At 69.8% G+C, this 48,681-nt stretch carries 43 protein-coding genes and 1 pseudogene (1 of these 44 only partly in view); 24 read left to right on the top strand and 20 right to left on the bottom strand.

Annotated features, from left to right (window positions below; genetic code table 11):
* The 3 genes in view from VV867_RS16135 to speB are tightly spaced (at most 25 nt apart) and all read right to left on the bottom strand, a layout consistent with a single transcriptional unit that may run on beyond the window.
* A protein-coding gene (locus VV867_RS16135) for a purine-cytosine permease family protein (RefSeq protein WP_109936120.1) crosses the window boundary here: on the bottom strand, positions 1 to 1,214 show its 5' portion. The gene continues 301 nt to the left of window position 1, outside the view; 1,214 of the gene's 1,515 nt are visible here — the first part of the coding sequence; it begins with the start codon at positions 1,212 to 1,214; the stop codon falls past the left edge of the window.
* A gap of 25 nt (positions 1,215 to 1,239) precedes the next feature.
* Entirely contained in the window at positions 1,240 to 1,644 is a 405-nt protein-coding gene (locus VV867_RS16140; protein ID WP_109936119.1) for a YybH family protein, read from the bottom strand.
* A 10-nt stretch (positions 1,645 to 1,654) separates the two neighbouring features.
* On the bottom strand, positions 1,655 to 2,614 hold the full coding sequence (gene speB / locus VV867_RS16145) for an agmatinase (protein WP_109936118.1): 960 nt from the start codon (positions 2,612 to 2,614) through the stop codon (positions 1,655 to 1,657).
* Positions 2,615 to 2,900: 286 nt separating this feature from the next.
* Between speB and VV867_RS16150 the strand changes: the two genes are divergently transcribed.
* The 3 genes from VV867_RS16150 to VV867_RS16160 all read left to right on the top strand — a co-directional run bounded on the left by VV867_RS16150 (position 2,901) and on the right by VV867_RS16160 (position 4,978).
* A complete protein-coding gene (locus tag VV867_RS16150) occupies positions 2,901 to 3,797 on the top strand; it encodes a LysR family transcriptional regulator (RefSeq protein ID WP_089393600.1) in 897 nt (298 codons plus the stop codon).
* Positions 3,794 to 4,405, top strand: coding sequence for a tRNA-uridine aminocarboxypropyltransferase (locus VV867_RS16155; protein WP_328566974.1), 612 nt, complete (start codon positions 3,794 to 3,796; stop codon positions 4,403 to 4,405). Before VV867_RS16150 ends, VV867_RS16155 begins: the two co-directional genes overlap by 4 nt.
* A gap of 141 nt (positions 4,406 to 4,546) precedes the next feature.
* A complete protein-coding gene (locus tag VV867_RS16160; RefSeq protein ID WP_328566975.1) occupies positions 4,547 to 4,978 on the top strand; it encodes an acetyltransferase in 432 nt (143 codons plus the stop codon).
* A 130-nt stretch (positions 4,979 to 5,108) separates the two neighbouring features.
* On the opposite strand, the gene VV867_RS16165 is transcribed toward VV867_RS16160, so the two are convergent.
* Positions 5,109 to 5,477 (bottom strand): antibiotic biosynthesis monooxygenase family protein, encoded by a 369-nt coding sequence (locus tag VV867_RS16165; RefSeq protein ID WP_109936115.1) that lies wholly within the window; start codon positions 5,475 to 5,477, stop codon positions 5,109 to 5,111.
* 72 nt (positions 5,478 to 5,549) lie between these two features.
* On the opposite strand from VV867_RS16165, the gene soxR reads away from it, so the two are divergent.
* Positions 5,550 to 6,038, top strand: coding sequence for a redox-sensitive transcriptional activator SoxR (gene soxR, locus VV867_RS16170; RefSeq protein WP_109936114.1), 489 nt, complete (start codon positions 5,550 to 5,552; stop codon positions 6,036 to 6,038).
* On the opposite strand, the gene VV867_RS16175 is transcribed toward soxR, so the two are convergent.
* Entirely contained in the window at positions 6,011 to 6,970 is a 960-nt protein-coding gene (locus VV867_RS16175) for a threonine dehydratase (protein WP_328566976.1), read from the bottom strand. The two genes, soxR and VV867_RS16175, sit on opposite strands and share 28 nt — an antisense overlap.
* 221 nt (positions 6,971 to 7,191) lie before the next feature.
* Between VV867_RS16175 and VV867_RS16180 the strand changes: the two genes are divergently transcribed.
* The 4 genes from VV867_RS16180 (at position 7,192) to VV867_RS16195 (ending at position 12,431) form a co-directional block, all read left to right on the top strand.
* Positions 7,192 to 8,154 carry a DMT family transporter gene (locus tag VV867_RS16180; protein ID WP_328567000.1) on the top strand — a complete coding sequence of 321 codons (963 nt, stop codon included), beginning with the start codon at positions 7,192 to 7,194 and terminating at the stop codon, positions 8,152 to 8,154.
* A 145-nt stretch (positions 8,155 to 8,299) separates the two neighbouring features.
* The gene (locus VV867_RS16185) at positions 8,300 to 8,824 is read left to right on the top strand and encodes an RNA polymerase sigma factor (RefSeq protein ID WP_328566977.1); all 525 of its coding nucleotides are present in this window, start codon (positions 8,300 to 8,302) and stop codon (positions 8,822 to 8,824) included.
* A complete protein-coding gene (locus VV867_RS16190; RefSeq protein WP_328566978.1) occupies positions 8,821 to 9,762 on the top strand; it encodes a FecR family protein in 942 nt (313 codons plus the stop codon). Before VV867_RS16185 ends, VV867_RS16190 begins: the two co-directional genes overlap by 4 nt.
* Before the next feature lie 110 nt (positions 9,763 to 9,872).
* Complete coding sequence (locus VV867_RS16195; RefSeq protein WP_328566979.1) at positions 9,873 to 12,431, top strand: TonB-dependent receptor; 2,559 nt, start codon at positions 9,873 to 9,875, stop codon at positions 12,429 to 12,431.
* Positions 12,432 to 12,802: 371 nt separating this feature from the next.
* Here the strand turns inward: VV867_RS16195 and aqpZ are convergent, their stop codons facing one another.
* From aqpZ to VV867_RS16215, 4 genes are all read right to left on the bottom strand, one after another.
* On the bottom strand, positions 12,803 to 13,489 hold the full coding sequence (gene aqpZ / locus VV867_RS16200; RefSeq protein WP_328566980.1) for an aquaporin Z: 687 nt from the start codon (positions 13,487 to 13,489) through the stop codon (positions 12,803 to 12,805).
* A 151-nt stretch (positions 13,490 to 13,640) separates the two neighbouring features.
* Positions 13,641 to 14,264 carry an NAD(P)H-dependent oxidoreductase gene (locus tag VV867_RS16205; RefSeq protein ID WP_089393588.1) on the bottom strand — a complete coding sequence of 208 codons (624 nt, stop codon included), beginning with the start codon at positions 14,262 to 14,264 and terminating at the stop codon, positions 13,641 to 13,643.
* Positions 14,257 to 15,651: a class II fumarate hydratase gene (locus VV867_RS16210; RefSeq protein ID WP_109934657.1), complete on the bottom strand. Its 1,395-nt coding sequence runs from the start codon at positions 15,649 to 15,651 to the stop codon at positions 14,257 to 14,259. The genes VV867_RS16205 and VV867_RS16210 overlap by 8 nt, the downstream gene beginning before the upstream one ends.
* A gap of 97 nt (positions 15,652 to 15,748) precedes the next feature.
* On the bottom strand, positions 15,749 to 16,762 hold the full coding sequence (locus VV867_RS16215; protein ID WP_089393586.1) for a DUF2804 domain-containing protein: 1,014 nt from the start codon (positions 16,760 to 16,762) through the stop codon (positions 15,749 to 15,751).
* 152 nt (positions 16,763 to 16,914) lie between these two features.
* Here VV867_RS16215 and VV867_RS16220 point away from each other — a divergent pair, with 152 nt between their 5' ends.
* From VV867_RS16220 to VV867_RS16245, 6 genes are all read left to right on the top strand, one after another.
* The gene (locus tag VV867_RS16220; protein ID WP_109934656.1) at positions 16,915 to 17,460 is read left to right on the top strand and encodes a DUF2059 domain-containing protein; all 546 of its coding nucleotides are present in this window, start codon (positions 16,915 to 16,917) and stop codon (positions 17,458 to 17,460) included.
* A 13-nt stretch (positions 17,461 to 17,473) separates the two neighbouring features.
* Positions 17,474 to 17,782, top strand: a complete 309-nt coding sequence (locus VV867_RS16225; RefSeq protein WP_328566981.1) for a BolA family protein — start codon at positions 17,474 to 17,476, stop codon at positions 17,780 to 17,782.
* A gap of 110 nt (positions 17,783 to 17,892) precedes the next feature.
* A complete protein-coding gene (trhO, locus tag VV867_RS16230; RefSeq protein WP_328566982.1) occupies positions 17,893 to 18,834 on the top strand; it encodes an oxygen-dependent tRNA uridine(34) hydroxylase TrhO in 942 nt (313 codons plus the stop codon).
* 39 nt (positions 18,835 to 18,873) lie between these two features.
* Entirely contained in the window at positions 18,874 to 19,476 is a 603-nt protein-coding gene (locus VV867_RS16235) for a DsbA family protein (protein ID WP_328567001.1), read from the top strand.
* A gap of 407 nt (positions 19,477 to 19,883) precedes the next feature.
* Positions 19,884 to 22,340 carry an EAL domain-containing protein gene (locus VV867_RS16240; RefSeq protein ID WP_328566983.1) on the top strand — a complete coding sequence of 819 codons (2,457 nt, stop codon included), beginning with the start codon at positions 19,884 to 19,886 and terminating at the stop codon, positions 22,338 to 22,340.
* Positions 22,341 to 22,402: 62 nt separating this feature from the next.
* Complete coding sequence (locus VV867_RS16245) at positions 22,403 to 23,188, top strand: TenA family transcriptional regulator (protein WP_328566984.1); 786 nt, start codon at positions 22,403 to 22,405, stop codon at positions 23,186 to 23,188.
* Between the two features lie 8 nt (positions 23,189 to 23,196).
* Here the strand turns inward: VV867_RS16245 and VV867_RS16250 are convergent, their stop codons facing one another.
* The 3 genes from VV867_RS16250 to VV867_RS16260 all read right to left on the bottom strand — a co-directional run bounded on the left by VV867_RS16250 (position 23,197) and on the right by VV867_RS16260 (position 25,573).
* The gene (locus VV867_RS16250) at positions 23,197 to 24,153 is read right to left on the bottom strand and encodes a quinone oxidoreductase family protein (RefSeq protein WP_328566985.1); all 957 of its coding nucleotides are present in this window, start codon (positions 24,151 to 24,153) and stop codon (positions 23,197 to 23,199) included.
* 22 nt (positions 24,154 to 24,175) lie between these two features.
* A complete protein-coding gene (locus VV867_RS16255) occupies positions 24,176 to 24,349 on the bottom strand; it encodes a DUF1427 family protein (protein ID WP_074977117.1) in 174 nt (57 codons plus the stop codon).
* A gap of 435 nt (positions 24,350 to 24,784) precedes the next feature.
* On the bottom strand, positions 24,785 to 25,573 hold the full coding sequence (locus VV867_RS16260; RefSeq protein WP_328566986.1) for an AraC family transcriptional regulator: 789 nt from the start codon (positions 25,571 to 25,573) through the stop codon (positions 24,785 to 24,787).
* A gap of 340 nt (positions 25,574 to 25,913) precedes the next feature.
* On the opposite strand from VV867_RS16260, the gene VV867_RS16265 reads away from it, so the two are divergent.
* Positions 25,914 to 27,323 (top strand): amino acid permease, encoded by a 1,410-nt coding sequence (locus tag VV867_RS16265; protein WP_328566987.1) that lies wholly within the window; start codon positions 25,914 to 25,916, stop codon positions 27,321 to 27,323.
* Between the two features lie 102 nt (positions 27,324 to 27,425).
* Positions 27,426 to 27,806, top strand: a complete 381-nt coding sequence (locus VV867_RS16270; protein ID WP_109934925.1) for an MliC family protein — start codon at positions 27,426 to 27,428, stop codon at positions 27,804 to 27,806.
* Positions 27,807 to 28,058: 252 nt separating this feature from the next.
* Here VV867_RS16270 and VV867_RS16275 read toward each other — a convergent pair whose 3' ends face one another.
* Entirely contained in the window at positions 28,059 to 28,982 is a 924-nt protein-coding gene (locus tag VV867_RS16275; RefSeq protein WP_275629222.1) for a nucleoside-binding protein, read from the bottom strand.
* A 236-nt stretch (positions 28,983 to 29,218) separates the two neighbouring features.
* On the opposite strand from VV867_RS16275, the gene arfB reads away from it, so the two are divergent.
* The gene (gene arfB / locus VV867_RS16280; RefSeq protein WP_089393575.1) at positions 29,219 to 29,632 is read left to right on the top strand and encodes an alternative ribosome rescue aminoacyl-tRNA hydrolase ArfB; all 414 of its coding nucleotides are present in this window, start codon (positions 29,219 to 29,221) and stop codon (positions 29,630 to 29,632) included.
* Between the two features lie 78 nt (positions 29,633 to 29,710).
* On the opposite strand, the gene VV867_RS16285 is transcribed toward arfB, so the two are convergent.
* A complete protein-coding gene (locus tag VV867_RS16285) occupies positions 29,711 to 30,928 on the bottom strand; it encodes an MFS transporter (RefSeq protein WP_328566988.1) in 1,218 nt (405 codons plus the stop codon).
* An 88-nt stretch (positions 30,929 to 31,016) separates the two neighbouring features.
* Here VV867_RS16285 and VV867_RS16290 point away from each other — a divergent pair, with 88 nt between their 5' ends.
* Positions 31,017 to 31,571, top strand: coding sequence for a TetR/AcrR family transcriptional regulator (locus VV867_RS16290; RefSeq protein WP_328566989.1), 555 nt, complete (start codon positions 31,017 to 31,019; stop codon positions 31,569 to 31,571).
* Here the strand turns inward: VV867_RS16290 and VV867_RS16295 are convergent.
* On the bottom strand, positions 31,568 to 32,791 hold the full coding sequence (locus VV867_RS16295) for a flavin monoamine oxidase family protein (RefSeq protein ID WP_328566990.1): 1,224 nt from the start codon (positions 32,789 to 32,791) through the stop codon (positions 31,568 to 31,570). The two genes, VV867_RS16290 and VV867_RS16295, sit on opposite strands and share 4 nt — an antisense overlap.
* A 71-nt stretch (positions 32,792 to 32,862) precedes the next feature.
* Positions 32,863 to 33,933 carry an AbrB family transcriptional regulator gene (locus VV867_RS16300; protein ID WP_109935470.1) on the bottom strand — a complete coding sequence of 357 codons (1,071 nt, stop codon included), beginning with the start codon at positions 33,931 to 33,933 and terminating at the stop codon, positions 32,863 to 32,865.
* Positions 33,934 to 34,042: 109 nt separating this feature from the next.
* On the opposite strand from VV867_RS16300, the gene VV867_RS16305 reads away from it, so the two are divergent.
* Positions 34,043 to 34,942, top strand: coding sequence for a LysR family transcriptional regulator (locus tag VV867_RS16305; RefSeq protein WP_328566991.1), 900 nt, complete (start codon positions 34,043 to 34,045; stop codon positions 34,940 to 34,942).
* 357 nt (positions 34,943 to 35,299) lie between these two features.
* On the opposite strand, the gene VV867_RS16310 is transcribed toward VV867_RS16305, so the two are convergent.
* A complete protein-coding gene (locus VV867_RS16310) occupies positions 35,300 to 36,193 on the bottom strand; it encodes a TauD/TfdA dioxygenase family protein (protein ID WP_328566992.1) in 894 nt (297 codons plus the stop codon).
* 114 nt (positions 36,194 to 36,307) lie between these two features.
* Here VV867_RS16310 and VV867_RS16315 point away from each other — a divergent pair, with 114 nt between their 5' ends.
* On the top strand, positions 36,308 to 37,339 hold the full coding sequence (locus VV867_RS16315; RefSeq protein WP_328566993.1) for an AraC family transcriptional regulator: 1,032 nt from the start codon (positions 36,308 to 36,310) through the stop codon (positions 37,337 to 37,339).
* A gap of 55 nt (positions 37,340 to 37,394) precedes the next feature.
* Here VV867_RS16315 and VV867_RS16320 read toward each other — a convergent pair whose 3' ends face one another.
* From VV867_RS16320 to phhA, 3 genes are all read right to left on the bottom strand, one after another.
* On the bottom strand, positions 37,395 to 38,591 hold the full coding sequence (locus tag VV867_RS16320; protein WP_328566994.1) for an amino acid aminotransferase: 1,197 nt from the start codon (positions 38,589 to 38,591) through the stop codon (positions 37,395 to 37,397).
* Complete coding sequence (locus VV867_RS16325) at positions 38,588 to 38,944, bottom strand: 4a-hydroxytetrahydrobiopterin dehydratase (RefSeq protein ID WP_089393569.1); 357 nt, start codon at positions 38,942 to 38,944, stop codon at positions 38,588 to 38,590. Before VV867_RS16325 ends, VV867_RS16320 begins: the two co-directional genes overlap by 4 nt.
* Before the next feature lie 137 nt (positions 38,945 to 39,081).
* Positions 39,082 to 39,870, bottom strand: a complete 789-nt coding sequence (gene phhA, locus VV867_RS16330) for a phenylalanine 4-monooxygenase (RefSeq protein WP_328566995.1) — start codon at positions 39,868 to 39,870, stop codon at positions 39,082 to 39,084.
* A gap of 261 nt (positions 39,871 to 40,131) precedes the next feature.
* On the opposite strand from phhA, the gene VV867_RS16335 reads away from it, so the two are divergent.
* From VV867_RS16335 to VV867_RS16350, 4 genes and pseudogenes are all read left to right on the top strand, one after another.
* Complete coding sequence (locus tag VV867_RS16335; protein ID WP_328566996.1) at positions 40,132 to 41,694, top strand: sigma-54-dependent transcriptional regulator; 1,563 nt, start codon at positions 40,132 to 40,134, stop codon at positions 41,692 to 41,694.
* A 419-nt stretch (positions 41,695 to 42,113) separates the two neighbouring features.
* Positions 42,114 to 46,445 carry a DEAD/DEAH box helicase gene (locus tag VV867_RS16340; protein ID WP_328566997.1) on the top strand — a complete coding sequence of 1,444 codons (4,332 nt, stop codon included), beginning with the start codon at positions 42,114 to 42,116 and terminating at the stop codon, positions 46,443 to 46,445.
* A gap of 198 nt (positions 46,446 to 46,643) precedes the next feature.
* Complete coding sequence (locus VV867_RS16345; RefSeq protein WP_328566998.1) at positions 46,644 to 48,110, top strand: DUF6531 domain-containing protein; 1,467 nt, start codon at positions 46,644 to 46,646, stop codon at positions 48,108 to 48,110.
* A 14-nt stretch (positions 48,111 to 48,124) separates the two neighbouring features.
* Positions 48,125 to 48,681: pseudogene (locus VV867_RS16350) on the top strand (RHS repeat protein); the annotation flags it as partial.

Below are 48,681 nucleotides of genomic sequence, written 5' to 3' on the forward strand. Positions count from 1 at the left end.
TGGCCGCGGGTGAACACCTGCAGGTCGTCGGCGTGGTAGAAGCCGCGGCGGGTGATCAGGCCGAGGATCATGATCACCATCCAGGGGCTGGTGCAGGTGATGATCAGCACGGCGAAGGTGGACACGCTCTGCACCAGGTTGGCGGCGAAGCGGCCGATGAAGATGAAGGCGATGGACAGCAGGCCGATGAACAGGGTGGCCTGCACGCGGTTGAGCAGCCGCGGGAACACGCTGGACATGTCCAGGCCGGTGCCGTACAGCGAGGTGGTGCCGGTGGACATGCCGCCGATGGTGGCGATCAGGCACACCGGCAGGAAGAACCAGCTCGGCGAGATGGCCAGCAGGCCGCCGACGTAGTTGTTCGCGGCGATGTAGTCCGGTGCCTTGACGGCCACGATGGTGGCGGTGACCAGGCCGAAGAAGAACGGGATCAGCGTGGCCAGCTGCGACAGCAGCACCGCCAGCATGATGCGCTGCTTGGAGGCCTGGCGCGGGATGTAGCGGGCCCAGTCGCCGAGGAAGGCGCCGAAGGACACCGGGTTGCTCATGGCCAGCAGGGTGGCGCCGATGAAGGCGGCCCAGAAGCCCTCGCTACCCAGCTGCACGCTGCCGGCGTAGCCGGCGTCGAAGGGGCCGGCGAAGGCGAACACGCCCAGCAGGAACAGCAGGCTGGCGGCCCACACGGCGATCTTGTTGACCAGCAGCATGAAGCGGAAGCCATAGATGCACACGGTCAGCACCAGCACCGCGAACAGGCCGTAGGCCAGGCCCAGGGTCAGGTCGGTTTCCGGCAGGCCGAACAGGCGCTTGGCGCCGCCGACCAGGGCATCACCCGAGCTCCATACGGACAGCGAGAAGAAGGCGATGGCGGTGAGCAGCGAGAGGAACGAACCGACGATCCGCCCGTGCACGCCGAAGTGCGCACCCGAGGAGACCGCGTTGTTGGTGCCGTTGATCGGGCCGAACAGGCCCATGGGCGCCAGGATCAGCGCGCCGACCAGCACGCCCAGGACGATGGCCCAGGCGCCGGCCTGGAACGACAGCCCGAAGAGCACCGGGAAGCTGCCGAGCACGGCGGTGGCGAAGGTGTTGGCGCCACCGAAGATCATGCGGAACAGGTCGGTGGGCGTGGCGTTGCGCTCGGCGTCGGGAATCTGTTCGACGCCGAAGGTCTCGATGGTCGTGATTGCGTGTGCGTTGTTCTTGTTATCCATGACTTCCTCCCGGGAAAGTCCTGCCTCATGGCGTCGGCGACAGGTGCTCGTGGACGGCCAGCCAGCGGCCTTGTTGTTGTTCACGGCGGAAGACGATGGTCTCCCGCTCGTGGTTCAGGCTCTCCGTTCCCTGGATGCGCAGCCGCGTGGCGACGTCGTGGCTGAAGATCGCCACGTCCTCGCCCTGCAGGCTGACAAAGGTGTTGCTGGACTGGCAGTCGAGGACCTCGAAGCCGTCGTCACGCAACCAGCCCTCCCACACCTCGCGGTAGGCCGCGCGGGTGCGCAGCGGCTGCGGCCAGTTGTGGAAGATGAAGCTGGCGTCTTCGCTGAAGGCCGCGAAGTAGGCCTCGGTGTCGGTGCGCGCGAAGGCTGCCACGAGCGCGCGGGCAGCCTCCAGCACCTGTGCTACGCAGGCGTCTTTGTGCATTTGTGGTCACTCAGCGGCGCTGTACGCCCGGGAGGATGCAGAGCATTTCGTACAGCAGGTTGGCGCCGAGCAACGAGGTGTTGCCGGTGGTGTCGTAGGGCGGGGAGACCTCGACCAGGTCGCAGCCGATGATGTCCAGGCCCTGGCAGCCACGCACGATCTCCATCGCCTGGATGGTGGTCAGGCCGCCGATTTCCGGGGTGCCGGTACCGGGCGCCCAGGCCGGGTCGATGCCGTCGATGTCGAAGGACAGGTACACCGGGCCGCCGCCGACCTTCTCGCGCACCTCGGCCATCAGCGGGGCCAGCGACTGGTGCCAGCACTCTTCGGCCTGCACCACGCGGAAGCCCTGCTTGCGGCTCCAGTTGAAGTCCTCGGCGGTGTAGCCCTGGGCGCGCAGGCCGATCTGCACCACGCGGTCGCAGTCCAGCAGGCCCTCTTCCACGGCGCGGCGGAAGGTGGTGCCGTGGGCGATCTTCTCGCCGAACATGTGGTCGTTGACGTCGGCGTGGGCGTCGATGTGGACCAGGCCGACCTTGCCATGCTTCTTGTGGATGGCGCGCAGGATCGGCAGGGTGATGGTGTGGTCGCCGCCAAGGGTCAGCGGGACGATGCCGTGGTCGAGGATCTTGTCGTAGGCCTCCTCGATGATGCGCACGGCCTCCAGCAGGTTGAAGGTGTTGATCGCCACGTCACCGATGTCGGCGATGTTCAGCGAGTCGAAGGGCGCAGCGCCGGTGGCCATGTTGTACGGACGGATCATCACCGATTCGGCGCGGATCTCGCGGGGCCCGAAACGGGTGCCGGAGCGCAGGGAGGTGCCGATGTCCAGGGGCACGCCGACGAAGGCGGCGTCGAGCTCGTTGAGCGCTTCCGGAGCCTGGATATGCGGCAGGCGCATCATGGTGGCGATGCCACCGAAGCGCGGCATTTCGTTTCCGCCCAGGGGCTGGTGGAGTTTCTTGTCCATGGGTAGGCCTCACGGGATTCGCTGTTTTCGTGGAAACAGGCTTGTTGATACTGGGGCCGGATTCTGGTCATGCCCGGTAGTGGGAAAAATCGCTGGCTACAAATAATCAGTTCAGAGTTTTCTAAACTTATTTCCGCGGCTAGACTGCGTTGCCCTGTCGCAGCCCCCTCGGCGCCGGGCCCGCCGCATGTGACCTGCAGGTCGGGCGACGACGAACGGTCTGGCCCGGTGCCAGTCCACGGACGGCTGAACTGGAGCCTCTTCACCCCGAATTCCGGAGCCCTTCATGAGCGCCAGCGCCCTGCCCGACGTCAAGCTTCTGCGGATTTTCGCCTGCGTGGTGCGCAACCAGGGCTTCGCCTCGGCGCAGCAGGAGCTGAACCTGTCCACCTCGGCGATCAGCACCTACATGAGCCAGTTGGAGAACCAGCTGGGCATCGTGCTCTGCCACCGTGGCCGCGGCGGCTTCGGCCTGACCAGCAAGGGCGAGCTGTTCCACCAGGAAACCCTGCGCATCCTCGGCGAACTGGAAGGCTTCGAGCGCTATGCGGCCACCCTCAAGGGCGAGTTGCGCGGCACCCTCAACCTCGGCGTGCTGGACTCCACCGTGAGCGACCCGGCGCTGCCGCTGGCCGACGTCATCGGCTCCTTCAGCGGCCTGCACCCGGCGGTGCACCTGCACCTGCAGGTGCAGAGCCCCTACGAACTGCAACTGGCGGTGCTGGACAACCGCCTGGACCTCGCCATCGGCTCCTTCTTCAGCCGCATGAACGGCCTGGTCTACCAGCCGCTGTACCGCGAGCAGCACTGGCTGTACTGCAGCGACCGCCACCCGCTGTTCGACGGCCGGCGCATCCCCGCCGAGCTGATCACCCAGCAGCGCATGGTCGGCCGAGGCTACTGGAGCCAGGCGGAACTGGCGCGCCACGGCTTCAAGCACAGCGCGGCGACCGTGGAAAGTATGGAAGCGCAGCTGATCCTGATCCTCTCCGGCGGCTACATCGGCTACCTGCCCGAACACTACGCGCACCCCTGGGTGGAGCAGGGCAGGCTGCGCGCGCTGCTGCCGGCCACCTTCGGCTACCAGGCGCCGTTCTCGCTGATCCTGCGCCGCGGCCGCTCCCGCGAGCCGCTGATCCAGAACTTCCGCGACCTGCTGCGCACGCAGCCGGGCAAACCATGAGCCGCGCCCGCTGCGAACGCTGCCTGCGGCCGCAGGGCCATTGCCTGTGCGCGCTGATCCCGCATCTGGACAACCGCACCCGCATACTCCTGCTGCAGCACCCCAGCGAAGTCGGCCACGCCCTGAACACCGCGCGCCTGGCGGCCCTCGGCCTGGCCAACGCCGAACTGCGGGTGGGCGAGGATTTCAGCGGCCTCGACCTCTCCGCCGAGGACGCCTGGCTGCTGTTCCCCGGCGAAAGCGCCATCCCCCTCGCCGAACTGGCCACCCGCCCGGCCACCCGGCCGCGCCTGCTGGTGGTGCCCGACGGCACCTGGCGCAAGGCGCGCAAGCTGCTGCACCTCAACCCGCACCTGGCGGCCCTGCCGCGGCTGGTCCTGCCCGAGGGCCTGAGCTCGCGCTACCGCCTGCGCAAGGCGCCGGCCGAAGGCGCGCTGTCGACCATCGAGGCGGTGGCGCATGTGTTGAACGCCCTGGATGCGCCGCAATCCTTCGACGCGCTGCTGCGCCCGTTCGAGGCGCTGATCGACGGGCAGATCGCGGCGATGGGAGAGGAGACTTTCAGGCGCAATCACCAGCGCGAGTTGAAACCCCGGCATGAATCGTAGGGCGCATAACCGTTCGCGGTTATCCGCCGACACACCGCGGCTACAGCCAACGCCAAGGTCGGCCCCGGAGCCGCCGGGAACCGAGGCCAAACGGCGGATAACGCCTCAGGCGTTATGCGCCCTACAAGACAGGACGCAATCATGCTCATTCGCCAGCGCTTCGCCGCGGACAACCCGACCCTGCTGGACATCTGGCTGCGCGCAGTGCGCGCCACCCACGACTTCATCGGTGAGGCCGACATCGCCGAACTGCTGCCCCAGGTGCGCGACCTCTACCTGCCGGCGGTGGAGGTGTGGGTCGCCGTGGACAGCGACGACCAGCCCCTGGGCTTCATCGGCCTCGATGAAAACCATGTGGAAATGCTCTTCATCGACCCCGAGCGCCGCGGGCAGGGCATAGGTACCGCGCTGCTCGACTTCCTGCGCGAGACGCGCGGCGTGCTGACTGTCGACGTCAACGAGCAGAACCCGCAGGCGGTGGGGTTCTACCGGCACTACGGCTTCCACGACACCGGCCGCTCCGAGACCGACGGGCAGGGCCGGCCGTTCCCGCTGCTGCACATGAGCCTGTAGGGAAGAACCGGCCTGGCGGCCGGATCGCGGACGGAGTCCGCTCCTACGCCCGTGCCTTTTGGAACCGTAGGAGCAACTGTCTTGCAGTCCGCGCCGGGGTGCTCTTTGTAGGAGCGGGCAGGGCCCGCCCTCAGGCCAACTGCTCCGCCACCAGGAAGCTGTCGAAGTGGATGCTCCTGGCGCCCAGCCGCAGCAGGCTGTCGCTGAACAGTTCGCTGCGGGTGGCGCCGCAGTCCCAGGCGGCTTCCCAGTCCTCGCGGCTGCGCCAGTGCACGCAGCCGAGCAGATGGCGGCCGTCGTCGCTGGCGCGCAGTTCCGCGCCCAGGTAGCCCGGGGCCTGGTGGAACAGCTCGCGCAGCTGTTCCAGGTAGCGGCCCAGGCGCTCGGCGATGTCGGCCTGCTGCGCCGTCGCCACCTCGATGTCGATCAACAGGGCGAAATGCGCCGGGCTCTCGGCGTGTTGGGCGTCGGTGCTGCAGTAGGCGCTGGGAATGATCATGGATGGCTCCTGGGCTTGAAGGCAGACGCAGGCGAGGGTAAAACCTCAACTTAACTTGAGGTCAAGCCCGCCATGCCGAGAAAACCTTCGAACCCGCACGTACCCCATGAGCTGAGCGTCGGCGAGCTGGCCAGGCGCGCCGGCGTGGCCGTGTCCGCGCTGCATTTCTACGAGGCCAGGGGGCTGATCCATAGCACCCGCAACGCCGGCAACCAGCGCCGCTACCCGCGCGACGTGCTGCGCCGGGTGGCGGTGATCAAGGTGGCGCAGCGCGTCGGAATTCCGCTGAACGAGATCGCCGAGGCCCTGGCCAGCCTGCCCAGCGCTCGCGCGCCCATGGCCGCCGACTGGGCGCGGCTGTCGGCGCGCTGGCGCGACGACCTGGACGAACGCATCGCCAAGCTGGTGCTGCTGCGCGACCAGCTCAACGGCTGCATTGGTTGCGGTTGCCTGTCGCTGGAGAGCTGCCCGCTGCGCAACCCCGGCGACAGGCTGGCGCAGGAAGGGCCGGGGGCGCACTGGCAGGGGCCGGCTCAGCCGCCGGACAGTTCCCGGGCGTAGACCTCGCGGTCGACGTTGCCGCCGCTGAGCACCAGGCCCACCTTCAGCCCGCGCAGCGTCTCGCGCTCCTGCAGGGCCGCGGCCAGCGCAGCGGCGCCAGCGCCCTCGGCGACGTTGTGGGTGGCGGTGAACAGCAGGCGCATGGCAGCGCCGACTTCCGCATCGCTGACCTGGACGAAATGGTCGGCGCCGCCGCGGATCATCGCCACCGCATTCGGCTCCGGCGTGGTGCAGGCCATGCCGTCGGCCAACTGCGTGCTGGTGGCGTGGAACACCGGCTCGCCGGCGGCGAAGGACAGCGCGTAGGCCGGCGCATGGCTGGAGACCACGCCGACGATGCGCGTCTTCAGGCCCAGGGCGTCGCGCGCGGCGATCATCCCGCAGATGCCCGAGCCCATGCCCACCGGCACGTAGCACACGTCCAGGCCGGGCAGGGCGCGCAGCAGTTCCAGGCTGTAGCTGGCCACCCCGGCCACCAGCCAGGGGTGGAACGAGGGGATCAGGTGCAGGCCGTCGCGCTCGGCCAGTTCGCCGGCGTATTCGCGGGAGGCCTGGAAGTCCTCGCCGTGCTCGATCAGGTTGGCGCCCAGGGCGCGCATGGCGGCGTTCTTCTCGCGGCTGTTGCCGTGGGGCACGACTATGGTCGCCGGCATGCCCAGGCGCGCCGCGGCGAAGGCGATGGACTGGCCGTGGTTGCCGCGGGTGGCGCTGATCACCCCGGCCGGGCAGGGGGCCTGGGCCGCCAGGTGGTGGAAGTAGACCAGCCCGCCGCGCAGTTTGAAGGCGCCCACCGGCGAATGGTTCTCGTGCTTCACCCAGGCTTCGCAGCCCAGGGCTTCCACCAGCAGGGGCCAGCGGATCTGCGGGGTGGGCGGCAGGCTGCGGTGGACGATGGCGGCGGCGGCTTCGAGGGCGGGCAGGCTGAGCGGCATGGGGGTTCTCCTATGGGAAGAAGCCAGTCTAGGGCGGCGTGCCGAAGATGCGACAGGTACAGCTGGGGAGAGGATTTTTCGCCGGCCCGTAGCGGGGCTTCCGACCATGAGCGTCCGAGTGTGCCGCCGGACCGGTACAGTTGTGCCGCCGAACTGTTCCTGTCGAGCGCCCCCGGCGCTGGCATAGCATGGCTGACCGCACACGCGAAGGGCTGTCCTCCATGCACGTTTCCTCCGGCCGCTGGCAATTCGGCCTGTTCCTCTCCCTGGTCACCGCCGTGCTCTGGGGCATCCTGCCGATCAAGCTGAAGGAAGTCCTGAAGGTGATGGACCCGGTGACCGTCACCTGGTTCCGCCTGGTGGCCGCCGGCGGCGTGCTGTTCGTCTGGCTGGCCGTGCGCGGGCAGCTGCCGCGCTTCCGCCCGCTGGGCCGGCGCGGCGGCGGCCTGGTGCTGCTGGCGGTGCTGGGGCTGACCGGCAACTACGTGTTCTACCTGGTCGGCCTGCGCCTGCTCACCCCGGGGACTACCCAGCTGGTGATCCAGATCGCGCCCATCCTGCTGCTGCTCGGCAGCCTGTTCGTCTTCAAGGAAAGCTTCAGCCTCGGCCAGGGGCTGGGCCTGCTGGTGCTGCTGGGCGGCTTCGCGTTGTTCTTCAACCAGCGCCTCGGGGAGCTGTTCGGCTCGCTGGGCGACTACACCCTGGGCGTACTGGTGGTGGTGTTCGCGGCTTTCGTCTGGACCTTCTACGGCCTGGCGCAGAAGCAGCTGCTGACGCAGTGGAACTCGCTGCAGGTGATGATGGTGATCTACCTCGGCTGCGCGCTGCTGCTCAGCCCCTGGGCGCAGCCGCAGCAGGTGCTGCTGCTGAACGGCGTGCAGGCCTGGCTGCTGCTGGCCTGCTGCCTGAACACCCTGGTGGCCTACGGCGCCTTCGCCGAGGCCCTGGCCCACTGGGAAGCCTCGCGGGTCAGCGCGACCCTGGCGCTGACGCCCCTGGTGACCATCGCCGCGGTGGCCCTGGCGGCCAGCCTGTGGCCCGGGCACCTGCAGCCGGAAAGCCTCAACGGCCCGGCCTACCTGGGGGCGCTGCTGGTGGTCTCGGGCTCGGCGCTGACCGCGCTGGCGCCGTCGCTGCTGCGCAGCTACCGGGCGCGGCGGGCGAGGGCGGCGCTGTCGTCCTGAGCCGTCCCTTTAATTTTGCGAGTGATATGCATTATCATTTGCGAAATTGCAGCAGTGGTCCGGCGCGGATGAAGCCGGTGCGGGGACGTTATCGTGAATGCGGGAAGGGTGGCCGACAGGGCCGCGAGGCAGCGGGGGCGGGGCCGTGGATGAAGGCTTCCGCCACTCGGTGGCGCAGGCCTACCAGGCCTTCCATGGCGAGCTGCTGCGCTTTCTGCACCGCAACCTGGGCAGTTCGGCCGATGCCGCGGACCTGGCCCAGGACACTTTCGCCCAGTGGCTGAAGTCCGCCTCGCGCCAGCAGGTGCGGCAACCGCGCGCCTTCCTCTTCCAGATCGCCCGTAACCTGCTGCGCGACCACTGGCGCCGCCAGGACGGCCGGCGCCCGTCCGCCGCCGACGGCCAGGCGCAGGAAACCGCCGAGCCGGCCAGCGAGGGCCGCGAACCCATGCTGCAACTGGAGCGCCAGCGCTACCTGCGCCACCTGGCCATGGCCCTGGACAGCCTGCCGCCGCGCCGCCGCGAGGCCTTCGTGCTGCACAAGTTCGACGGCCTGTCCCAGGCCGAGGTGGCGCAGCGCATGGGGATATCCCTGAGCATGGTGGAGAAGCACGTGGCCGCCGCCCTGCTGCATTGCAAGCGGCAGATGCAAGGAGAGGACGAGGCATGAGCCCGCAGCAGGAGCGACAGAGGATCATCGACGAACTGGCCGCCAAGTGGTTCAGCCGCCTGCGCGCCGGCGCCGACGAGCGCGAGCGCCAGGCCTGGCGCCAGTGGCTGGCCGAGGACGCGGCGCACGAGCGCGCCTACCGCGCCATCGAAAGCCTGTGGGACGACTTCGACCTGCTGCCGCGCCCGGCCCTGGCGCCGGCTCGCCGTATGCCGCACTGGCGCGGCCTGGCGACTGCCGCGGCGGTGCTGGCTGCCGTGCTGCTCGGCGCCATGCCCTGGGGGCGGCCGCTGGTGGACCCGCAACTGAGCCAGGCCAGCGCCCCCGGCGAGCAGCGCGAGCTGCGCCTGGCCGACGGCTCGCGGCTGTTCCTGGCCGGCGACTCCGCGGTGCGGGTGGACTTCGGCGGCGCCTACCGCGAGGTACGGCTGCTGCGCGGCGAAGCCTATTTCGAGGTAGCCCATGACAGCGCCCGGCCGTTCCGCGTGCGCGCCGGCGACAGCCGCGTGCGCGTGGTGGGCACGCGCTTCGACCTGCGCCTGGCGGAGGACGGCCTGCAGGTGGCGGTCAACGACGGCAAGGTGGCCCTGCAGCCGCGGTTGGACCAGGCGCGGGAACAGCCCCTGGTGCGCGGCGACCTGGCTCAGGTGGCCGCCGACGGCGCGCTGCGGCTCGACCGCATCGACCCCGCCCGGGTGGCCGACTGGCGCGACGGCCTGCTGCGTTTCCGCGAGCGGCCGCTGGGCGAGCTGGTGGAGGAACTCTCGCGCTACCGCGGCGCGCCTATCCGCCTGGGCGACCCGCGCCTGGCCCAGCGGCGGTTGTCCGGCAGCGTGCGCATCGCCCGCCTGGACGACTTCCTCGCCGCCTTGCCGGCGCTGGCGGACGTGCGCGTGCGCCGGCAGGCCGATGGCAGTGCCCTGGTCCTGCCGCGCTGACGGCAAAGAAGAAATATTTTCATTCGCAGGTGTGGGTTCTTCGCATTTTCGCGTCTTCCCCGTCGTTCGCCGCGATCGTGCGGCCCTATCGTCCCCGGGGAGGACTCGCCATGTTGTCTCGCTTCACCCTTCCGCTTTCCCGCCCGCTGGCCTGCGCGGCGCTGCTCGGCGGCCTGCTGCTGGCCGAATACAGCCGCGGTGCCGACCTGCAACTGGCGCTGCCGGCGCAGCCGCTGAGCGCGGCGCTGGGCCAGTTGGCCGAGCAGGCGCAGGTCCAGGTGCTGTTCGACGAGGCCCAGCTGCAGGGCCTGCAGGCGCCGGCGGTGCAGGGCCGCTACGGCGTGCGCGAAGCCCTGGAGCGCCTGCTGCAGGGTACCTCGCTGGAGCTGGTGGAGGCCGGCCAGGGCTTCGTGGTGCGCCGCCGCGGCAAGGTCGACGCCTTCCAGGACAACGCCCTGCAACTGGACGCGCAGACCATCGTCGGTACCGGCCAGTCGGTGGATGCCAGCAGCGTCGGGCGCTCGACCCTGACGCGCAAGGACATCGAGCGCATCCAGGCCGACAACATCCCCAGCCTGCTCGACACCCTGCCCGGGGTGAGCATGGGCGGCTCGCCCAAGCCCGGCGGGCAGACCGTCAACATCTGGGGCCTGGGCGACGCCGAGGACGTGCCCTTCACCCTCGACGGCGCGCCCAAGAGCGGCTTCGAGCGCTACCAGCAGGGCACCGTGTTCATCGAGCCGGAGCTGATCAAGCGCATCGAGGTGGAGAAGGGCCCGCACTCGGTGTTCAACGGCAACGGCGGCTTCGGCGGCACCGTGCACATGGAGACCAAGGACGCCGGCGACCTGCTGCGCGACGGCAAGGACGTCGGCGCCATGCTCAAGTACGGCTACCACTCCAACGACCAGCAGAAGATCTACAGCGGCGCGGTCTACGGCCGCAGCGAGGACCGCAAGGTCGACGCCCTGGCCTACTACACCGCGCGCGACGGCCGCGACATCAAGCTGGCCGGGCACATCCCCGACCCGGAGGGGCGCTACCCGATCAACCCGCAGCGCTTGCCCAACAGCGCCCAGGACCTGGACGCCGGGCTGTTCAAGCTGAACCTGCACCCGAACCCGGACAACGACCTGGGCTTCGCCTACAGCCGTTCGCAAAGCACCCGCTGGACGCCGTTCTCCTCGGCCAGCTACCCGACCCCGCCGACCCAGTCGAGCATCGACAAGTACGGCTACGAGGCGGCGCTCAAGCGCTTGCTGGCGCACCGCGACACCACCGACACCACCTGGTCCGGCAAGTACCAGTACCACCCCATCGACAACCCGCTGGTGGACCTGCTGCTGCAGTATTCCGAGTCCCACGTCGAGCAGACCGACGAGCGCAACCCGGACGCCTTCTTCCAGGTCGCCACCGGCGGGCAGAAGATGGACACCGACTACCGCGACAAGGTGCTGGAGCTGCGCAACACCAGCCTGTTCGACACCGGGCCGCTGCAACACGCCTTCACCGTCGGCGCGCAACTGCACAAGCACACCCGCGATACGCAGATGTACATCCCCGGCTCCACCTACGACACCGCGCGCTACAACTACGGCCGCTTCCAGCCGGCCTTCATGCCCAGCGGCAAGCAGCTCGCCCGCAGCGCCTACGTGCAGGACGCGCTGACCTGGGGCAGTGTGACCGTCACCCCGTCGCTGCGCTTCGACCAGGTGCGCAATGCCGGCAAGGCCAACGACGCGCCCCTCTACAACAATGCCGCCCAGGGCCACGACTACAGCTCGCAGACCTACAGCGGTTGGTCGCCGCGCCTGTCGCTGTTCTGGACCGCCACCGAGCGCGTGGCCTTCTTCGCCGACTACTCGCGCACCTGGCGCGCGCCGGTGATCGACGAGCAGTACGAGGTGCAGAACAGCAGCACCATCAGCGCCACCAGCCGCGACCTGGACGCCGAGCGCATCCACGCCCTGCGCCTGGGCAACATCGTCAACCTGCCGGACCTGTTCGTCGCCGGCGACAACCTGCAGGTGCGCACCACGCTGTTCCAGAACAAGATCAAGGACGAGATCTTCCGCACCCGCAGCGTGGCCTGCGAGCAGCAGTCCATCGACGACGGCAGCATCGGCGGCAGTTGCGCCGGCATGCTGCCGCTGAGCAACTACCGCAACCTGCCGGGGGCGACCTACAAGGGCTTCGAGATCGAGAGCTTCTACGACAGCGAGCGGCTGTTCGCCGGGCTGTCGTACAGCTGGGTGGAAGGCAGGCACGACGGCGCCTACAGCAACCCCTGGGGCCCCAACGTCTGGGCCCGCGACGTGCCGCCGGCCAAATGGGTGGCGACCCTCGGCGTGAAGTTCCCCGACTGGGACGCGCAGATGGGCTGGCAGGGCGAGTTCGTCCGCCAGACCGACCGCCTGCCCAGCGACAAGTATTCCGGCGGCATGGGCACGGTGGCGGGCGACAGCTACTGGGACCAGACGGTCAACGACAGCTACGACACCCAGCGCGTCTTCGCCAGCTGGAAGCCACGGCGCCTGGGCCTGGAGAATACCGAGCTGAACCTCACGGTGGATAACCTGTTCAACCGCGATTACCACCCGGCGCTGTCGGGGGACAACGTCTACAGCCAGGGGCGTAATGCGAAGTTCAGTGTGACTCAGTACTTCTGAGGTTGTGGTGGCGATGGGGATCGCTTTGCTCGGCCCGTCCTATGGGGCGTTGTGTTTGCCGGGGGAGGTGAGTTCCGAAGAGCACCCTCTCCCTAACCCTCTCCCTGAAGGGAGAGGGGACCGTTTGGCGTGCGCGGGTGTTTCGGCGTTAGCCGGCAACTGCGGGATTCCCAACTGACTCCATTTCCCTTCTCGGCACGGACTAGCCCCCTCTCCCTTCAGGGAGAGGGCTGGGGAGAGGGGAAAGCCCGAGCGCCGATGTCATTCCCTGTAGGAGCGCGCCCTGCGCGCGAATCGCGGGCAGGGCGCGCTCCTACATTCGCTGGGAATGCCGTATTTCTCCTATAGGAGCGGACTCCGTCCAGGGGCGCTCAACGCCCGCGGATCAGCCGCCAGGCCAGCGCGCCCAGCACCCCGCCGGCCAGCGGCGCGACCCAGAACGCCCACAGTTGCTGCAGCGCCCAGGGATCGGTGAAGGGGGCCACGCCCAGGCTGCGCGCCGGGTTCACCGAGGTGTTGCTGACCGGGATGCTGACCAGGTGGATCAGCGCCAGGGCCAGGCCGATGGCCAGCGGCGCGAAGCCGGCCGGGGCGTCGCGGTCGGTGGCGCCCATGATGATGAACAGGAAGACCGCGCTCATCAGCACCTCGCACAGCAGCACCGCCTGCAGGCTGTAGCCGCCCGGCGAGTGCTCGGCGTAGCCGTTGGCGGCGAAGCCCTTGAGCGGGTCGAAGCCGGCGGCGCCGCTGGCGATGGAGTAGAGCGCCGCGCCCGCCAGCAGGCCGCCGGCCACCTGGGCCAGCACGTAGGGCAGCAGTTGATGGGCGGGAAAGCGGCCGCCGACGCACAGCCCCAGGCTCACCGCCGGGTTGAAGTGGCCGCCGGAGATCGGCCCCACGGCGTAGGCCATGGTCACCACGGTCAGGCCGAAGGCCAGCGACACCCCCAGCAGGCCGATGCCGACGCTGCCGAATTGCGCGGCCAGCACGGCGCTGCCGCAGCCGCCGAAGACCAGCCAGAAGGTTCCGAGCAGTTCGGCACCGAGTTTGCGAAACATGTTTCCTCCCTAGACAGGCAATGCGCCGCTGGAATGGCGGCGAGGGCCGGGATGCTAGGCGAGGAGGGTGGGAGGGGGCTTTAGGGAACGTCTGGAAAAGCCCCGGCACCCGGGGCGGGCCGACGGAACGGCCGCCGGCCTGCCCGGGGGTTCACACTTGCGCGCCCAACTGCTCAGCGCGCTTGAGCCACGCCTGGCGCTGCTCTTCGCTGGCGCCGCGCATGGGGCTGAACTCCTCCAGGTGGCGGGTGGCGATGCCGCACGGGCCGAGGATGCAGCGCACCATCTGGCGGTGCGCCGGGGCGCCCTGGCGCAGGCGGTAGCGCCAGTGCGTCTGGTCGTGGGTCACCAGCAGGTCGGCGCTGCGCCCGCCCAGCAGCGGTTCCCACTCGCGGTCCTGCGGGGTGCGGTAGCGGAAGGCGAAGCCGGGCAGGAACACCCGGTCGAAGAAGCCCTGCAGCAGCGCCGGCAGGCCGCCCCACCAGATCGGGTAGACGAACGCCAGGTGCTGGGCCCAGTGCACCTGGCGCTGGGCCTCGAGCAGGTCCGGCTCCAGGTCCTGGCTGCGCTCGTAGCCGCCGCGCAGCACCGGGTCGAAGCGCAGCTCGCCGAGCTTGAGGGTGCGCACCACGTGGTCGCGGCTGCGCGCGCCGTGCTGGTAGGCGTCGGCCAGGGCGTGGCAGAAGCCGTCGGCCTTGGGCGTGCCGAGGATCACCAGGATGCGCTTGCCGTCGCCCTCCAGGGGCGTGGCGCCGGATTTGCCGGATTCAACCATGCTGCCCGGCCTCCAGCATGTCCTGCGGGCGGACCCATTCGTCGAACTGCTGGTCGGTCAGGTAGCCCAGCGCCAGCGCCGCCTCGCGCAGCGAGGTGCCCTCCTTGTAGGCCTTCTTGGCGATCTCCGCGGCCTTGTCGTAGCCGATGTGGGTGTTCAGCGCGGTGACCAGCATCAGGCCGCGCTCCAGGTGCTCGGCCATGCGTTCGGCGTCCGGCTGCAGGCCGGCGATGCAGTGGCTGTTGAAGTTGCGGCAGCCGTCGGCCAGCAGGCGGATGGACTCCAGCAGGTTGTGGATGATCACCGGCTTGAACACGTTCAGCTGCAGGTGGCCCTGGCTGGCGGCGAAGCTGAGGGCGGCGTCGTTGCCCATGACCTGGCAGGCCAGCATCGACAGCGCCTCGCACTGCGTCGGGTTGACCTTGCCGGGCATGATCGAGCTGCCCGGCTCGTTGGCCGGCAGGCGCACCTCGGCGATGCCCGCGCGGGGGCCGGAACCCAGCAGGCGCAGGTCGTTGGCGATCTTCATCAGCGCCACGGCGAGGGTCTTCAGGGCGCCGGCGAGGGTCACCAGCGGCTCGTGGCCGGCGAGGGCGGCGAACTTGTTCGGCGCCGAGACGAAGGGCAGGCCGGTGAGGCTGGCCAGCTCCACGGCGATGTCCTCGGCGAAGCCCGCCGGGGCGTTCAGCCCGGTGCCCACCGCGGTGCCGCCCTGGGCCAGTTCGTAGACCGCCGGCAGCGCGGCGCGGATGGCGCGCTCGGCGTAGTCGAGCTGGGCGACGAAGGCCGACAGTTCCTGGCCGAAGGTGATGGGCGTGGCGTCCATCAGGTGGGTGCGCCCGGTCTTCACCAGGTCGGCATGGCGCGCCGACTGCGCGGCGATGCCGCCGACCAGCTCGGCGATGGCCGGCAGCAGGTCCTCGTGCACGGCGCGGGCGGCGGCCAGGTGCATGGCGGTGGGGAAGCTGTCGTTGGAGCTCTGCGCGCGGTTGACGTGGTCGTTGGGGTGCACCGGGGCCTTGCCGCCACGGGCGTTGCCGGCCAGTTCGTTGGCGCGGCCGGCGATCACCTCGTTGACGTTCATGTTGCTCTGGGTGCCGCTGCCGGTCTGCCAGACCACCAGGGGGAACTGGTCGTCGTGCTGGCCGGCGAGAATCTCGTCGGCGGCCTGTTCGATCAGTTGGCCGATCTCCGCCGGCAGCTCGCCCAGGCGCACGTTGATGCGCGCGGCGGCCTTCTTGACCAGCGTCAGGCCATACACCACGGCCAGCGGCATGCGCTGCCCGCCGATGGCGAAGTTCTCCAGCGAGCGCTGCGTCTGCGCGCCCCAGTAGGCCTGCTCGTCGACCTCGATGGGCCCCAGGCTGTCGGTTTCGGTCCGTTTCATGAAGGCGTCCTCCCACAATGGTCTGAGGGAGTTTAGGCCTTGTACCGGGGTTCGGGTTCCGCGCTGCGTCAATGGCGCCGATAGCTTGCCGGCGGGCCTACCAGCGGGCGTGGGTGGCGCCTATCCAGCCCAGGGCGCGCTTGACCGGCACCTGCTCGCCGGCGGCGCTGCGCAGGAAGCCGTCGTAGTGGCCGAACCACTGGCTGGTGTGGGCGTAGAGCAGGCCCAGGCGCGGCGAGGCCTCGTGCAGCTTGAGCGGGGTGAAGGCGAGGTCCACCCGCTGGTCTTGCGTGGTCAGGCGCCAGGGGGCGAGCGGGTCGTTGGGCTCCTGGCGGATGTCCACCTCGCCGCGCAGGCGCTGCAGCTCGCCGCCGAACCACAGGGCGTTCTCCTTGTGCTCGCTGTGGTCGGTCCAGCCCGAGCCGAAGTTGCCGGCGATGCCGCCGGGGGCGGCGAAGGCGGCGCGCGTCCAGAAGCTGCGGAAGGGCCAGACGCCGCGGCCGAAGTCCAGCGCGGCGAAGCTCTGCCCGGCCTGGGCCTGGTAGGTCTCGTCGCCCAGTTGCAGGGTGCCGGTGAAGGGCAGGCCCATCTGCCGGCTGCAGGCGTGGAAATGGTTGCCGCCCATGGGCACCACCAGGTTGACCGAGTCCAGGTGCGCCGGGCGCTGCACGTCCAGCGCCAGGGACAGCGGCAGGCCGCCCAGGTCGCTGGCGTCGGCGTGGATGCGCAGGCGCGCGCCCTGGTCGTCGAAGCCCAGGTTGAGGCGCTCGTGGTGGAAGGCGTGGCTCTGGTTGGGGTGGTCGGGCAGCTCGCAGCGCAGGCCCAGCGGGCAGATTTGCGTGCGGGCGTAGGCCTTGCCGGTGTCCAGGTCGAGGAAGTAGAGGGCGCCGTAGCCGAGGTAGTCGAGGTCGGCGATGGTCAGCGAGAGCATCCAGCCGGGGCTGATCAGGCACCAGTGGTTCCAGCGCTTGCGCCGGCCGCGCTGGCCGGGCAGGGCGCAATCCAGCAGCGGCCGCGACGACCAGCCGATGGCGCCCGGGTCCAGGTGGCCCCGTGCATCGCACAGCATCGGTAGGGCGGGAGGCAGCGTGAGGCGGGCCTGGGAGGTCATCGAACACGTCCATGTGACAATCTGACCCAGCATGCCGATTCGCCGCTGGCAGGACAAGAGCGGGCCGCAACTTTCAGCCATTTCTGCCATTGGGCTGGCATAAACGCCGTTGCTCGACTCCCGCTTGAGGGCATTCCGAACTTAGGCGCAGAATGGCGGGTCCCAAGGGACACACCAGACAGACTCAAGGACTGCCCATGACCGCCCTTCGCAAGCTTTGCACCGCCGCACTCCTCGTTGGTTTCAGCTCCATGGCCCTGGCCGATTCGGCCGCCGAGGCCGAGAAGTTCCTCAAGCAGGTCCACGCCGACAAGCTCACGGTGCCGGTCTACGCCCAGGTGCAGCAGATGTTCGCCCAGCACTTCGCCCAGTCGAAGGCGCCGGACAGCAAGAAGGCGGTGCTCGACCGCTACCAGGCCAAGGCCAACGCCGAGCTGGACCGCGCGGTGGGCTGGGACAAGATCAAGCCGGACCTGGTCAAGCTCTACTCCGACAACTTCACCGAGTCCGAGCTCAAGCAGCTGAACGACTTCTATGCCTCGCCGCTGGGCCAGAAGGTCCTGCAGAAGATGCCGCGCCTGACCGCGCAGTCCGCCCAGCTGACCCAGGCCAAGCTGCAGACCGCCGTCGACCCGGTGAACAAGCTGCTGGCCGACATGGACAAGGAACTGGGCGTGAAGGCCCCGGCCAAGAAGTGACGGAAACCGTGACATGAGCATGCAGGAACGTATCCAGTCCGCCCTGGCCGCCGGCCTCGAACCGCAGCACCTGCAGGTGCTGGACGAGAGCCACATGCACAGCCGCGGCCAGGAAACGCACTATAAGGCGGTGATCGTCAGCCCGGCGTTCGCCGGGCTGAATTCGGTCAAGCGGCACCAGAAGGTCTACGCCAGCCTCGGCGAGCTGATGGGCCGGTTCCACGCCCTCGCGCTGCACACCTACACCCCCGAGGAATGGGCCGAGCAGGGCGCCGCGCCCGACTCGCCGACCTGCCGCGGCGGCAGCAAGCACGACCACTGACGCTGCCCGCGGCTTGCGGTAGAATGCGCCAACGCCGGCAACCGATGCCGGCGTTGTCTTTTCTGACCCGGTCCGCCCTTTACGCGGGCGACCACTGGAGGATGTACCCCATGACCCGCTCCATCGTCGTGGCGGCGCTGTACAAGTTCGTTTCCCTGCCGGACTACGTCGCGCTGCGCGAACCCCTGCTGCAGACCCTGCTGGACAACGGCATCAAGGGCACCCTGCTGCTCGCCGAGGAAGGCATCAATGGCACCGTGTCCGGCACCCGCGAGGGCATCGATGGCCTGCTCGCCTGGCTGCGCAACGACCCGCGCCTGGCCGACGTCGACCACAAGGAGTCCTACTGCGACGAGCAGCCGTTCTACCGCACCAAGGTCAAGCTGAAGAAAGAGATCGTCACCCTGGGCGTGCCCGGCGTCGATCCCAACCACCGCGTCGGCACCTACGTCGAGCCGCAGGACTGGAACGCCCTGATCAGCGACCCCGAAGTGCTGCTGATCGACACCCGCAACGACTACGAGGTGGCCATCGGCACCTTCGAGGGCGCCGTCGACCCGCGCACCAAGTCGTTCCGCGACTTCCCCGAATACGTGAAGGCCCACTACGACCCGGCGAAGCACAAGAAGGTCGCCATGTTCTGCACCGGCGGCATCCGCTGCGAGAAGGCCTCCAGCTACATGCTCGGCGAGGGCTTCGAGGAGGTCTTCCACCTCAAGGGCGGCATCCTCAAGTACCTGGAGGAAGTGCCCGAGGCGCAGAGCCTGTGGCGCGGCGACTGCTTCGTGTTCGACAACCGGGTGACCGTGCGCCACGACCTCTCCGAGGGCGACTACGACCAGTGCCACGCCTGCCGTAATCCCGTTTCCAGCGAGGACCGCGCCAGCGAGCACTACGCGCCGGGCATCAGCTGCCCGCACTGCTGGGACTCGCTGCCGGAGAAGACCCGCGCCAGCGCCCGCGAGCGGCAGAAGCAGATCGAGCTGGCGAAGCTGCGCAACCAGCCCCACCCCATCGGCCGCGACCCGCGGCAGGTCGCCCTGGAGGATTGACCCGTGGCCAACGCCCGCCTGCTCTACGTGATGGACCCCATGTGCTCCTGGTGCTGGGGTTTCGCCCCGGTGGCCCAGGCGCTGATCGAGCAGGCGCGCGCCGCCGGCGTGCCCCTGGCCCTGGTCATGGGCGGGCTGCGCACCGGCCATGGCGCGGCGCTGGAGCCGGCCACCCGGCGCTACATCCTCGAGCACTGGCAGGCGGTGCACCTGGCCACCGGCCAGCCGTTCCGCTTCGAGGGCGCGCTGCCCGAGGGCTTCGTCTACGACACCGAGCCGGCCTGCCGCGCGGTGGTCGCCGCCCGGCGCCTGGACGAGGAGGCCGCCTGGGCGCTGGTCAAGGCCATCCAGCAGGCATTCTACGTCGACGGCCGTGACGTCACCGAGGCCGCCACCCTGGCACAACTGGCCGAAGGCGTCGGCCTGCCGCGCATCGAGTTCGCCGAGCTGTTCGACAGCCAGGAGAACCACCTGGCGACCCAGGCCGACTTCTCCTGGGCCCGCGACCTGGGCATCGCCGGCTTCCCCACGCTGCTGGCCGAGCGCAACGGCCAGCTGGCCCTGCTGACCAACGGCTACCAGCCGCTGGAGGAGCTGGCGCCGATGCTGGAGCGCTGGCTGGAGCGCGGGCGCCAGGGCTGACGCCGGCCGCGCCGAGATGCTTTCGTAGGAAAGGTTGAGCGATACCCATCGCGCCATGCCGATGGGTATCGCTTCGCTCCACCCATCCTACGGGTGTTGTGCCTGCCGGAGGATGCAGGCGCGAGCCCGCTTGCGAATCGAACTCAGCACGAACCGATGGCCGACGAGGGGCGTCACTGTCGCCCGTCGGCTGACCGACGGCTCTGGCGCAGGGGCTGGCGGCCGCGGAGACGGCGGCGGCCGGCATCTTGTCGGACAATTTTGCGATTTTCCTCGGTGCGAGCCCTGTACCCCCGCCTTGTGGAATGGCTACCATGCACTAAGAGTAAGGAGGGGCCGTTGCGCTCCAGTCCGGCTACGGCGGGCTGCCGCAGCGGTAGGGACACGAAAGGAATCCGACAATATCCATGGGTGCTACTGGGCTGAGCCGCATTCGCCATGATTCCCGGCTGTGGAAGCTGGTATGGCCGTTCATCGCCGTGGTCCTGCTGCAGGGATTGCTTGGCGTAGGCAGCCTTTACCTGATTTCCGGGGTGCGCGCCTACGTCGGCGGCGAGAGCCTCTGGTCCAAGGGCCAGAAGGACGCCATCCATTACCTGCAGCGCTACGGCGAGACGCGTGACGCCGACGACTACCGGCGCTACCGGGATGCCATCGCCATCCCCCTCGGCGACCGCCTGCTGCGCACCGCCCTGGACAGCCCGCAGCCGGACTACGAACTGGCGCGCAAGGGCATCCTGGCCGGCGGCAACCATCCCGACGACGTCGACGCCATCATCTGGCTCTACCGCTACTTCCACGGCTTCAGCTACTTCAACGAGGCGGTGCGCTACTGGAAGGAGGGCGACCGCTACCTCGACCAACTCCAGGCCATCGCCCAGGAGATGCACCAGCGCATCCAGGCCGGCCAGGTCGGCCCCGGCGACATCAGCTACTGGGACCAGCACATCCAGGCCATCAACGAAGGCGTGAGCCCCGCCTCCAGCGCCTTCAGCGCCGCCCTCGCGCAGGGCTCGCGGGCGGTGATGCGCCTGCTGCTGGCGGCCAACATCGCCAGCGGCCTGGCCCTGATCGTCCTGGCGGCCTGGCGCACGCGCAAGCTGCTGCTGGCCCAGCGCGCCTTCCAGAGCGCCCTGGACAGCGAGCGCGAGAGGGCCCAGACGACCCTGGCGGCGATCGGCGACGCGGTCATCACCATCGACGAGAACGCCAACATCGCCTACCTCAACCCGGCCGCCGAACGCATGATCGGCTGGGACAGCGACATGGCCCTGGGCCTGCCGCTGAAGTCGCTGCTGCGCATGCTCGACGAGGCTTCCGAGGAAGAGGACCTGGCCCTGGTCGGTCAGGTCCTGCGCGGCGAGGTGGAGGCCGGCAGCGAGGTCAGCAAGCTGCTGCAGCGCCTGGACGGCAGCGGCGTGGTAGTGACCCTGGTGGGCACGCCGATCCGCGTCGGCGGCCGCATCGTCGGCGCGGCGCTGGTGCTGCACGACATGACGCGCGAGCGGCAGTACATGGAAAGCCTGTCCTGGCAGGCCACCCACGACTCCCTGACCGGCCTGAGCAACCGCCGCGAGTTCGAGTACCGCCTGGAGCAGGCGCTGGAGCGCTCGGCGCAGCGCAATGGCCGCCACAGCCTGATGTACCTCGACCTGGACCAGTTCAAACTGGTCAACGACACCTGCGGGCACGCCGCCGGCGACGAGCTGCTGCGCCAGACCTGCAGCATCCTCGAGCGCTGCCTGCGCGAAGGCGACACCCTGGCGCGCCTGGGCGGCGACGAGTTCGGCGTGCTGCTGGAGAACTGCCCGCCGGAGGTCGCCGAGCAGGTCGCCGAGAACCTCCGCCAGGGCGTCGAGGGCCTGCACTTCATCTGGGACCGGCGGCCCTTCAACATCACCGTCAGCATCGGCGTGGTGCACGTCTCGGCCATGCTGGTGTCGGTGGAGGAGGCGCTGCGCTGCGCCGACATGGCCTGCTACCTGGCCAAGGAGAAGGGCCGCAACCGCGCCCAGGTGTTCAGCCCGGACGACAGCGAGCTGTCCATGCGCTTCGGCGAGATGGCCTGGGTCCAGCGCATCCGCCAGGCCCTCGACGAGGACCGTTTCCGCCTGTTCGCGCAGCCCATCCGGGCGGTCGACCCGCAGGCCGAGGAGGGCCTGCACGTCGAGCTGCTGCTGCGCGTGCTGGACGAGAACGGCCGCCTGGTGCCGCCGAACGACTTCATCCCGGCCGCCGAACGCTACGGCCTGATGCCACTGATCGACCGCTGGGTGGCCAACCGCGCCTTCGAGATCCTCGCCGAACGCCGCGAGGCCGGCTGCGAGCCGATCGCCACCTGCGCCATCAACCTGTCCGGGGCCACCATCGGCGATGCCAGCTTCATCCAGATGCTCCGCGAGCTGCAGCCGACCTATGGCCTGGCGCCGGAGAACATCTGCTTCGAGGTCACCGAGACCAGCGCCATCGCCAACCTGGTCAGCGCCACCCAGTTCATCCACGAACTCAAGGCCATGGGCTACCGCTTCTCCCTCGACGACTTCTGCGCCGGCATGTCCTCCTTCGTCTACCTCAAGCACCTGCCGGTGGACTACCTGAAGATCGACGGCAGCTTCATCAAGGACATGCTCGAGGACCCCATCGACCGCGCCATGGTCCAGGTGATCAACCAGATCGGCCACGTCATGGGCAAGCGCACGGTGGCGGAGTTCGTCGAGTCGAAGGAGATCCTCGACGTGCTGCGGGAAATCGGTATCGATTATGCCCAGGGCTACGCCGTGGGCCGCCCGCAGCCGTTCAGCCGCCACTATTCCGGGCGCACGGAGCCGGCCCTGGCGGAGCCGGACACGACCTCCGGACGGTGACAGTCCGCAGGTTGTCATCTAGGCTGGCGGTCGATTTCATCGATGCACAGGGATGGACAAGCATGAACGAAGCATTTCTCCGCGTCGGGCCCCTGAAGGACCTGACCAGCTACCCGCAGTGGGCACAGGGCCTGGTGGCCGCCTGCGAAGGCGCCCGCCGCGCGGTGTCCGGGCACGAGTTCTACCGGCGCCTGCGCGACGGCCAGGTGTCCGCCGCGAGCATGCGCACCTACCTCATCGGCGGTTGGCCGGTGGTCGAGCAGTTCCCCCTGTACATGTCGCAGAACCTGCTGAAGACGCGTTTCGGCCGCTCCCCCGGCGAGGACATGGCGCGGCGCTGGCTGATGCGCAACATCCGCGTCGAGCTGAACCATGCCGACCACTGGCTGCGCTGGGCCGAAGCCTATGGCGTGGGCCTGGCGGCGCTGCGTGCGCAGGACGTGCCCGAGGCGCTGCATGCCCTCGGCCACTGGTGCTGGCACACCAGCGCCTCGGACGACCTGGCGGTGGCCATGGCGGCCACCAACTATGCGGTGGAAGGCGTGACCGGCGACTGGTCGGCGCTGGTCTGTTCCAGCGATGCCTACGAGCAGACGCTGCCGGCGGAACTGCGCAAGAGCGCGATGAAGTGGCTGCGCCTGCACGCCCACTATGACGACGACCACCCCTGGGAGGCCCTGGAGATCATCTGCACCCTGTGCGGCCAGGAAGTCTCCGCCGAGCGCTGGGATACGCTGCGTGCGGCCGTCTGCAAGAGCTTCCGCTACATGGAGCTGTTCCTGGACCATTGCCTGGCCCGGGAACTGGCCGGCAGCACGCGCCGCCCGCAGGTGCGCGTGGCCGGCTGAAGCCCGCCTCAGGGCAGCAGGATGTGCTTGTCGCTGCTGCCTTCGTTCACCTCGCGGTAGCGCTGCAGGCCCTCGGCCAGCGGCGATTCGCGCAGTTCCCCGGGCAGCGGCAGGCTGCCCTCGTCGAACCCGCGGCCGAACTGCTCGAGCATGCGGGCGCAGGCCACGCTGTCGTACAGCAGCGAATTGACCCCCACCAGCGTTCCCCCGCGGCGGTACAGCGCCAGCGCCGGCAACTGCACGTGACCGTCCACCGGCGCGGCGATGATGGCGATGCGGCCGAAGGGGGCCAGGGCGGTGACCGACGCCGGCAGCCAGAAGCCGGTGGTGTCGAAGATCACCTCGGCGCCGCCGGGGAACACCGCGTCGACCTGCCCGGCCAGGCGTTCCGGCTGCTCCAGCACCAGGCTGGCGATGCCGCGGGCCTGCAGCGCGGCGGCCTGCCCGGCGCGGCGCACGGCGGCCAGCACCTCGGCACCGCGGGCGCGGGCCAGGTCCAGCGCGGCCGAGCCGACCGCGCCGGCGCCGATCACCAGCAACCGGGTGCCGGCCTTCACGCCGCTGCGCTCCAGGGCATCCCAGGCCGTGGTGTAGGGCACCCCGCAACTGGCGGCCTGGGCGAAGCCCAGGCGCTTGGGCATCAACGCCACGCCGCGCGCCGGCAGGGCCAGCAGGCCGGCATGGCTGCCGTCGCGGAGGAAACCGAGCTCCTTGCCGGTGCCCCACACGGCCTGGCCGAGCAGCGCCTGCGGGCCCTTGACCACGACGCCGGCGAAGTCGCGGCCGGGCACGCGGGGCAGGGTGGTGTAGGGGAAGCGCCCGAGCACGTTCTTCACGTCGCTGGGGTTGAGGCCGGCGGCGCGCACCTCCACCAGCACCTCGTCGGCGGCGGGAACGGGGTCGGCCAGTTCGACCCGCTGGAGGGCATCGAGGTCGCCGGTACGGGCGAATTGCAGGGCTTGCATGGGAGTCTCCGTCGGAAGGGGATCAGTGGAACCAGCGCAACACCAGCTCGCGGCCGACCGGCAGCAGGCTCTCGCCCAGCTGCATGCCGAGCAGGCCGACCAGCGCCACCAGCGGCGGCGCCGGCGAGCGGAAGTCGAGCAGGTTGTAGAGCACGCCGACGGCGACGCCGATGGCCAGCGAGATCAGGTAGTTCATGGGGCCTCCGGGACGTTCGGCTGGGTGGAGGCAGTCTAGGGCGGGTGGCGGAGGGGGATCGGTCAAGGACTTCGGAATTTCGGACAGGTTGCGCCACCCATGCATCCGTGGCGATGGGGTTGCCGGTGCCTGTAGGAGCGGGCCCTGCCCGCGATGGCCGGAGGTATCGGCGCGCTTCGCGGACAAGATCCTACATTGCAGGCGAGCATGGCTTCTCGTAGGAGCGAGCTTGCTCGCGAACACACTCCGCTGCGGGCCCATTCGCGAGCAAGCTCGCTCCTACGAAGAGCACCCCGGCACGGCCTGCAAGACAGTTGCTCCTACGCTGCCCCATCCGCGCCATTCTCCTGTAGGAGCGCGCCCTGCGCGCGAATCGCGGGCAGGGCCCGCTCCTACGGGAAGTGGCGGGGCGCGTAGGGCGAATAACGCGAAGCGTTATCCGCCGATCGGACCAGGCCCCGTCGCCACCCACGCCGAAGGCACCACCCCCAGCTCGCGGCGGAACATCTCGCTGAACGCCCCCGGGGTGTAGCCCAGCTCGTGGGCGATGCGGTTCACCGGGGTGCCGGCGGCCAGGGCGGCCACCGCGGTGGCCAGCTGCACCTGGCGGCGCCAGGCGGCGAAGCCCATGCCCAGGCTGCGCTGGAACAGGCGGGCGAGGGTGCGCACGCTGGCGCCGACGTCGGCGGCGTGCTGTTCCACGGGGATTTCCGCGCTGGGGTTGGCCATCACCGCCCGGCACAGGGCGAGCAGGCGGCGGTCGTCGTCTTCCGGCAGGGGGATGCGCGGCAGGCTGCTGCGGGCGCGGCGCAGCTCCAGCACGCAGAGGTCGGAGAGGGCGCGGTAGTACTCGGCGTCGGGCTGTTGTTCCTGTTCCACCAGGCGCAGGATCAGCTCGCGCAGCAGGGTGTCCACCTCGAACACCTGCACGCGCTCCTCCAGCACCCCGGCCAGGCTCGGGCGCAGGTAGATGTTGCGCATCTGCAGCTCGCTGACCACGCGGATGCCATGGGGCACCCCGGGCGGCAGCCAGACCGCCCGTTGCGGCGGCAGCAGCAGGGCTTCCTGCGGGGTTTCCAGCCACATCAGCCCGGACATGGCGTAGAGCACCTGGCCCCACTCGTGCTCGTGGGGCTCGATGTACAGCCCGCGCGGGTAGCTGCGCGCCAGGCCGCGCAGGGGCACCTGGGTATCGCTGAGGTCGGGCGGGGCGGCGCGGGCCATGGCTCACCGGAAACGAAGGTCGATGCCGCGCATGGTAGCGGCGCCGCCGGCGCCTTGCATCTGCCCTGGAAAGCTGGCGAACCGCTGTGTAACGAAGGCTTTACGCCGGCGCCGACGCGATGCGCGGTCCGCCATGGCTGTAACGAAAAGCTGCCGGCCGAGGTGGTCGCGGGGCGCTTTCCCACAAGGGCTTCGGACTTGTTCCCATTGGCCGCAGCGGCTGATATGGCGCCAGCCCAGCGCCCGGCGGCAATTCGTCGCGGCGCGATGAGCCTTGCATGCCGCGCGGCCACGAACCGCGGGGTCCCATCCGTCACAGATAACAACAAAAGGTGACGCAATGACGCGTGATACCCAGCACGCAGGCCAGTTGCAGCGCGGCCTGAAGAATCGCCACATCCAGCTGATCGCCCTCGGCGGCGCCATCGGCACCGGCCTGTTCCTCGGCTCGGCCGGGGTGCTCAAGTCGGCCGGGCCGTCGATGCTGCTCGGCTACGCCATCGCCGGGCTGATCGCCTTCCTGATCATGCGCCAGCTCGGCGAGATGATCGTCGAGGAACCGGTGGCCGGCTCCTTCAGCCACTTCGCCCACAAGTACTGGGGCGGTTTCGCCGGCTTCCTCTCCGGCTGGAACTGCTGGGTGCTGTACATCCTGGTCGGCATGTCCGAGCTCACCGCGGTGGGCAAGTACGTGCACTACTGGTGGCCGGACGTGCCCACCTGGGCCAGCGCCGCGGTGTTCTTCGTGCTGGTGAACCTCATCAACCTGGCCAACGTCAAGCTGTTCGGCGAGGCCGAGTTCTGGTTCGCGATGATCAAGGTCAGCGCCGTGGTCGGCATGATCCTGCTCGGCTGCTGGCTGCTGTTCTCCGGCCACGGCGGCGAGCAGGCGAGCGTGAGCAACCTGTGGAGCCACGGCGGCTTCTTCCCCAACGGCGCCAGCGGGCTGGTGATGGCCATGGCCTTCATCATGTTCTCCTTCGGCGGCCTGGAAATGCTCGGCTTCACCGCCGCCGAGGCCGACCAGCCGAAGACGGTGATCCCCAGGGCGATCAACCAGGTGCTCTGGCGCATCCTGATCTTCTACGTCGGCGCCCTGGCCGTGCTGCTCTCGCTGACGCCTTGGGACAGCCTGCTGCAGAGCATCAGCGCGGCCGGCGACGACTACAGCGGCAGCCCCTTCGTGAAGGTCTTCGCGCTGCTGGGCAGCGACACCGCGGCGCACATCCTCAACTTCGTGGTGCTCACCGCGGCGCTGTCGGTCTACAACAGCGGCACCTACTGCAACGGCCGCATGCTGGTCGGCCTGGCCGAGCAGGGCGACGCGCCCCGCGCCCTGGCGCAGGTGGACAAGCGCGGCGTGCCGGTACGCGCGCTGCTGGTGTCGGCGCTGGTGACCTTCCTCGCGGTGGTGGTCAACTACGTGATCCCGCACCAGGCGCTGGAGCTGCTGATGTCCCTGGTGGTGGCGGCGCTGGTGATCAACTGGGCGATGATCAGCTATGCGCACCTGAAGTTCCGCCAGCGCATGGACCGCGACGGCGTGCGCACCGCCTTCCGCGCCATCTTCCATCCCTACGGCAACTGGCTGTGCCTGGCCTTCGTGCTGTTCATCCTCGGGGTGATGACGCTGATCCCGGGCATCCAGGTCTCGGTGTACGTGATCCCGCTGTGGCTGCTGGTGATGTTCGCCTGCTTCCGCCTCAAGCGTTCGCGCACCGCGCAGCCGGCGCTGGCCCTGGCCGAATGAGAACGCGCCGCGCGCCCGACTTTTCGCCGGGGCGCGCGGCGTTGCCGTTGGCGGTGAACCTTGGCTAGAGTGTCCGGGCCATTTTTCGTCAGAGGGACACCCATGAAAAAAGCATTCTGGCTGCTGGCCGCCGCCGTTCCCGTGCTGCTGGTCGCCTGTGGTGGCGGCGAGGAGAAGAAGGCGCCGCCGGTGGACGCGCTGGTCCTGCCCGGCGACGCCAAGCTGGATTCGCGCAGCGTCGACTACAAGTGCGACGACGGCCGCAAGTTCAGCGTCCAGTACCTGAACAAGGGCGACAACCACCTGGCGGTGGTGCCGGTCAGCGACAGCTCCAGCCTGGTGTTCGCCAACGTCATCTCCGCCTCCGGCGCCAAATACGCCGCCGGCCAGTACGTGTGGTGGACCAAGGGCGAGGAAGCCACCCTGTACAAGGACTGGAAGGGCGGCGAGCCCGCCGATGGCGTTTCCTGCAAGGAGCGCTGAGTTCGCTGCAACGAAAAAGCCCGGCCAGTGCCGGGTTTTTTCGTCGGTGGCATGAATGGGCCCTGCGCGAATCGCGGACAGAGTCCGCTCCTACGCAGCCCGAGTCGTGCCATTCCCCTGTAGGAGCGCGCCCTGCGCGCGAAATCGCGGGCAGGGCCCGCTCCTACAGTTCCAGGGAGGTACGGTTTGTAGGAGCGGACTCCGTCCGCGATCACCCCGCCAACCGCTCAGGGCCAACCGGCGGCACGAACCTCAGAAACTGAACTCCAGGTTCACCGTCGGCGTCGAGGTGCGGCTGCCGGTGCCGCCGTCCACGCCGAACTTGTTGTGCCAGTACTCGTAGCCCACGCCGAGCCAGAGGTTCGGCTGGCGCCTGGCGCCGGGCAGGGCCGCCACCATCAGCGAGGTGCGCACCAGCGTCTCGGGGGCGGTGTCCTTGTCGTTGTAGTCCTCGCCCTTCTCGCCGACGTGGTTGAGGAAGCCCTGGAACTTGGCCATGCGCTCGCCCAGCTGGAAGGGTTTCAGCCAGGTCAGGTTGACCATGTAGGTGCCGTCGAAGGTGTGCTCCGGGTGGCGCGCGCCGGGCACGCCGAAGTGGTTCTTTTCGCGGTAGTACATCAGGCTCAGGTCGAGCACCCCGGCGCCGTTGAACTTCACCGTGGGGCCGATCACCAGGGCGCGCTTCTTCGCCGAGGCCAGGTTGTTGTTGCGGCTGGCGTCGAAGCCGAGGGTGAGCGCGTGGTCCTTCACCAGGCCCTTGCCCAGCGGCAGGTCGAACACCCGCGAGGCGTACAGCTGGTGGCGGTACACCGCGTAGACCTCGCTGCCGCCGTGGTCGGTGCCCTTGCGCGGGTCGCGGCTGTCGGAGAGGAACACATCCAGGTGGAAGAAGTTGCTGCCGTAGCGGTAGCCGTCGGCGTGGCTGAAGCTGTAGATGCGCTTGGCGAACTTGTCCGGGTTGTTCGGGTTGGTGAACTGCTGGCCGTAGCGGAAGCCCAGCGTGTTGCTGGTCCACTCGAAGAAGCGGTCGTCGTCGGCGACGGCCGCGTCCAGGGGGAGGCCGGCCAGCAGCGCGGCGCTCAGGGCGATACGGCTGCCGCTGCTCAGGCGGCGGGACGTACGCGGATGGTGGCGGACGGCGCTGGGCGCCGGCACGGATGGAACCGGGCGGAACATGCTGCACCTCGATCTTGTTGTTGTTATGGGGCCGGTTGCCGCGTGACTGCCCGCGGCCGGACAGGGACGGTTCTAAAGCTCTGTTGGATTCATTGCAAGAGATTTTTGTATACACAAGTGTATTCAAAAATTGATCCGTGAGTCAGGAATCGGCCTTGCGCCGCGCTGGTCCGCGTTCTGTGCCGGCTCGGGATTGCGCGTTATGCTGTGCTTTCCTTTCGCCCGAATCCCCCGCCATGCTCGTCATCTCCAACACCGTGCAGCTGCCCGACGCCGAAATCGAGCTGAGCGCCATCCGTGCCCAGGGCGCCGGCGGGCAGAACGTCAACAAGGTGTCCAGCGCGGTGCACCTGCGCTTCGACATCCGCGCCTCGTCGCTGCCGGATTTCTACAAGGAACGCCTGCTGGCGCTGAGCGACCAGCGCATCAGCGGCGACGGCGTGGTGGTGATCAAGGCCCAGCAGTACCGCACCCAGGAACAGAACCGAGAGGACGCGCTGGAGCGCCTGGCCGAGCTGATCCGCTCGGTGGCCAAGGTGCAGAAGAAGCGCAAGCCGACGCGCCCGACCCTCGGCTCCAAGACCCGCCGCCTGGAAGGCAAGAGCAAGCGCGGGGCGATCAAGGCCGGGCGCGGCAAGGTGGATTACTGAAGGGGCCTGCCGGCTCTTCGGAGGATGGGACGAGCGAGGCGACTCCCCTCGATGGGTATCGCTGCGCTCAACGCCATCCTACGTAACCGGCGCCGCGGCCCTGGCGTTGCGCCAGCTGAACAGCAGCACCAGGCTGGCCAGCAGGATGAGCACGCCGGCATAGCCGTTGGTGGTGGGGACCAGGCCGTAGCGCTGGGTGGCGCTGCCGGCGAGCACCGCCGGGAGGCTGAAGGCCAGGTAGCTGAGCACGTAGAAGCTGGCCATCAACCCGCCGCGCTCGTGGGCATGGGCCAGCGGCACCACCGCGCGCAAGGCGCCGAGGAAGCCGCCGCCGAAGCCCAGCCCGGCCACCGCGGTGCCGGAGAAGAACAGCCAGGCGTTGCCGCTGTCGATGCCCAGCAGCGTCAGCAGCAGGCCGCCGACCAGGGCCAGGCCGCCACGCCGGAGGATGACCGCTGCCGTGCCGTGGCGCAGGGCGAAGATCGCCAGGGCGCCGCAGGCGGTCAGCAGGAACACCAGCATGCCGCCGGTGAGTGGCGCCTGCAGGCCGCTGACCTGGCGCGCCAGGCTCGGCCCCAGCGACAGGTAGAAGCCACCCAGGGCCCAGAGGCTGGCGTTGAGCGGTGCGACGCTCCAGAAAGCCCGGCGCGCCTGGGGCGGGATACGGATGCGCGGGCGCAGCGAGGCCAGGGCGCCCGGCTGCGGGCTGACGCTCTCCGGCAGGCGCCACAGCAATACGAGGCAGAGCGCGAACAGGCCGAACAGCACCCGGTACACGAGGTGCAGCGGCTCGCCGGCGAACTGCACCAGGGCGCTGCTGCCCAGCGCGCCCAGGGCCAGGCCGAGCATGGGGGCGATGCTGTTGACCAGCGGGCCGCGCTCGCGGTCGAAGTCCAGCAGGGCGGCCCCCAGCACGCTGGTCGCAAGGCCGGTGGCGAAGCCCTGCAGCAGGCGCGCCAGGATCAGCGCCTGGACCGAGCCGGCGAACAGGAACACCGCCATCGCCAGCAACTCGATGAGCAGCGCGGCGCGGATCAGCGGGCGGCGGCCAAGGTGGTCGGACAGCGAGCCGAACACCAGCAGCGCCAGCAACAGGCCGCCGGCGTAGATGCTGAACACCAGCGTCAGCAACGTGGGCGAGAAGCCCCAGGTTTCGCGGTACAGCGCATACAGCGGGGTGGGCGCGCTGGCGGCGGCGAGAAACCCCATGAGGATGGCGCCGAGCAGCCCGGTGGCGGCCCTTGGGGGCAGGCCGGGGCGGCGTTCGCCCGAGCTTTTGGGTAAGGTGGGTGTCATGTTCGGCCTCGCAAAGGCTAATATTTAGCTTTTGCGAGATGCTGGACCTCTTTCGGCACAAAAGCAAATTCTTTGCGTTAAGGTGACTATGGCGATCAATCAGGGCGTGCGGCCGGGGGGCCGCAGCGCGAGGGTGCAGGCCTCGGTGCACAAGGCGGTGGCGGAACTGCTGGGGGAGCGCGAACGTGGCGAACTGACGGTGCCGCTGATAGCCGCGCGCGCCGGGGTGACGCCCTCGACCATCTACCGGCGCTGGGGCGACCTCAACGAACTGCTGGGCGACGTCGCCCTGCAGCGCATCCACCCGGATGCCGAGCCGGCGGACACCGGCAGCCTGCGCGGCGACCTGCGCGCCTGGGGCGAGCAGTACATGGAGGAGACCGCCTCGGTGCCCGGCCGCGCCGTGGTGCTCGACCTGCTGGCGGCCGGCGGCGGCTGCTCCGGGCGCTGCCTGGAGATCGCCCGCGGCCAGTTCGACTGCATCCTCGCGCGCGCCGCCGGGCGCGGCGAGGCCCTGCCGGCGGTGGACCGGATCGTCGACCGGCTGATGGCCCCGCTGGTCTACCGCATCCTGTTCTCCAACGAGGAACTGGGCAGCGCCTACCTCGAACGCCTGCTGGACGCTACCCTCGAAGGGTTCTAGCGCGAGCCTTGCAGCGCGGCGGCCCAGGCCTGCAGGGCGTCGCGGGCGGCGAGGGCGATCTGTTCGTCGCTGCGCCCGGCGAACTGGCGTTCCACCGCGTCGGCGGCGATCAGCCCGGCTACCGTCGGCGTGCCCACGGCATCGGTGAGGTCCAGCCATTCGCCCCAGCTCGCCGGGCTGTCGTACCAGCGCAGGTAGCCCGAGAGCGAACGCGGCCACCAGCGCTGCTCGAACTGCAGCACCACCTTCTCCAGGCGGCCCATGCCCAGGTGGGCCAGGGCCTCCTGCTGCGCCGCCGGCAGCGCCGGGGTGAAACGCAGCGTCTTGAGCACGCCCAGCGGCACGCTGCAGATGCAGAAGTCGCCCCGCTCGTCGTTCACCCGGACCTGCTCGCCCGACCAGTCGATGTGCGTCACCGGCTGGCCCAGGCGGATGTCCAGGCCCTGCGCCAGGTGCTCGATGAGCTGGCCGTAGCCGCCGGGCAGGAAGCGGTCGCCATTGCCCACGCCATCCTCGTCCAGGGCGTCTGCCGACAGCTGCGCCAGCGGCAGGCAGGCTTCGAGGATCAGGTTGGCGTCGATGGCGAAGCGTGTGGCACGGGCCTGCGCGCTATCCAGGCCGGCCAGGTAGCGCTCGATGCCCTCGGCCAGCGGCAGTTGCCGGTCCAGCCCGTTGCGCAGGGCCTGCCAGGCCGCGTCTATGTCCGGCAGCGGGCCATCGCTGGCGGCGGCCAGCGGCTTGGCGAAGTCGGTTTCCACCAGCCTCAGCCCCAGGCGCAGGGCTTCGCCGGCCAGGGCATTGTCGGCGAACTGCTGCAGCCAGGCGGCGCCGACGTCCAGGGTCACCGCGCCCAGGCGGAGGCTGTGGGTGCGCCCGCCGATGCGCTCGCGAGCTTCCAGCACCACGCAGTCGACGCCTTGCCCGCGCAGGCGCCGCGCGGTGGCCAGGCCGGCGCATCCGGCGCCGATGACGATCACCCGGCGGGCACCCGCGCCCAGGGCCAGTTCGGCGGCGCGCAGGCCATCGTCCCAGGCGCCGTGGGTCATGGCTGGCGCCCGCGGGTTGCAGGCTTCGCCGGCGAGCACCAGGCGCCCGCCCAGGCAGGCGCCGAGGGTGGCGCGGTGCGCCGGCGTGCCGCCGGGCAGCAGGGCGCTGTAGGCGCCGAGGCTGAAGGGGTCGTCGCTCCAGTGGGTGACGTGCCAGGCGGTGGGCTGGTGCATGGGGCTGTCCTTGGCCGATGGAAAGCCTCCGATCCTGAACCCCCTTCGCCATGCGCACAAGGCGCCGGGCCTCAGGCGTGGCTCAGGCGGATCACCAGGCGGGCGATGGAGACGCCGCTGAACAGCACCACGAACAGCCGCAGGGTCTGCATGGCCAGCACCAGGCCGACGTCGGAGTGGGTGTCCACCGCGATGATCGCCATGGCGTCCAGGCCGCCGGGGCTGGTGGCCAGGTAGAGGGACAGGAAGTCCATGCCGGTGATGGCCGCCAGGGCCCAGGCGAAGAGCGCGCAGCTGAGGATCAGGGCGATGGCGCTGACCAGCATGGCCGGCAGGTGGCGGCCGACGTAGGCCAGGCTGGCGCGGTCGAAGCGCAGGCCGATGTAGCAGCCGATCACCCCGTAGGCCAGCACCAGCAGCCAGTGCGGCAGGGTGATCTGCAGCAGCCCGCCCAGCTGCAGCGCCGCGCCGGCCACCAGCGGCACCAGCAGCGGGCCGGCCGGCAGGCGCGCGCCCAGGCTGACGCCGACGAAGATCAGCAGCAGGCAGTTGACCAGGCCGGGCAGGTGGCCGGCGTCGTCCAGCGGCGTGCTGTGGGCCGCCGAGGCGCCACCCTCGATGCCCAGCAGGCGGCCGACCAGGGCGCCGGCCATGACCACGCAGACCACCCGCACGTACTGCATGGTGGCCACCACCCGCGGGTCGGCTCCGTGGGACTCGGCCATCGCCACCATGGCCGCCGCGCCGCCCGGCGCGGTGCCCCAGGCGGCGGTGCTGCCGGGGATGCCGCCGAAACGCACCATGGCGTAGCTGACCACGGCGCTGAGCAGCAGGGTGAGCAGGGTGGCGCAGAGCATCAGCGGCCAGGACGCGGCCATGGCCTGCAGCACCGACCAGTTGATGGCGTGGGCCACCAGCAGGCCGATGCAGCCCTGGCTGAGGCGGAAGGCCTGGCGCGGCAGGCGGATGCCGGCGCCGCCGACGCCGAAGGCGATGGCCACCAGCATGGGGCCGAGGAAGAGCGCGGCGGGGATGCCCAGCCAGGCGAGCAGTTGCCCGGCGCCGCCGGCCGCCAGGATCAGGGCCGGCCATTGCAGGCTGGCGGGGATACGGCTGAGGCGCTGGGCTGGACGGCTGGACACGCGAGGGCTCCGGACTGCGGACAACGCGGAAAATTATCGATAGCGCGATCCATCAAGTCCATTTTCTAATAGTCATGAATTCATTCCTGAAATTTATCGGATGACCGCCATGGACCTGCGCGATCTCGCCTACTTCGAAACCATCGCCGAGCTCGGCCACCTGGGCCGCGCGGCGGAGCGCCTGGGGCGCAGCCAGCCGGCGCTGACCAAGAGCATCCAGCGCCTGGAGCAGTCCCTGGGCACCAGCCTGTTCCAGCGCGAGGGCCGGCGCATCCGCCTGACCCCCGCCGGCGAGCTGATGCTGCGGCGCGCCCGCCAGCTGCGCCAGGACATCGAGGAGACGCGCCGCGAGGTGCGCGACTTCGCCAGCGGCCTGGTGGGCAACATCCGCCTGGGCTGTGCCGCGACCATGGCCGAGTACCTGCTGCCGCCGCTGGTGGAGGAACTGCTGCAGCGCGCCCCGGAGGTGACCATCAGCCTGTCCCTGGGCCAGGACGACGTGTTGCGCGAGGCCCTGCGCAGCGGGCGCCTGGACATGGCGATCTGCTCGCGCATCCTCGACGACCCGCACCTGGCCAGCGAGCCGCTGCTGCAGGACCAGGTGGTGGTGGTGGCCAGCCGCGAGCACCCGCTGTTCGACGGCCCGGTGGCCATCGCCGACCTGTGCCGCTACCGCTGGGTGCTGCCCGCGCCCGGGGTGTCGTCGCGGCGCTGGATGGACGCCACCTTCCAGGCCCACGGCCTGCCGCCGCCGCAGGTGCAGATCGAGACCAACGCCATCCCCATGCTGCCCAACCTGATCGCCCGCACCCGCCTGCTCAGCTTCGTCGCCCGCGAAACGCTGGACGGCGGCCTGCATGGGATGGGCCAGTTGCGTGAGGTGAGGCTGGCGGAAACCACCCTGACGCGCACCATGGGCCTGGCGGTGCGCCAGGGCGCCTACCTGTCGCCGGCGGCGCAGTTGTTGCGGGGGATGCTGCGGGAGCATGCGGGGCGGTTCGGAGGGTAGGGGGCTGGGTTTTTCGTAGGAGCGAGGGGGGCGCCTAGCCCTTGCTCGCGAACGGAGTTTGCCGGGGCTATTGGTGCTTCGAATTGACTCCGCCCCCTCTCCCCATCCCTCGGCTGCGCGCCCCGCCCTGAAGGGAGAGGGGGCTTGTCCGTGCCGAGAGAAGGAATGATTTCAGCCGGCAACCTTCGGAGTTGCCGGCTAACTCCAAAATACCCGAGCACGCCGAACGGTCCCCTCTCCCTTCAGGGAGAGGGTTAGGGAGAGGGAACAGAGGTGGGGTTGGCAGAGGAGTTATCGGGGAGATTGTTCGCGAGCAAGCTCGCTCCTACGAAGAGCAAAGCAGCAAAGCAGCGTCTCTTACCGGCTAGGCACCTCACCCACCACCGTGGTGCGGTACATCTCACGCCGCATCCCATGGTAGTCAGACACCGGGTAGTGCCAGGTGCTGCGGTTGTCCCAGATCGCCAGGGTACCCTGGCTCCAGCGCATGCGGCAGGTGAATGCCGGCTGGGTGGCGATGCCGTAGAGGTAGTCCAGCAGCGGTTGCGCCTCGGCCGGACGCATGCCCTTGATGCCGCTGGTATAGGCCGGGTTGACGAAGAGTATTTTCTTGCCGGTCTCCGGGTGGCGCGTCACCAGTGGGTGCGAGCGGGTCTCGCCGTCGGCGTTGCCGTAGCGCACCGCCATGTTCTCCATCAGGTCGTTGTGCTTGGCCTCGGCGCCGTAGGCGCGTTCCGGGCTGTGGATGGCGTCCAGGCTCTCCAGTTGCGCGCGCAGCTTGGGCGACAGCCATTCGTAGGCCAGCGCCATGTTGGCGTACAGGGTGTCGCCGCCGAACGGCGGGATGTCGTGGCCGTAGAGCAGGGTGAAGGCCGGCGGGCGCTCCTGGAACGACCAGTCGCTGTGCCAGGCGCCGCCGAATACCACCGGGGTCTTCTCGTCGGCCTCCTTGACCACCCGCACAACGTGGGGATACTCGGGCAGGCCCTGGACGTAGGGCTCGCGGCCGAACTCGCCGAAACGCAGGGTGACCGCCTCCAGGTCCTCGATGGCCAGCGACTGCCCGCGGATGAACAGCACCTTGTGCGCCAGCAGGGCCTGGCGCAGTTCGGCGAAGCCTTCCTCACCCAGGGTGCGCAGGTCGACGCCGCTGACGTCCGCGCCTATGGCGCCGGTGGCGGGGACGATCTGGAAGTGGCGGTAGCTGGCGGCGCGGTTCTGGCTCGGCAAGGCGTAGAAGAACTCGAACATGGGGTGCCCTCTTGTTGGTGTTGTCGGCCTGTTGAGGATGGTCGCCGCGGCGTACTTGCGCCATGATGATCGGCGCCAGAAATTGATGATTCCCGCCACTTGCAGGAGCCCCCCATGGACTGGCGACAGACCCGCGACATCACCGGCGTGCGCCACCTGCTGGACTGCGCCCGCAGCGAGGGCCTGGCCGCGGAGGCCTGCCTGGTGGGCAGCGCCATCGAGCCGCGCGAACTGGCCGGGCGCCATGCGCAGATCCAGGCCTGGCAGGAACTGGCGGTGATCCGCAACCTGCTGCAGCAGGGCGCCCGCCCCGGCCTGGGCTTCGCCGCCGGGCGCCGCTACCACCTCACCTCGCTGGGGTTGCTGGGCTTCACCATGCTCGCCTGCCGCAGCCTGCGGGAGGCCTTCGAGACCTTCGGCCGCTACCAGGGCCTGGCCCTGACGCTCTGCCCGGTGAGCAGCGAGGCCGAGCCGCGCGGGCACTGGATGATCTTCGACGACCAGGTGCTGCCGCCGGACGCCCGCGCCTTCGTGGTCGAGCGCGGCATCGCCGGCTGCCTGCAACTGGCCGGCGAGCTGCTGCAGCGCCCTGTGCAGCCGCTGGCCCTGGAGCTGCGCGCCGAGGCGCCGGGCGACCTAGACGCCTACGCCCGCGCCTGGCCCTGCCCGGTGCGCTTCGGCGCCACGCGCAACGCCCTGCTGTTCGCCCGCGCCGATCTGGAGGCCAGCCTGCCGCAGGCCAACCCGGACAGCCGCAGCAGTGGCGAGCAGTTGTGCGAGAAGCTCTGCGAGGAACTGGCGCTGCCCCTGGCCGCCACGCCCACTGCACGGGCGGTGCAGCGCCTTCTGGTGCGCGATGCCGCAAGCCTGCCCGGCTGCCGCGAGGTGGCGCAGCACCTGGGGCTTTCCGAACGCACCCTGCAGCGCCGCCTGGCCGCCGAAGGCCAGCGCTTCCAGCCGCTGAGCGACGCCATCCGCCTGCGCCTGGCCGAGCGCCTGTTGCTGGAGTCGCGCATGGACCTGAACGGCGTAGCCCAGTGCCTGGGCTACGCCGAGGCGGCCAGCTTCTGCCGGGCCTTCCAGCGCTGGACCGGGACCACCCCGGGGCGCTGGAAGCGCCAGGCCGGGCCGTTGCCGGTGGGCTAAGTGCGGGCAAAAAAAGACCGGCCAGCGGCCGGTCGAGCGAGGGTGGAAAAAACTTTCAGGCGCAGACCGCGGCGATGGCCCGGGCCAGGTCGTCCAGGCGGTTGGCATCCAGCCCGGCGACGTTGGCGCGGCCGCTGCCGACCAGGTACACGCTGTGTTCCTCGCGCAGGCGGCGTACCTGCTCCGGGCTTAGCCCGGTGTAGGAGAACATGCCGCGCTGGATGGCGATGTGCGCGAAGCGCTCGGCCAGGCCGTGGGGCTGCAGGGCCTCGACCAGGCCCAGGCGCAGCGCCGCGATGCGGGTGCGCATGGCGGTCACTTCCTCCAGCCAGACCTGCTTCAGCTCGGGATCGCCGAGGATGGTCGCCACCACCTCGGCGCCGTGGGCCGGCGGCGTGGACCAGAGGTTGCGCGCCAGGCTGGCCAGCTGGCTGCGCACGTTGCCCAGCTGTTCGGCGTTGGCGGCGCAGACGAGCAGGGCGCCGACGCGGTCGCGGTAGAGGCCGAAGTTCTTCGAGCAGGAGCTGGTCACCAGCAGCTCCGGCAGGCTCTCGGCGAACAGCCGCACGGCGCGGGCGTCCTCCTCCAGGCCGTCGCCGAAGCCCTGGTAGGCGAAGTCGATCAGCGGCAGCAGCTCGCGGCGGCGCACCACTTCCAGCACCTTCTGCCAGTCGTTGTAGGCCAGGTCGAAGCCGCTGGGGTTGTGGCAGCAGGCGTGCAGCAGCACCACGTCGCCGTGGGGCACCTTTTCCAGGGTGGCGAGCATGCCTTCCACGTCCAGGTGGTTGTCGGCGCTGACGTAGGGGTAGTGGTGCACCTTCAGACCGGCGGCGGCGAACAGCGTCTCGTGGATCGGCCAGGTCGGGTCGCTGACCCAGATGCCGCGGCCGGGCAGGCTACGGGCGATGAAGTCCGCGGCCAGGCGCAGGGCGCCGGTGCCGCCGGGCGTCTGGCTGGCGTCGGCGCGCTGGCTGGCCAGCAGGCGCGAGTCGGCGCCCAGCACCAGCTCGCACAGGCGCGCGGCGAACAGCGCGTCGCCGTGGCCGCCGACGTAGCTCTTGGTGGTCTCGCGCTCCACCAGCAGCTGTTCGGCGAGCTTCACCGCGCGGGGGATCGGCGTCAGGCCCTGGGCGTCCTTGTAGACGCCCACGCCCAGGTCCAGCTTGGCCGGGTTGGGGTCGGCGCGGTAGGCATCGAGCAGGCCGAGGATGGGGTCCCCGGGCACCCGGGGCACCTGGGCGAAATGGCTCATTTGCGGCCCTCGGCGACCTTGGCCAGCGCGTCGGTGCGCGCGGCCATGATGAAGTCGTTGCGGTGCAGGCCCTTGAGCTCGTGGCTCCACCAGGTGACGGTGACCTTGCCCCACTGGGTCAGCAGGTCCGGGTGGTGGCCTTCTTCCTCGGCGATGGCGCCGACGGCATTGGTGAAGGCCAGGGCGTGGCGGAAGTTCTTGAACAGGTACACGCGCTCCAGCTCCATGTGGCCGTCGCGCACCTCGATGTTCCAGTCCGGGATCTGCTTGATCAGTTCCGCCAGTTCCTCGTCGGAAACGTGGGGAGCGTCGGCGCGGCAGGCTTCGCAATGGGCTTGGTTGAGGGCGGTCATGGGGTTCTCCTTGTAAGGTTCGCAGGCAAGGCGTTGAGCTTAGGATTGTAGGAGCGAGGGGGACGCCTGGTTCTTGCTCGCGAAGGGTTCGCGAGCAAACTCGCTCCTACATTAGGTCAGGTAGCAGCGTTCGGGGTTCAGGCCGCCTGCTTCGGCGGGAACTTCGGTGCGTGCAGGCCCAGCTGCATGGCCTGGCGGACCAGCGCCATGATGTCCTGGTGGGCCAGTTCGAACAGGCGCTTGAGTTCCGGTAGCACGAAGTACAGTGGCTGCAGGATGTCGATGCGGTAGGGCGTGCGCATGGCTTCCACGGGGTCGAATGCCTGGTGCTCGGGCTCGCCGGAGAGGCTGTAGACCGTCTCCTTCGGCGAGGAGAGGATGCCGCCGCCGTAGATGCGCCGGCCCTGCGGGGTGTCGAGCAGGCCGAACTCGATGGTCATCCAGTACAGCCGCGCCAGGTACACGCGTTCTTCCTTGCTGGCGGCCAGGCCGAGCTTGCCGTAGGTGTGGGTGAACTCGGCGAACCAGGGGTTGGTCAGCAGCGGGCAGTGGCCGAAGATCTCGTGGAAGATGTCCGGCTCCTGCAGGTAGTCCAGCTCCTCCGGGGTGCGGATGAAGGTGGCCACCGGGAACTGCTGGCTGGCCAGCAGCTCGAAGAAGGTCTGGAAGGGGATCAGCGCCGGCACGCGGGCGACGCGCCAGCCGGTGGCGCCTTGCAGTACGCGGTTGATCTCGCCCAGCTGCGGGATGCGGTCGTGGGGCAGGGCGAGTTGCTCGATGCCGTCCAGGTATTCCTGGCAGGCGCGGCCTTCGATCACCTTCAACTGGCGGGTGATCAGGGTGTTCCACACCTGGTGCTCGGCTTCGGGGTAGTGGATGAAACCGTCTTCGTCAGGTTGGCGGGCCACGTACTGCGTTGTCTTCATGGGTCCTCCGGCTTCGAGGCCTTTGTTGTTTTGATGCCTCAATCAATAGCCGCGTTGCCGTGCCCATGCAGCCCCTGCCTGCCGTGGGCGAGGGCTGCAAATCCCCTTCGCCTGTAAAGAAAAGGTTACGAATCGCGGCGAATCGCCAGGCATCGACTTGCTGATGACGCCGGCTGTCACATATTCTTGACGGAAATTTCCGCCCCGCCGGCGAAATCCGGCCGGGCGTCGCCCCGCACAACGACAATCACCGGGCTCGCCATGCGTATCAAAGTCCACTGCCAGAACCGCGTCGGCATCCTGCGCGACATCCTCAACCTGCTGGTCGACTACGGCATCAACGTCAACCGCGGCGAGGTCGGCGGCGAGCAGGGCAACGCCATCTACCTGCTCTGCCCGAACCTGATCAACCTGCAGTTCCAGTCGCTCAAGCCCAAGATGGAGGTCATCCCCGGGGTGTTCGGCGTCAAGCGCGTCGGCCTGATGCCCAGCGAGCGCCGCCACCTGGAGCTGAACGCACTGCTGGCGGCGCTGGACTTCCCGGTGCTGTCCATCGACATGGCCGGGCAGATAGTCGCCGGCAACCGCGCCGCCGCGCAGTTGCTCGGGGTGCGCGTCGACGAGGTGCCGGGCATCCCCCTGGCGCGCTACGCCGAGGACCTCGACCTGCCGGAGCTGGTGCGGGCGAACAAGGCGCGGATCAACGGCCTGCGGGTGAAGATCAAGGGCGACGTGTTCCTCGCCGACATCGCTCCGCTGCAGACCGAGCACGACGAAAGCGAGGCCCTGGCCGGCGCCGTGCTCACCCTGCACCGCGCCGACCGCGTCGGCGAGCGCATCTACAACGTGCGCAAGCACGAGCTGCGCGGCTTCGACAGCATCTTCCAGAGTTCGCGGGTGATGGCCGCGGTGGTGCGCGAGGCGCGGCGCATGGCGCCGCTGGACGCGCCGCTGCTGATCGAGGGCGAGACCGGCACCGGCAAGGAACTGCTGGCCCGCGCCTGCCACCTGGCCAGCCCGCGCGGCCAGGCGCCGTTCATGGCGCTGAACTGCGCCGGGCTGCCCGAATCCATGGCCGAGACCGAGCTGTTCGGCTACGGCCCCGGCGCCTTCGAGGGCGCGCGCCCGGAAGGCAAGCTCGGCCTGCTCGAACTCACCGCCGGCGGCACCCTGTTCCTCGATGGCGTCGGCGAGATGAGCCCGCGCCTGCAGGCCAAGCTGCTGCGCTTCCTGCAGGATGGCTGCTTCCGCCGGGTGGGCAGCGACGAGGAGGTGTACCTGGACGTGCGGGTGATCTGCGCCACCCAGGTGGACCTGTCCGAGCTGTGCGCCAAGGGCGAGTTCCGCCAGGATCTCTACCACCGCCTCAACGTGCTTTCGCTGCACATCCCGCCGCTGCGCGAATGCCTCGATGGCCTGGCGCCGCTGGTGGAGCACTTCCTCGACCAGGCCAGCCGGCAGATCGGCTGCCCGCTGCCGCAGCTGGCGGCCCAGGCCATGGACCGCCTGGGCCGCTACCACTGGCCGGGCAACGTGCGCCAGTTGGAGAACGTGCTGTTCCAGGCCGTCTCGCTGTGCGAGGGCGGCACCATCAAGGCCGAGCACATCCGCCTGCCGGACTACGGCGCGCCGCACCCCTTGGGCGACTTCTCCCTGGAAGGCGGCCTGGACGCCATCGTCGGCCGCTTCGAGCGCGCGGTGCTGGAGCGCCTGTATCGCGAACACCCCAGCAGCCGCCTGCTGGGCAAGCGCCTGGGCGTCTCGCACACCACCATCGCCAACAAGCTGCGTCAGCACGGCCTGGGGCAGGGTGGGGAGTCGTAGGGGCCAGCTTGGAGCCCGGAGCCGCCTGCGGCCAAGGCCAAACGGCGGATAACGCGGAGCGTTATTCGCCCTACGCCAGACTCGACCGTGACGTAGGGCGTATAACCGTTCGCGGTTATACGCCGCCACACCCAGGCGGCAACTGTGCTCCGGATTGACTCCGCCCCTCTCCCCAGCCCTCTCCCGCAAGCGGGAGAGGGAGCCGTCCGGCAGGGGCGGGAGGTTCGGCGTCAACCTGTAGGAGCGTTGTTCGCCCCACGCCAGGCTTGACCGTGACGTAGGGCGTATAACCGTTCGCGGTTATACGCTGCCACACCCAGGCGGCAATCCGCGCCAGGGTTGAACCTGGCCACCGCCTAGCCCCTAGCCGCGATCGGCGGCCCTTGAGGGCTTCGTGCGCTGCCACCATATTGGTGCCCATGAACCGACTCGCCAGCAGCGCGCCCCCCAGCGACGTCCTCCAGGGTTTCCACCCCGCCGTCGCCGACTGGTTCGCCCGCCATTTCGCCGCGCCCACCCCGGCCCAGGTGCAGGCCTGGCCGTCGATCCGCGCCGGGCGCTCGACCCTGGTCGCCGCACCCACCGGCTCTGGCAAGACCCTCACCGCCTTCCTCTCGGCCATCGACCAGTTGGTGCGCGAGGGCCTGGCCAACGGCGGCGAGCTGCCGGACCGCACCTGCGTGGTCTACGTCTCGCCGCTCAAGGCGCTGTCCAACGACATCCGCATCAACCTGGAGGAGCCCCTGGCCGGCATCCGCGCCGAGCTGGAGCGCCTGGGCCTGCCGGCCGTGGACATCCGCAGCGCGGTACGCACCGGCGACACCAGCCAGGGCGAACGCGAGGCCATGCGCCGGCGGCCGCCGCACATCCTGGTGACCACCCCCGAATCCCTCTACGTGCTGCTCGGTTCCGACTCCGGGCGACAGATGCTGGCCGGCGCGCGCAGCGTCATCGTCGACGAGATCCACGCCCTGGCCGGCAGCAAGCGCGGCAGCCACCTGGCGCTGTCCCTGGAACGCCTGCAGGCGCTATGCGCCGAACCGCTGGTGCGCATCGGCCTGTCGGCCACGCAGAAGCCCATCGAGGCGGTGGCGGAGTTCCTCTGCGGCCACGCGGACTGCCGCATCGTCGACATCGGCTACAGCCGCGCCCGCGACCTGGGCATCGAGGTGCCGCCGGCGCCGCTGGAGGCGGTGATGTCCCACGAGGTCTGGGACAGCGTCTACGACCGCCTCGCCGCGCTGGCCGAGGAACACCGCACCACCCTGGTCTTCGTGAATACCCGGCGCCTGGCCGAGCGCATCACCCGCCACCTGGGCGAGCGCCTGGGGATCGACAAGGTCGCCGCGCACCACGGCAGCCTGTCCAAGGAACAGCGCCTGGGCGCCGAACAGCGGCTCAAGGCCGGGCGTCTGACGGTGCTGGTGGCCACCGCCTCGCTGGAACTGGGCATCGACATCGGCGACGTCGAACTGGTCTGCCAGGTCGCCTCGCCGCGTTCCATCGCCTCCTTCCTGCAGCGTGTCGGGCGTTCCGGGCACAGCGTCGGCGGCACGCCCAAGGGCCGGTTGTTCCCGACCTCCCGCGACGAACTGATCGAATGCGTGGCGCTGCTCGACAGCGTGCGCCGCGACGAGCTGGATGCCCTGGCGATCCCCCGCGCGCCGCTGGACGTGCTGGCCCAGCAGATAGTCGCGGAAGTGGCCTGCCGCGAATGGCGCGAGGACGAACTCTACCAACTGCTGACCCATGCCCAGCCCTACGCCGGCCTGCCGCGCGAGCGCTTCGACGCCGTGCTGCGCATGCTCGCCGAGGGCTACACCAGCCGCAACGGCCAGCGCGGCGCCTACCTGCACCGCGACGGCGTCCACGGCCTGCTGCGCGGCCGGCGCGGCGCGCGGCTGACCGCAGTGACCTCCGGCGGCACCATCCCGGACGCCGGCGACTACCAGGTGCTGCTGGAGCCCCGGGGCCTGGCCGTGGGCACGGTGAACGAGGACTTCGCCGTGGAGAGCCTGGCCGGCGACGTGTTCCAGCTGGGCAACGTGTCCTACCGCATCCTCCGCGTGGAACCGGGCAAGGTGCGCGTCGAGGACGCCCAGGGCCTGCCGCCGAACATCCCGTTCTGGCTGGGCGAGGCGCCGGGGCGCAGCGACGAGCTGTCGGTCAGCGTGTCGCGCCTGCGCGAGCGCCTGGATGACCTGCTGGCCGAAGGGCAGGGCAGTGCCGAACCCCTGGCCCCGGCGCTGCGCTGGCTGGAGGACGACCTCGGCCTGCAGGAAGCCGCGGCGCGCCAGCTGGTGGAATACCTGGCCCGTGCCCGCGCCGCCCTCGGCGTGCTGCCGAGCCAGTCGGCGCTGGTGCTGGAGCGCTTCTTCGACGAATCCGGCGGCATGCAACTGGTGCTGCACTCGCCCTACGGCAGCCGCATCAACCGCGCCTGGGGCCTGGCCCTGCGCAAGCGTTTCTGCCGTACCTTCAACTTCGAGCTGCAGGCGGCGGCCACCGAGGATGCCATCATCCTCTCGCTGTCCACCAGCCACAGCTTCCCGCTGGACGAGGTGTGGCGCTACCTGAACGCGAAGAACGCCGAGCACGTGCTCGTCCAGGCCCTGCTCGACGCCCCGCTGTTCGGCGTGCGCTGGCGCTGGAACGCCACCACCTCGCTGGCCCTGCCGCGCTTCCGCGGTGGCCGCAAGGTGGCGCCGCAACTGCAACGCATGCGCAGCGAGGATCTGCTGGCCTCGGTATTCCCCGATCAGGTGGCATGCCTGGAGAACATCGTCGGCGAGCGGCAGATTCCCGATCACCCGCTGGTGGCCCAGACCCTCGACGACTGCCTGCACGAAGCCATGGACTGCGAGGGCTGGCTGGCCCTGCTGCGGCGCATGGAGGCCGGCGAGGTGGCGCTGCATGCCCGCGACCTGCCGGCCCCTTCGCCGCTGGCGGCGGAAGTGCTCAGCGCCAGCCCCTACGCCTACCTCGACGACGCCCCGCTGGAAGAGCGCCGCACCCAGGCCGTGCTGAGCCGGCGCTGGAGCGACCCGGAATCGGCCGACGACCTGGGCGCACTGGACCCCGAGGCCATTGCCGCGGTGCGCGCCGAAGCCTGGCCGCAGGCCCGCGACCCCGACGAGATGCACGAGGCGCTGACCGGCCTGGGCTGCATCCTCGCCGAGGAAGCCCGCACCAACCTGGGCTGGGAGCTGCTGCTGGGGCGCCTGGCCAAGGCCGGGCGGGCAACGCGCCTGCGCAGTGGCGAGGCTGACCTCTGGGTGGCCGCCGAACGCCTCAGCCAGTTGCTGGCGGTCTATCCACAGGCGCGCTTGTCGCCGGCGCTGCAACTGCCGGCGGCGCTGCAGGAAGGCTGGTCCGCCGAGGACGCGCGCCTGGAATTGCTGCGCGCGCGCCTGACCGGCTTCGGCCCGCGCAGCCAGGCGCAACTGGCCACCGAGCTCGACCTGCCGGCTGCCGACGTCGCCTTCGCCCTGGCCGGCCTGGAGCGGGAGGGCTATGTGCTGCGCGGCCGCTTCAGCCCCGACGCCGACGGCGAGCAATGGTGCGAGCGCCACCTGCTGGCGCGCATCCACCGCTACACGGTGCGCCGCCTGCGCCGCGAGATCGAGCCGGTGGAGCGCGCCGACTTCATGCGCTTCCTGTTCGACTGGCAGCGCGTGTCCCGGGCCACGCGGGTGCGCGGCGCCGAGGCCCTGGCCGGCGTGCTGAGCCAGCTGGAAGGCTTCCAGGCCGCCGCCGGGGCCTGGGAAAGCGACCTGCTGCCGGCGCGGGTGGCCGACTACGGCATCAACTGGCTGGACGACCTGTGTCGCGCCGGCCGCCTGGTCTGGGCGCGCCTGCCGAGCCGGAGCACGGCGCGCGGGCGCAGCGGCGCCGGGCCGCTGCGCAGCACCCCCATCGTCCTGCTGCCGCGCCGCCAGCTGCCGCTGTGGGGCGCGCTGTGCGCCGACGCGCCGGAGCCCGAGCTGTCCTCCAGGGCGCAGAAGGTGCTGCAGGCCTTGCAGGAGCAAGGCGCGCTCTTTTTCGACGAACTTTCCAGCGAGGCGCACCTCCTGCGCAGCGAACTGGAAATGGCCCTCGGCGAACTGGTGGCGGTGGGCCGGGTGAACGCCGACAGCTTCGCCGGCCTGCGCGCGCTGCTGCTGCCGGCGGCCAAGCGCAGCCGCCAGGAGCGCCGGGCCCGCACGCCGCTGTTCGGCATGGCCGACGCCGGCCGCTGGGCGCTGCTGCGCCGCCCGCGCAACGAACTGCTGGAGGGCCAGCCGCCACGCCTGCAGGCCGAAGTGCTGGAGCACGTCGCCATGACCCTGCTGCGCCGCTACGGCGTGGTCTGCTGGCGCGTGCTGGAGCGCGAGGCCGACTGGCTGCCGCCCTGGCGCGACCTGCTGCGCGTCTACCACCGCCTGGAAGCCCGCGGGGAAATCCGCGGCGGGCGCTTCGTCGCCGGCCTCACCGGCGAACAGTTCGCCCTGCCCGAGGCCGTGGGCCTGCTGCGCGAAGTGCGCCGGCGCGAGAAGGACGGCGAATACCTGGTGCTCTCGGCGGTGGACCCGCTCAACCTCGCCGGCACCCTGCTGCCGGGCAGCAAGGTCCCGGCGGTGGCCGGCAACCGCGTGCTCTACCGCGACGGCGCCGTCCTGGGCGCGCTCATCGCCGGCAAGCCGGTGCTCTGGGCGGAACTGCCGGCGGAGGAAATGGCGAAGGCGCGGGCGTTGCTGATCCGACGCCTTTAGGCGCATTCGTCAGCGAGGGAGTTCTGCCGGTAGGCGGAATCCTCGATTGGCGTGGGATGCTTTGCTGATGCCCGGAGTGGCTAGGCGTTAACGTTTTTCGCCTGCCGCCATCGCTTGACTGGAGCCTCCACTGTTCATGGAGGACCCAGCATGCACCCTCGTCCATATCTGCATTGCCTGCTCCCAGGAGTGGGAGCCTTGTTGATCAGCCAGGCCTGCCTGGCGGAATACCAGTGGCGCGACGCGACCCGTACCCCCTGGCCCTCGGCCGAAGCCGCCTGCGCGCAGGGCGAGAGCCTTCGCAAGCTGCTCCAGAAGCGCGAGCAGAACCCCGGCCAGCAGTGGCGCATCAACAACTACTCGCTCACCGACCTCGACGGCACGGAGTCCCTTTGCCGCTTCGTGGTCGAGCGCCGGCTGTTCGGCCTCTGGCTACCCGACACCTACCACCTTTCCTCCGTCTACCGTTCCGGCGAGGCGGACCTTTGCCCCAGCGGCGTGCTGGATGGCAGCGGCCAGTGTTGCGCGCAATGCCAGAGCAACGAATGCAACGACAGCAACCCCATCCTCGGCGCCACCGGGCAGAAGGTGCAGGTCGAGGTCGATCTGAGCGTGCCCGGCTCCAGGCTGGGCTTCAGCCGCAACTACTGGAGCAGCCGCAACCAGGCCGGCGACCTCGGAGTCGGCTGGAGCCATGGCTGGAACCAGCGCATCGCCAAGCTCACGGCCGACACGCTGAAGGCCTATCGCGACGACGGCCGGGCAGTCGCCTTCAGCCGCGTGGCGGGCAAGTGGACGGCCAGTGCCGACGAGCGCCTCACGCTGGCCGAACTGCCCGAACAGGGCGGCTGGAGCCTCACCGGCGCCGACGCCAGCGTCGAAACCTACGATGCGCTCGGGCAATTGCGGCGCCTCGACCCGGTGATCGGCAGCAGCCTGCAGTTTGCCCGGGATACCGGCGGCCGCCTGGTGCGGATCAGCGATGCCGGCGGGCGCCAGATCGCCCTCGGCTACGACGGCGAACGGCTGGCGAGCCTGCAGTTCGGCGACTGGAGCGTCAGCTACCGCTACGACGACCGCGGCCGCCTCGCCAGCGTCATGCGGGGTGACGAAGAGCAGCGCTACCACTACGAAGTCGCCGAGCGCCCGCAGCTGCTCACGGGGATCACCGATGCCCGCGGCCTGCGCTTCGCCACCTGGACCTACGACGCCCAGGGGCGCGCCACCTCCAGTAGCCATGCCGGCGAGGCCGGCAGCGTGCAGTTCGCCTACCTCGATGCCAACCGCGTGCGGATCACCAACCCGCTGGGCAAGTCGACGCTCTACCACTACCAGACCTTCGACCAGCGCCGTCTGGTCACCCGCCGCGACGGCGAAGCCAGCGCCCACTGCCCGGCCGCCAGCCAGCAGGTCAGCTACCTGGCCAATGGGCTGCCGGCCAGCCGAACCGACTGGAACGGCAACCTGACCACCTACCAGTACGACGCACGCGGCCTGGAAACCTCCCGTACCGAAGCTGCCGGCACCGAGCAGGCTCGCACCATCAGCACCACCTGGCATCCCACCCTGGCCCTGCCGCTGAGCATCACCGAGGCCGGGCGGGTCACCCGTTACCAGTATGACCAGCGTGGTCGCGTCATCGCGCAAACCACCGAAGCGCTTTGAGCAAGGAGGCAGTCATGAAGACGAAACTATTCGGCGCCCTGTCCCTGGCGATGCTGCTGGCCCAACCCGGCCAGGCCGCCGAGCGCAGCTGGACCTACACCTACAACGCCCTGGGCCTGGTCGAGAGTGCCGACGGCCCGCGCACCGACGTACAGGACGTCACCCGCTACAGCTACGACGCCAAGGGCAACCTCACCACGGTGACCAACGCCCTGGGCCACGTCACCCGCCTGGGCGGGCACGACGAGCGCGGCAACCCTGGCACCCTCACCGACGCCAACGGCGTGGTCAGCATCCTGACCTACAGCGGCATCGACGCGCGCCTGGCCTCCATCGGCAGCGCCGGCAGCACCACCCGCTTCGACTACGACGCGGTCGGGCAGATCACCCGCCTGACCCGCGGCGACGGCAGCTGGCTGGCCTACACCTACGACGATGCACGGCGCCTGGTGGCCATCGCCAACAACCTCGGCGAACGCCTGGAATACGACGTGGACGCCCAGGGCAACCGCACGGCGCAGCGGCTGAAGGACGCCAGCGGCAGCCTGGTGCGCCAGCAGCAGTGGGTGTA

It is taken from the genome of Pseudomonas sp. JH-2, assembly GCF_036231725.1.
Lineage (GTDB): Bacteria > Pseudomonadota > Gammaproteobacteria > Pseudomonadales > Pseudomonadaceae > Pseudomonas > Pseudomonas delhiensis.

Coding starts and splice junctions, on each gene's coding strand:
- VV867_RS16285 (WP_328566988.1), bottom strand. CDS start 30,928: ATGACACCCACCTTACCCAAAAGCTCGGGCGAACGCCGCCCCGGCCTG.
- VV867_RS16190 (WP_328566978.1), top strand. CDS start 8,821: ATGAGCCCGCAGCAGGAGCGACAGAGGATCATCGACGAACTGGCCGCC.
- VV867_RS16325 (WP_089393569.1), bottom strand. CDS start 38,944: ATGACCGCCCTCAACCAAGCCCATTGCGAAGCCTGCCGCGCCGACGCT.
- VV867_RS16205 (WP_089393588.1), bottom strand. CDS start 14,264: ATGGTTGAATCCGGCAAATCCGGCGCCACGCCCCTGGAGGGCGACGGC.
- speB (WP_109936118.1), bottom strand. CDS start 2,614: ATGGACAAGAAACTCCACCAGCCCCTGGGCGGAAACGAAATGCCGCGC.
- VV867_RS16240 (WP_328566983.1), top strand. CDS start 19,884: ATGGGTGCTACTGGGCTGAGCCGCATTCGCCATGATTCCCGGCTGTGG.
- VV867_RS16260 (WP_328566986.1), bottom strand. CDS start 25,573: ATGGCCCGCGCCGCCCCGCCCGACCTCAGCGATACCCAGGTGCCCCTG.
- VV867_RS16270 (WP_109934925.1), top strand. CDS start 27,426: ATGAAAAAAGCATTCTGGCTGCTGGCCGCCGCCGTTCCCGTGCTGCTG.
- VV867_RS16335 (WP_328566996.1), top strand. CDS start 40,132: ATGCGTATCAAAGTCCACTGCCAGAACCGCGTCGGCATCCTGCGCGAC.
- VV867_RS16220 (WP_109934656.1), top strand. CDS start 16,915: ATGGCGGGTCCCAAGGGACACACCAGACAGACTCAAGGACTGCCCATG.
- VV867_RS16250 (WP_328566985.1), bottom strand. CDS start 24,153: ATGCAAGCCCTGCAATTCGCCCGTACCGGCGACCTCGATGCCCTCCAG.
- VV867_RS16175 (WP_328566976.1), bottom strand. CDS start 6,970: ATGCCGCTCAGCCTGCCCGCCCTCGAAGCCGCCGCCGCCATCGTCCAC.
- VV867_RS16225 (WP_328566981.1), top strand. CDS start 17,474: ATGAGCATGCAGGAACGTATCCAGTCCGCCCTGGCCGCCGGCCTCGAA.
- VV867_RS16210 (WP_109934657.1), bottom strand. CDS start 15,651: ATGAAACGGACCGAAACCGACAGCCTGGGGCCCATCGAGGTCGACGAG.
- VV867_RS16305 (WP_328566991.1), top strand. CDS start 34,043: ATGGACCTGCGCGATCTCGCCTACTTCGAAACCATCGCCGAGCTCGGC.
- VV867_RS16180 (WP_328567000.1), top strand. CDS start 7,192: ATGCACGTTTCCTCCGGCCGCTGGCAATTCGGCCTGTTCCTCTCCCTG.
- VV867_RS16265 (WP_328566987.1), top strand. CDS start 25,914: ATGACGCGTGATACCCAGCACGCAGGCCAGTTGCAGCGCGGCCTGAAG.
- VV867_RS16290 (WP_328566989.1), top strand. CDS start 31,017: ATGGCGATCAATCAGGGCGTGCGGCCGGGGGGCCGCAGCGCGAGGGTG.
- VV867_RS16275 (WP_275629222.1), bottom strand. CDS start 28,982: ATGTTCCGCCCGGTTCCATCCGTGCCGGCGCCCAGCGCCGTCCGCCAC.
- VV867_RS16245 (WP_328566984.1), top strand. CDS start 22,403: ATGAACGAAGCATTTCTCCGCGTCGGGCCCCTGAAGGACCTGACCAGC.
- aqpZ (WP_328566980.1), bottom strand. CDS start 13,489: ATGTTTCGCAAACTCGGTGCCGAACTGCTCGGAACCTTCTGGCTGGTC.
- VV867_RS16310 (WP_328566992.1), bottom strand. CDS start 36,193: ATGTTCGAGTTCTTCTACGCCTTGCCGAGCCAGAACCGCGCCGCCAGC.
- VV867_RS16165 (WP_109936115.1), bottom strand. CDS start 5,477: ATGATCATTCCCAGCGCCTACTGCAGCACCGACGCCCAACACGCCGAG.
- VV867_RS16215 (WP_089393586.1), bottom strand. CDS start 16,762: ATGACCTCCCAGGCCCGCCTCACGCTGCCTCCCGCCCTACCGATGCTG.
- phhA (WP_328566995.1), bottom strand. CDS start 39,870: ATGAAGACAACGCAGTACGTGGCCCGCCAACCTGACGAAGACGGTTTC.
- arfB (WP_089393575.1), top strand. CDS start 29,219: ATGCTCGTCATCTCCAACACCGTGCAGCTGCCCGACGCCGAAATCGAG.
- VV867_RS16320 (WP_328566994.1), bottom strand. CDS start 38,591: ATGAGCCATTTCGCCCAGGTGCCCCGGGTGCCCGGGGACCCCATCCTC.
- VV867_RS16150 (WP_089393600.1), top strand. CDS start 2,901: ATGAGCGCCAGCGCCCTGCCCGACGTCAAGCTTCTGCGGATTTTCGCC.
- VV867_RS16340 (WP_328566997.1), top strand. CDS start 42,114: ATGAACCGACTCGCCAGCAGCGCGCCCCCCAGCGACGTCCTCCAGGGT.
- VV867_RS16235 (WP_328567001.1), top strand. CDS start 18,874: ATGTGCTCCTGGTGCTGGGGTTTCGCCCCGGTGGCCCAGGCGCTGATC.
- VV867_RS16155 (WP_328566974.1), top strand. CDS start 3,794: ATGAGCCGCGCCCGCTGCGAACGCTGCCTGCGGCCGCAGGGCCATTGC.
- soxR (WP_109936114.1), top strand. CDS start 5,550: ATGCCGAGAAAACCTTCGAACCCGCACGTACCCCATGAGCTGAGCGTC.
- VV867_RS16195 (WP_328566979.1), top strand. CDS start 9,873: ATGTTGTCTCGCTTCACCCTTCCGCTTTCCCGCCCGCTGGCCTGCGCG.
- VV867_RS16140 (WP_109936119.1), bottom strand. CDS start 1,644: ATGCACAAAGACGCCTGCGTAGCACAGGTGCTGGAGGCTGCCCGCGCG.
- trhO (WP_328566982.1), top strand. CDS start 17,893: ATGACCCGCTCCATCGTCGTGGCGGCGCTGTACAAGTTCGTTTCCCTG.
- VV867_RS16255 (WP_074977117.1), bottom strand. CDS start 24,349: ATGAACTACCTGATCTCGCTGGCCATCGGCGTCGCCGTCGGCGTGCTC.
- VV867_RS16160 (WP_328566975.1), top strand. CDS start 4,547: ATGCTCATTCGCCAGCGCTTCGCCGCGGACAACCCGACCCTGCTGGAC.
- VV867_RS16295 (WP_328566990.1), bottom strand. CDS start 32,791: ATGCACCAGCCCACCGCCTGGCACGTCACCCACTGGAGCGACGACCCC.
- VV867_RS16315 (WP_328566993.1), top strand. CDS start 36,308: ATGGACTGGCGACAGACCCGCGACATCACCGGCGTGCGCCACCTGCTG.